Origin of the sequence: Streptomyces amritsarensis (assembly GCF_001953875.1) — a bacterium.
Lineage (GTDB): Bacteria > Actinomycetota > Actinomycetes > Streptomycetales > Streptomycetaceae > Streptomyces > Streptomyces amritsarensis.
Genome location: NZ_MQUR01000033.1, coordinates 1 through 56,786, shown reverse-complemented (window position 1 = coordinate 56,786; position 56,786 = coordinate 1). Strand labels below are relative to the sequence as shown.

The window sequence follows — 56,786 nt, the reverse complement described above, 5'->3', positions numbered from 1 at the left end:
CGCGAGGTGCGGCGAGGACCGCAGCAGCGGGTACAGCACCCGACGGCCGACGTGCGTCCAGCGGGCGGCCGCGGACGCCAGGAACGTCACGGCCCGCGGGGCCACCGCCGGCCCCAGGTCCCCGCCCATCAGGGCCGCCGGGACATCGCCCGCCCAGGGGTCCGGGTCGTACGCGGTGATGTCGTGTCCCGGGGTGAACAGCCCGAGGAAGTCCTCGGTGAGCCGGTCGGGGTACAGGGGCTCCAGGAACAGGTCGCGGTCGACGGGCGGATAGCAGAACCGGTGGTCGAGGAGGAGGTCCTGCGGATGGCCCGGCAGGTCGAGGGCGCGCAGCGCCCGGGCGCCGGTGCCGTGGCTGACCGCCCCGGTCAAGGCGGCGGTGAACACCGTCCTGGCCATGACGGCGGGCCGGGTCTTGTAGTCCAGTCCGGACCCGCCGGCCTCGAACAGCCGCTGCCACGCCCGGTATTCACGGTCCAGAAGGTACGCCGACAGCTCGTGCGGTTCGGTCAGGGACGGCCGGCGCCCGCGCGCGTGGGCATCGACGGCGACCAGCGCCGCCATCTGCAGGGTCAGCGTCAGTCCGAAGTCGGGCCGGTCCAGAAGGGCGGGCGGTGCGACCGCGGAGGTGTCCGGCAGGTCGTAGAGGTCGCTCGCACCGTAGCGGTCGCGGGCGGCGGTGAACATCCGCAGCCGGTCCGCGTCCAAGGACGGCAGCAGCATGTCGGCGATCTCGGCGCGCCGGTCGTGGAGTTCACCGCGCAGGGCCGCGAACCAGCGGACCGTACGGCCGATCAGGAGGACCCGGGTGGGCCGCTGCCGGTGCAGGACAGGCTCGGACAGCAGCCGCTCCAGCTGGCTGTACGCCCAGCGGTCCGCGTAGTCCACGACGAGCAGGACGCCGGCGCCGTCCTCGGCCGGTTGGGTACCGGGGTCCTGGGCGGGGCCGCCGTCGCGGACCACGGCGTGCAGCACCTGCCAGCGTTCCGCGGCCGGTCGGCCGGGGTCTCGGGACCGCTCGGCGAACTCCATGGCGAGGCGGGTCTTGCCCTCCCCGCCGGGAGCGTGGAGCAGCAGCACCGACAGGCGGGCATTGCGGGTGTCACGCCAGCGCCGCAGCCGCTCCAGTTCGGCTTCCCGGCCGATGAAGGGCACCACACGGCTGCGCGCGTCGAGAAGCCGGCTGGGTTGCGCCATCAGCCAGTCGGTGGCCGGGGCCGGCGGCGCCGGCAGCGCCTCGATGCCGGGCCCGGGAGACCCGTGGTAGTGGTTGACGGTGGCCCTTGCGCCCGGGCCCTGCGCGGCGGCCGAACCGGGGGTGAGGTACTGCTCGTAGCGTGGCTCGGTCAAGACTCTCCGCGGGGAATCCCGGCCTGGGCCGCGCCGGGCCCGTGGTGGTGGTTGGTTACGGTCACGCTGGCCCCCGGGCCCTGAGCGCCCGCGCCGCCGCTCTGGATCACCTGGCTGTAGACCCCGTGGGTCTGCGACCCGCGCAGGGCCGCCCCGAGGGCGCGGATCTCGCCGTCGGCGCCGGGCTGCCCGGCGATCAGTTCGCGCAGCAGCCGCTCGCACTCGGCCGAGCGGTGGGCATTCGCCTCCAGCGCCGCCCCGAGCCGCGCCGCCCAGTTCTCGTGGGCCTCGCCCAGGGCCGCCGCGTCGCCCCGCTCGTACGCGGTGAGCACGGTCTCGCGCGCGTGCTCCAGCTCCGCCTCGGCCTCCACCTCGACGCCGCCGCTCTCCCCGGCCCGCCCGCCGAGCCCGAGCAGTCGGCCGAAGCCGCGCCGGGTGTGGTCCCACGCGTCTGTCGTCATCGCGGTGACGAGCGTGGTCGCGGCGGTGGCCGCGACAGCTGCGACAGCAGGGTCCACGACGCTGTCCCCCTCCAAAGGCCGTCGAAACACTTCTCCATCCTCAGTGGCAAGTCTGCACCGCGGCCGCCCGGTTGAACTGGATCACTTCAAGCCGTTCTTGTCGCAGGGCGGAGCGCAGAGCCCCCGTGTCCCGGAGGCACGGCCACGGCGTCCGACGGCTCGGTGGTAGACGTCTTCGCGGTGTGCGCGGTGCCGGCACGCCGGGACCGTACGACCGACGCCGGCAGCCATGGCGCGCTGCTCTTTCGACCGGTTCTGGCGCAGGCCGACGGCGTCCACCCCGGCCGCGGGCCTGTGGCTGGTGCCGTTCTCGGCCGCCGACCCCGTGCGTACGCCGCGTACCCTCGACCGGGCGGCGCCCGCGGCCTCTCCCCGGCCCCGGACCGCCCCCCCTCATGGGCTGACGGCCAGGAAGAGGTACGCGGCCAGCACCACGATGTGCACCCCGCCCTGGAGCAGGGTGGCGCGGCCCGGGGCGAGGGTGAGCGTGCTGACCACCACGGTCAGGGCGAGCAGGACCATGTGGACGGGGCCGAGGCCGAGCAGGAGCGGCCCGGAGAGCCAGACGGAGGCCAGGGCGATCGCCGGGATGGTGAGCCCGATGCTGGCGATGGCGGATCCGTAGGCGAGGTTGAGGCTGGTCTGCACGCGGTCGCGGCGGGCGGCGCGGACGGCGGCGAGGGTCTCGGGCAGCAGCACCAGCAGCGCGATGATCACGCCGACGACCGCCTGGGGCAGGCCGGCCTTGGCCACCGCCGTCTCGATGGTCGGTGAAACGGCCTTGGCGTCGCCGACCACCGCGACGAGCGCGACCAGCAGCAGGCCGAGGCTGAGCAGGGCGGCGCGGGCGGTGGGCGGCGTCGCGTGGTCGGCCTGCGGGTCCGCGTCCCGGCCGGTGTCCACGGGCAGGAAGTAGTCGCGGTGGCGGACCGTCTGGACGGCGATGAACAGCCCGTACAGGGCGAGTGAGGCGACGGCGGCGAAGGTCAGCTGCCCGGTGGAGAACTCCGGGCCGGGCTTGCTCGTGGTGAAGGTCGGCAGGACCAGGCTGAGGGTGGCGAGCGTGGCGACGGTGGCGAGGGCGGCGCCGGACCCCTCGGGGTTGAAGACGGCGGTGCGGTTGCGCAGGGCTCCGACGAGCAGGGAGACGCCGACGATGCCGTTGCAGGTGATCATGACGGCGGCGAAGACGGTGTCCCGGGCGAGGGAGGCGGACTTGTCCCCGCCGTCGGCCATCAGGGTGACGATGAGGGCCACTTCGATGACGGTGACCGCAACGGCCAGGATGAGGGAGCCGAAGGGTTCGCCCACCCGGTGGGCCACGACCTCCGCGTGGTGGACGGCCGCCAGGACGGCGCCGGCCAGGCAGAGCGCGACGAGCACCACGGCGAAGCCGGGTAGCTCCCTCCCCCAGCTGAACACGAGCGCGACGAGCGCCAGCACGGGGACCAGGACGGTCCAGTCGGTCAGGGGGGATCTGCGCTTCGTCGTACCCATATCCGCCAACTTGCCAGAAGTGTCCCTCCGGTGCGTCGCACGGCGCGCTCGCAGGGCCTTGACGTGGCGTTTCTCACGGATCCTCCCGGCGTGGCAGGTCCGGCGTGCCCGGTCCCGCCCGGCGCGGCGGGCCGGGCGCGCGGGGACGTGGTCCGGCGGGCCGGCCGGCGCCCGGCGTGCTGCGGCCGCCCGGCCGGCCGGAGCTCGTCGCCTCGGGCCCGACCCGCCGCCGGTCGACGGGTACGACACCGCCGTCCCGTGGCCGGCCGCCGCGGGGACACCGCGGCGCCTCGCCGGGGGCGGGGTTCGGGGAGCCCTGCCGGGCTCACATGGCGCGGTCGCGGCCCTCCCAGTACGGGTCGCGCAGCCGCCGCTTGTAGAGCTTGCCGTTCGGGTCGCGCGGCATCGCCTCGATGAAGTCGACGGTCCTGGGCCGTTTGTACCCGGCGAGCTGCCGCTCGCAGTGGTGCAGGATCTCCGCGGCCAGGGCGTCGCCGGCCGCGAAGCCCTCCGCCGGTTCGACGACCGCCTTGACCTCCTCGCCCCAGTCGGCGTGCGGGATGCCGAAGGCGGCGGCGTCCGCGACGGCCGGGTGGGTGAGCAGGGCCGACTCGATCTCGGCCGGGTAGATGTTGACCCCGCCGGAGATGATCATGTCGATCTTGCGGTCGCGGAGGAAGAGGTAGCCCTCCTCGTCCATCAGGCCGAGGTCCCCGACGGTGAAGAAGTCGCCGATGCGGTTCTTCCTCGTCTTGTCCTCGTCCTTGTGGTAGCTGAAGCCGCCGGTGTTCATCTTCATGTAGACGGTGCCCAGTTCGCCCGGGGGAAGGCGGTTGCCGTCGTCGTCGAAGACGGCCAGTTCGCTGATCGGCCAGGCCTTGCCGACCGTTCCCGGCTTCTTCAGCCAGTCCTCGGCGGTCGCGAAGGCGCCGCCGCCCTCGCTCGCCGCGTAGTACTCCTCCACGCAGCCGCCCCACCAGTCGATCATCGCCCGTTTGACGTGGTCGGGGCAGGGCGCTGCGCCGTGGATGGCGTGCCGCATCGAGGAGACGTCGTAGGCGTCCTTCGTCTCCTGCGGGAGGGCGAGGAGCCGGTGGAACTGCGTGGGCACCATGTGGGTGTGGGTGCAGGCGTGGGCGTCGATGAGGCGCAGCATCTCCTGCGGGGTCCACCTGTCCATGAGGACGAGCGGGTGGCCTATGTGCAGGGCGGCGCCCGCGAACTGCAGGACGGCCGTGTGGTAGAGCGGCGAGCAGACCAGGTGGACGTTGCCGTCGAAGGGGCGGATGCCGAAGATGCCGAGGAAGCCGCCGAGGTACGTCTCCTCCGGGAGCTTGCCGGGCAGGGGGCGGCGGATGCCGCGGGGGCGGCCGGTGGTTCCGGAGGTGTAATTCATGACCCAGCCGAGGGTGCGGTCCGCCGGGGGTGTTGCGGGCTGCCCGTCGAGGAGTTCGCCGTACGGGCGGAAGCCCGGGACCGTGCCGACGGCGTAGCGGCGGCTCGCGGGCAGGGCGGCTTCGTCGGCCGCGGCGGTGGCGGCCTCGGCGAAGCGCTCGTGGGCGATGAGGACCTTGGCACCGGAGTCGGAGACGATCCAGGCGATCTCCGGGCCCACCAGGTGGTGGTTGACGGGGACGAGGTAGAAGCCGGCCTGGGAGGCGGCGAGGTAGGCGGTGAGGAACTCGGCGCCGTTGGGCAGGACGACGGCGAAGACGTCGCCCCGCTCCAACCCGGCGGCGCGCAGGCCGTGGACGAGGCGGTTGACGTCGGCGTGCAGCCGGCCGGCGCTCCACTCCTCGCCGCCGGGGGCGGTCAGGACGGTGCGTGCGGGGTCGGCGGCGGCCTGCGCCCAGAAGCCGTTGGGCGGCTGCCGGTCGGCGGCGGGGGCTGTGGACGTCGTGGCGGTCATGGCGCTCACGCCTCTCGGATGCGGCCGGCGATGCGGTTGATGCGGTCGATCGCCTTCTCGAAGCCGCCGGTGAGCTCGTCGAAGACGGCCTGGACGCTGCGTTCGCTGTTCATCCGGCCGACGATCTGGCCGACGGGTGTGCCGAGGAGCGGCAGGACCTCGTACTTCTGGATGCGGGAGACGGCCTCGGCGACGAGGAGGCCCTGGAGCGGCATGGGGAGGGCGCCGGGGCCCTCCGGGTCGTCCCAGGCGTCGGTCCACTCGGTGCGCAGCTGGCGGGCGGGCTTGCCGGTGAGGGCGCGGGAGCGGACGGTGTCGCCGGAGCCGGCCGCGAGCAGCTTGTCGGTGAGGGCGCGGGAGTGGAGGTCGGCCTCGGTGGTGGTGAGCCAGAGGGAGCCGAGCCAGGCGCCCTGGGCGCCGAGGGCGAGGCCGGCGGCGATCTGCTCACCGCTGCCGATGCCGCCGGCGGCGAGGACCGGGAGCGGTGCGACGGCCTCGACGATCTCCGGTACGAGGACCATGGTGGCGATGTCGCCGGTGTGGCCGCCGGCCTCGTAGCCCTGCGCGACGACGACGTCGATGCCGGCTTCGGCGTGGCGGCGGGCGTGTTTGGCGCTGCCGGCGAGGGCGGCCACGAGGACGTCGTGGTCGTGGGCGCGGGCGATGACGTCGGCGGGCGGGGAACCGAGGGCGTTCGCCAGGAGTTTGATCGGGTAGTCGAAGGCGACGTCGAGCTGGTTGCGGGCGACCTGCTCCATCCAGCCGGTGATGCGCCAGCCGGAAGCCTCGCCCTCGGCGAGCTCGGGCACGTGGTGTTTGGCGAGGGTGTCGCGGACGAAGGCGCGGTGCGCGGCCGGGATCATCGCCTCGATGTCGGCTTCGCCGATGCCGTCGACGGCCTTTTTGGCGGGCATGACGACGTCGAGGCCGTAGGGCTTGCCGTCGGTGTGCGCCTGCATCCAGTCGAGGTCGCGCGCCAGGTCGTCGGGCGCGGTGTAGCGGACCGCGCCGAGCACGCCGAACCCGCCCGCCCGGGTGATCGCGGCGGCGACCGCGGGGAAGGGCGTGAAGCCGAAGATGGCGTGCTCGACTCCCAGTTTCCTGCTCAGCTCCGTCTCCATGGGCGGCAGGATGCCGCAGCCCGGCGGCCGAGGGAAGAGATTTTCTGATGCAGTGTCAGATTCTTTACGGCCCGGTCGGTGGGGAGGGTGACCGAGGTGCGGGCAGATACCCAATAGCCTGCGGCACGCCCGGCGGATTCAGGAGGCCCGGGGCCCGCTCACCCGCGGCGCGCCCGGCGGGTGCCGGGGCCCGGCCGCACCGGCGCGGGGCCGGGCGGCTCCCCTGCGGAAGGGACTTCGGGCGCGGGCTGCGGGTTTCCGGTGGCGGACGAGGAGGGCTGGACATGGCAGCGGACACGGGGGCCGAAGCGGTGGCGGAGGCCGGTACGGGGCGCAGGGAGCGCACGGGCGGCACCGGCAGCGGGCGACCGCGCGGCGGCGGGTCCGGCGCGGAGCCCGCACACCGCGACGGCCGCGTGCGGCAGCCGGAGCACGGGCGGGAGCGGGAGCGGGAGCGGGAGCCGCGACAGGAGCAGGAGCAGGAGCGTGACGGTGTGCGCGAGCTGCCCGGGCGGGCACTGAGCCGGCGGCGGCTCGGGGCGCGGCTGCTCGCGCTCGGCGGGGTGCTCGTCCTGCACGCCGCACTCCCCGGAGCGGCGGGCGCTTCGGGCGGCCCGGCCGAACGGCGCGCCCTGCAGGGGCTGCGCCTGCGGTACGGGTCCGCGCGCCAGGCCGGGCTGCTGGAGAAGCACCTGGAGGCGGTGGCGGACGAGGCCCGCCGGTTCCTGGGCCCCTCCCCCGAGCACCCGTACTACGCGGGGGCGGTGGTCCTCGCCGGGCGCGGCCGCACCGTCGCCCTGCACCGGGCCATGGGGCACGCCGTCCGGTACGCGGAGTACGACGGACGGACCGACCGGGTCCGGGAGTTCCCCGCGGCCGAGCGGATCGCCATGGCCGAGGACACCGTCTTCGACCTGGCCTCCCTGACCAAGCTGTTCACCTCCATCCTGGCCGTGCAGCAGATGGAGCGGGGACGCCTGGAGCTGGAGGCGCCGGTGCGCCGCCACCTCCCGGAGTTCACCGGCGGCGGCAAGGAGGCCATCACGGTCCGCCAACTGCTCACGCACACCTCGGGGCTGCGCTCGTGGGCGCCCTTCTACCAGGAGTCCACGCGCGAGGGCCGGCTGCGGCTGCTGTGGTCGGTCCGGCCGCAGGAGACCCCGGGGACCGTCTACCGCTACTCCGACCTCAACCTGATCGCGCTGCAACTGCTCCTGGAACGGATCACCGGCCGCACTCTGGACGTCCTGCTCCACGACGAGATCACCGCTCCGCTCGGCATGCACCGCACGCGGTACAACCCACCGCTCTCCTGGCGCCGGGTCACCGCGGCCACGGAGGTGCAGCGCCCGCCGTGGTCCGGCCTGGACCGCGGCCTGGTGTGGGGCGAGGTCCACGACGAGAACGCCTACGCCCTGGGCGGGGTGGCGGGCCACGCCGGTGTCTTCGGCACCGCCTGGGACCTGGCCGTCCTGGCCCGGACCCTCCTCGACGGCGGCGCCTACGCGGGCCGGCGCATCCTGCGCCCCGCCTCCGTCGAACTGCTCTTCACCGACTACAACACGGCCTTCCCCGGCGACGACCACGGCCTCGGCTTCGAGCTCTACCAGCACTGGTACATGGGAGCCATGGCCACCCCGCACTCGGCCGGCCACACCGGCTTCACCGGTACCTCCCTCGTCCTCGACCCCTCCACCGACTCCTTCCTGATCCTGCTGGGCAACTCCGTCCACCCCGTGCGGACCTGGCGGGCCGGCAGTGCCCCGCGGGTGGCCGTCGGCAACCGCTTCGCGCGCGCCGTCCCCGTCCGCACCCGGCACGGCGGCGCGGCCTGGTTCTCGGGGACCGCTCCCGGCGGCTCGGGCACCCTCACCCTGCCCCCGCTCACCCCGGCCACGGCCGCCGCCCGGCTGCGCTGCGCCGTGTGGTGGGACACCGTGCCCGGCGAGGGCGCCCTGCACCTGGAGGCCTCGCCGGACGGGGTGGACTGGGCACCGCTGCCGTTCACCACGGTGCGCTCCACCGGCGGCGCCGCGGAGGACTGGCCGCGGGGTTCGGTCGGCGGCTGGTCCGGACGCATCTGGCACCGCCTGGAGGCCCCCCTCACCGCCGCATGGGCCGGCCGCGAGGTACGGCTGCGGTTCCGCCACACCGCCACGGGCCGCTATGTCGGCCGGGGGGTGTACGTGGACGTCGTGCGCGTGGCGGAACCGGCCCGGCTGCTGTTCGCGGAGGACCGGCCCGACGACGCGGCCCGCGTCGAGGCCGTCGGCTGGACCAGGTCCGCGGACTGAGCGGACCGGCGGATCAGTGCCGTACGAGGCAGAAGGGGTGCCCCGCCGGATCCGCGTACACCCGCCAGCCGCGTCCGTCCGATCCGTCGAGCAGGGTCCCGCCGGCCGCGAACACCTCCTCCTGCGCCCGGTCCAGGTCCGCAACGCCCAGATCGAGGTGGAACTGCTGCGGCCGGACGGGGTCCGGCCAGCTCGGGGGCACGTGGTCCGCCGCACGCTGGAAGGCGAGCACCGCACCGGACGGCGTGTGGAGCGTCGCCCAGTCCTCGTCGAGGGACCAACGCCGGTCCGGCTGGTCGACGTTGCCGCCGAGCAGCGACCGGTAGAAGGCGGCGAGCACCCGCGGCTCGGGACAGTCCAGGACCACGCACTGCAGTTCAGCGATCATGACGGGATCCTAGAACCGGCGCCGCGTTCGGCGGCGGCACGCCTCCCGCGCCGCCCTGTCGGTGGCGCGTGCGACGATCCAGGACATGATCGCCTCGCTCGACGCCCTGTTGCCCACCGCCGGCACGCACCGCTCGACCACCTACGCCGACTGGGTCGCGGCGCACGATCCGGGCGCCGCCCAGGCGGCACGCGACCTGATCGAGGCCATGGACGCCGAACTCAACCGGTCCTATGCCAAGCCGGGCCGGTTCCTCGACACGATGACGGCGCGGGCGCGCCGGCTGCCGCCCGCCCACCTGCCGTGGTTCTTCGACACCGTGGGCCACCGGCTGATCGGCCGCGGGAGCCGCCCGGGCGGCCGGGCCTACGCGGCGGCCCGGGCGGCGGAGGACCGCCACGGACTGCCGGTGGACGCCGCCTACCGCCGGGCCAACGCCCTGCTGTTCGCCAAGGGCGGTGCCATGCCGGCGAAGGAGTTCGGGGCGCATCAGCGGTTCCTCGCCGAGACGCTGGATCCGGCCGCGGCGCACACGGCCTTGGAGGTGTTCCTGACCGCGTGGGCCGGCTCGGCGGCGGACCTCCCGGCGGACCTGGTGCGGCGGGTACGGGCCTCCGCGAAGACCGCCGGGCTCGGGACCGAGGAGGTCGCCCGGCTGGTGGGCGCGATCTTGTCGGTCACCCGGAAGAAGTCGGTGCCGGACGCGCTGCTGACGGCCGCCGCCCCGATCCTGGCGGCGCATCCGCCGGCGGACACCGTGGCCGCGGGGCTGGTGGAGGTCTTCCCCGACGGCGCCACCGACGGCGGGGCGTGGCTGCGGCTGCTCGTCGCGTGCGGTGCGACGGAGTCGATGGAGGCCGGGCGGGTGGTCCCGGAGGGCGGCCTGCACCGGTGGGTCGGCGACTTCGTCCGCATGTACCAGTACGCGGCGCAGTCGGGCGGCGGCGTGGCCCGCCAGCCGCTCCCGCCGGAATTCCTCGACCTGGTGGGCCGGTTGGGGCCGCGGCTGCGGGCGGCGGGCGCCCCGGTCACGGTGCACACCACCCGGCACCACTACCAGGGCTTCGACGCGGACGTGCTGGACGCGTGCCTCGCAGCCGGAGTCCCGGTCGTCGATCCGGGGCCGGAGGTCCGGATGCGCTTCTGGGGAACGGACTCCCGCCGGGACCTCGCCGCGCTCGCCGCGGACCCGGTGTTCGGCCCCCGGCTGGAGGGGACCGTCCACGCGGGGCTGAGGCCCCGGTGGCCGGCGGGAACCGTGCGCCGGGCCGGGTCGGCGGTGACGCTGCTGCCGGGCAACGAGGGCATCGCCCAGGGGGTGGCCGTACGCGTCGGCAAGCTCGTCGACACGGTCGCGGGCGGCGGCATGGCGGGGGCCGAGGAGGCCGTGGCCGAGCTGGAGGTCCTGCTGGACCGGCCGACGGTGTCGGCGCTCGGCGGGATCGGCGACGCCCTGGCCGGGGCGGGCGCTGCGGGAGCGCTGCGGCGCTCGCTGGCGGCCGGTCTGCCGGAGGAACTGGCCTGGCCGGCCCTGGAGTCCGTGTACGCGCAGTTCGCGGCGGAGCCCGGTGCCGAGGAGGTGGACGCGGTGCTGCCCGGGGTGGCCGGGATGACCTCGACCTGGCCGGTGCTCACGGTGTTCGGGCGGGACCGGGCGGTCGCCGTCGACCCCGACGGGGTGCGCGGCTCCTGCCGGTTCACGGTGCCCGAGGAGGCGACGATGCACGCGGTGCACTACGTGGGAGGCTCCTTCCTGGTGAGCTGGACAGCCGGGAACCGCTACCACTGCGACGTCGCCTTCTGGGCCGACCGCCCCGACGAGCCGTTCACGCCGGACGAGACGGGCGGGCTGGTGGCGTGCGGCGGCAGCCTGGACGGCGCGTACGGCTTCCAGTTCGAGACGGCCGACGGCGGCGGGCGGCACGGCGGCCACCGGGTGCTGCGCCCGGGCGGCCGTGAGGGCATCGACCGGGACGAGCTGCAGCTCGGCGACGGCTCACGGATCTGGACCAACGCCGTCTTCGGGCGGCGCCCCTGGGAGCTCGTCGACCCGGTCACCGGGGAAGTACGGGGCGCTGCCGCGCTGCCCGACTTCCCCGGACGGGCCGCGAACCCCGACCCGGCCGCGGAGCCGTCCGAGGCCGGCATGGCCCTCGACGTGGAGGCCCTCCAGCTGGCGCCGCTGCCCGCGGGGCTGCCCGGCTCCCCGCTGGGCAGCCGCGACGGCCTGGTCGGGACCCGCGTCCTCTTCCGTACGGGGCACCGCGATCCGGCGCCCGACCACTATGCGGTGGAGAGCGTGGACGGGCGCAGCGCCCGCTTCGACATCGACCGGCCCGGCCAGCAGCCGTGGGGGCTGTGGGCCCCGCCGGAGGGCGCGGCGCAGGACGTGGTCCTCGCCGAGGCGCAGACCTTCACGGGCGTGCGCGCCTACGCGGCCGACGGGGTGCTGCTGTGGGAGCTGGACGGGCACCCCAAGCCCGGGCAGTCGCGGGGCACCGCGACCCGCCGGGTCACGGTGTCGGGGGGCGCGGCGCTGCCGCCGGCCTTCTGGTACCTGCTGCGCACCCGGGACGCCGCGAGCTCCCGGGCGCTGCGGACGGTGGGGGCCGCGGCGGCGCAGGCGCTGCTGGAGGCGGCCCTCGACGGTCCGGGCGCGCTGCGGGCGGCCGTGGCCCGGGAGTTGCCGGACGTCACCGACCCGGTGCTGGTCGAGGCCGTGGCGGCGGTGGCCGCGCGGGCCGCCCGGGTGGAGGAGCGGCGGCGCGCCCTGCACCGGCGCGTGGGCCTGCTGCTGGCGGGGCCCGCGGCCCTGCCGCGCCGCACGGCACCGGACACCGAGCTGATGCCGGCGCTGTTCGGGCTGGTCGCGAACGGCGGGGGCGGCGCGTGGCGGCGTACCGCGGACGTGGCCCTGCCGGCGACGCTGGGCGCGCTCGCCGCCGACGGCGCCTGCCTGGCGGGGACGATCGTGGAGGAGGTGCGGCGGCTCTCGCCGCCGACGCCGCCGCACGACTGGTCACAGCTGCTGGGCTCGATCGACGCCGCCGCGTGGCGGGCGGCGGTGGCGCCGACGCCGGACGGGGAGCGGGCCGCCCTGCTGGCGCTCCTGGACACCTGGGCGGACCAGCCCGTCGCACGTGCGGGCGGCAGGTGGTGGGTGGGCCGGGCACCGGCCGAGGTGCTGGACCGACTGCGGGACACCGGGACCGCGGTCGCGTCCGCGCCCGTTCGGGCGGGCGGGTCGCAGTGCTGGTTCGTGGCGCCCGCCGCCGACGGCCCGCAGGGCCTGGATCCGGTGCCGGCCGCGGGCGCGCAGGCGCGGCTCGTCACCGTGGACCGGGACGACGCCGCCCGGCTGCGCGCCCTGGTGGCCGCGGTCGACGCGCACGGTCCGGTGCCGCTCCCGGAGTCGGCGGCGGCACGCTTCGCCGAACTGACCGGCGTGCGCGCGGCCGTGGCCCGGCTGGTGGTGGCCGGTCTCGTCGGCCGCCCGGACCGGGACGAGCAGCGCGCCCTGGCCCGCAGGGCCCCGTACCGGGCGACGCCGATGACGGCCGAGTCGTACGAGGTGCTGCGCGAGCGGTTGGGGGCCGCGGGCCGGCGTGCCGTGCTGGCGGCGGCCCTGCCCGCGGATCCGGAGCAGCTGTGGCGGCCGGGCGGGGTCGAGGCGGCCGTGGAGCGGATGGCCGGGGTGTGGCGGGAGTTGCTCGGGACCGGGTCGGCGGTGCACGACGAGGCGGCGGACGCCCTGGAGGCGGACCTCGGACTGTCGGAGGTGTGGGCCCGGCGGCTGGCCGGCGGCTACGGGGCCGCCGCGGACGCGACCGTGGAGGCGGCCGGCTGGGAACTGGCGGCCTCCCGGTACGGCAGGGTGGAGGTCCGGGCGGTCCCCCCGGCCGGGACGGAACTGCCGCGCGGCACGCAGGTGGGTCTGCCGGTCGAAACGGTCGCGAGCGCGCTGGTGTGGGCGTGGACGGACCGGCCCGTCGGGGATCCCGCGGTGGCGGGTGCGGTGGATGTGTACGAGCGGCTGCGGGCCGAACTGGACCGGCCGGAACTGCTGCTGGCGCTGCGCGGCGGGATCGTCGCGGACAGCACGGTGCCGATCGCGGAGCGGTTCGGGCCCGAGCGGCTGCCGGTGGTGGAGGACCAGCGCGAGGAGAACGGGAAGCCGCCGGTGACGGCGTACGACTGCGGTCCGCTGGTGGTGTGCGCGCCCGGCGGTGCCGCCTTCCTGCGTCCGGCCCGGGCCCACGACCCCGGGGTGCGGGACCGGATCCGCGCGATCACCGGGCTCGCCGACGCGGTGGACCGGGCGGCGCTGCTGCTGGCCGGCGGCGGGCTGGAGCGCATGATGCGCCGCGCGGGCTCGGGGGCGGTGGCGGTCGGCGCGTACGAGGCGGACCCGCGTCAGTCCTGTCCGGAGCTGGTGGCGCGGGTGGCCGGGGAGCTCGGGACCGGCGCCGACGCGGCGGCGCTGTACCTCCAGTTGGCGACGCTGGCCGCGCCCACCGACCGCAACGTGCGGCGGTGGAACGGCTGGTCGGCCAAGCAGCACACGACGGCGCGGGCGGAACTCCTCGCCACGGGCGCGGTGGTGGAGGCGAAGCGGGCGCGGGCAGGGCGGACGGTTTTCCTGCCCGGGGAGTGGACCGAGCTGAAGACCCCTCACCTGCCGCTGGAGACCGTGAAGCTGGCGAGCCACCTGGCGTCGCCGCTGTGGCGCGGAGACGTCCTCGCGCCGTTCACCCGGCTGCTGCCGACGGCGCCGCTGCACGAGATGTTCGAGCAGGCGTGGGCGCGGACTCCGGGCGGTGCCTGAACAGAAAATCCTGACCCCAACGAGCCTCCGATTCAAGCCATACGAAGGGGTGTATTTTCAGCCACCGCGGGCGTAGCGTGTGCACACTCCACCAGGAGGAACGCACCGGCCCTCCCGCCTTGATCCCGCCGGTGCGTACCGATGGAAGAGCCCCGCCGCCACATCCCCCGGTGCGGCGGGGCTCTTCCGCGTCAGGCCGGTGCATCAGGCCGGGTCCGCCAGGACCGCGGCGAGCATCCTGCGGGCGACGCCGGTCAGTTCGGCCAGGTCGGGGGCGGGGCGGGAGCGGGCGAGGGCGCCTGCCAGCCGGTCGTAGAGAAGTCCTTCGGTCCAGGCGACGAGCAGTTCGGCGGCCTCGTCGGGCCGGTCGGAGCCGAGCGCGGCGGCGACGCCCGCGGCCCGGGCACGGGCCCCCCGCCCCGCCCGGTGCAGGTCGTCCTGCAGTTCCGGGTTGCGGGCCGCCTCCAGGCTGAGTTCGAAGCGGGCCAGCTGGCGCTCGCGCCCCGCGGTCAGCCAGCGGTACAGCAGCGCGGCCAGCGCGGCCGCGGCCGCGTCCCGGTCCGGCGCCACCGCGGTGGCGGGCGGGGCGGCGGACCCGGGGGCGGCGCCGTCGTCCACGTCCGCGAGGTCCAGCTCGGCCAGCCGCTGGTAGCAGGCCGCGATCAGGGCCGTCCTCGTACGGAAGTAGTACGAGGTACTGCCCGCGGGCAGCCCCGCGGCCGCGTCGACCGCGCGGTGGGTCAGACCCCGGAGGCCGGCGGCGGCGACGAGGCCGATCGCGGTGTCGGCGATCAGCGTTCTGCGATCAGCAGGGGGAGGGGTGGACATCCGGCAACTCTACAGCTGTAGAGTAAAACCGTTCACCCTCTACAGATGTAGAGGCCTGGAGGAGGGCAGGGATCCGTCATGTCGGCAGTTCAGCGTCACGCCGTCGTCGCGGGGGCGGGGATCGGCGGGCTCACCGCGGCCCTGGCCCTGCACCGCAAGGGCTGGCGGGTGACCGTGTGCGAGCGGGCCCCCGGCCCGGCGTCCGCCGGCGCCGGGATCGTCCTCGCCCCCAACGCCCTGCGCGCCTTCGACGCCATCGGCTTCGACATCGGCGGGGCGGCGGGCCGCGCCCTGCCGGCCGCCATGGGACTGCGCCGCCCCGACGGCCGCTGGCTGAGCCGCGCCGACACCGCGGCCCTGGCCGCACGCTACGGCGGCCCGCCGCTCGCCCTGCACCGCTCGGCCCTCGCCGACGCCCTGACCGCGGCCCTCCCCGCCGGAACGGTCCGCCACGGCGTCGAGGTCACCACCGTGGACGGCGCCGACGGCTTCCCGGTGGTGCGGACCTCGGCCGGCGACCTCGACGGCTCTGCCGACCTCGTGGTCGCCGCGGACGGCATCCACAGCCCGCTGCGCCGCCGCTACTTCCCGGACCACCCGGGGCTGCGCCACAGCGGGGAGACCGCCTGGCGCACCGTCCTGCCGGCCGCCGCGAGCCCGGCCGGGGCGGCGACCGCGGAGACCTGGGGCCGCGGCGAGCGCTTCGGCACCGTCCCGCTCGCCGACGGGAGGACCTACCTCTACGCCACCGCCGTCGCCCCCGAGGGATACCGGCCCGCAGACGTCCGCGCCGAACTCCTGCACCGCTACGGCACCTGGCACGACCCGATCCCGGCCCTGCTCCAGCGGATCGACCCGGCGGCCGTGCTCCAGCACGACCTCTACGACCTCGCGGCCCCGCTCCCCCGCTTCCACCACGGGCGCCTGGCCTGGCTCGGCGACGCCGCCCACGCCATGACGCCGAACCTGGGGCAGGGCGGGTGCCAGGCCGTCGAGGACGCCGTGGTCCTCGCCCACCTGCTGGACGGCGCCGGGCCCGGAGGCGTACCGCAGGCCCTCGCCGCCTACAGCGCGGCCCGCTGCGCCCGCACCGACGCCATCCGCGTCCGGGCCCGCCGCGCGGGCCGCGTCGCCGCCGCCGCCCACCCCCTCGCCGCGGCCCTGCGCGACCTCGCCGTCCGCGCCACACCGACCGGGTTGGCGCACCGGGCGATGGACGGCCTCTTCGACGGGTTCACCCTTCCGGCGGGAATCGACGGCGCGTCCGCGGGCGTTGGCACTCGTTGGTGAGGTTCGTTGACCGTTCGACACGAAGGCAGGCGACACCGTATGACGACCGGAATCGACTGGGACCACCCGACCGACCCCCGGGCCGGGAGCTGGCAGTTGGAGCACGTCAAGCAGTACGTGGCCTCCGGCGGTACCGAGGGCCACCACTGGAACGGCACCCAGACCCTTCTGCTCACCACCGTCGGCCGCATCTCCGGCAACCCCGTGCGCACGCCCCTCATCTACGGCGAGGCCGACGGCCGCTACCTGCTCGTCGCCTCCAAGGGCGGCTCCGACGAGCACCCCCTGTGGTTCCGCAACCTGAGCGCGAACCCGCAGGTCCGCATCCAGGTCGGGCCGCGAATCCTCCAGGGCACGGCGCGCACCGCGGACGCCGAGGAGCGCGCCGCGTACTGGCCGGTGATGGTGGGGCACTGGCCCGCCTACGACGAGTACCAGGCCAAGACCGACCGGGAGATCCCGATCGTGGTGATCGAGCCCGCCGCGTAGGCACGCCGACGGGCCCGCCGCCTCGGCCGGTTCGGGACGGCCTCTAGCGGCCGAGCACCGCCATCGCCGCGTTGTGGCCGGGGACCCCGCTGACGCCGCCGCCGCGGATCGCGCCCGCGCCGCACAGCAGGACGTTGCGGTGGGCCGTCTCCACGCCCCACCGGCCGCCGCCCCCGTCCGCGTGGGGCCAGGACAGGTCGCGGTGGAAGATGTGGCCGCCGGGCAGGCGCAGTTCGCGCTCAAGGTCCAGCGGGGTCTTCGCCTCGATGCAGGGCCGGCCGTCCGCGTCGAAGGCCAGGCAGTCGGTGAGCGGCTCGGCCAGGTGTGCGTCGAGTTGGGCGAGGGTGGCGGTCAGCAGCACCTCGCGGGCCTGCTGGTTGTCGTGCCCGAAGAGGCGGGCCGGGGTGTGCAGGCCGAAGAGGGTGAGCGTCTGGTAGCCCTGCTCGACCAGTTCCGGCCCGAGGATCGTCGGGTCGGCCAGCGAATGGCAGTAGATCTCCGAGGGCGGTACGGACGGCAGTTCCCCCGCGGCGGCTTCCGCGTAGGCCCGGGCGAGCTGCTCGTACCCCTCGGCGATGTGGAAGGTCCCGCCGAACGCCTCGCGCGGGTCGACGGCGGTGTCCCGCAGCCGGGGCAGCCGGCGCAGCAGCATGTTGACCTTCAGCTGGGCGCCCTCGGGTGCCGTCGCCGGGTCCTCGGCCGGGGGCTCGCCGAGGAGTTCGGCCAGCGCCTTCGGCGAGGCGTTCACCAGCACCGTGCGGCCGACGACCCGGCCTTCGCCGGTCGCCGTACGGAACACCACCTCGGCCGGATTGACCCCGTCGGTGTCGATCCGCAGCACTTCGTGGCCGGTGGCGATCTCCGCCCCCGCCTTGGTCGCGGCCGCCGCCAGGGCGTCCGTCAGGGCGCCCATGCCGCCGACCGGCACGTCCCAGTCACCCGTCCCGCCGCCGATGACGTGGTAGAGGAAGCACCGGTTCTGCGCCAGCGAGGGGTCGTGGGCGTCCGCGAAGGTGCCGATGAGGCCGTCCGTCAGGACCACCCCGCGGACCAGGTCGTCGTCGAAGTGCCGTTCCACCGCCTGCCCCAGCGGCTCCTCGAACAGCATCCGCCACGCGGCCTCGTCGTCGATCCGGGTCCGCAGCTCCGCCCGCGTGGGCAGCGGCTCGGTCAGGGTCGGGAACACCTTGCGGGCCACCCGCCCGGTGGTTTCGTAGAAGGCGCGCCAGCTGTCGTACTCCCGGTCCGAGCCCGTCAGTCGGGCGAAGGACGCCCGGGTGCGCTCCTCGCCGCCGCCGACGAGCAGCCCGCCGGGCCGCCCGTCGCGCTCGGTCGGCGTGTACGAGGACACCGTGCGCCGGCGTACGGCGAAGCTCAGCTCCAGGTCGCGCACGATCTTGTCGGGCAGCAGGGAGACCAGGTACGAGTAGCGCGAGAGGCGGGCGTCGACGCCCACGAAGGGTCTGCTGGAGATCGCCGCGCCGCCGGTGTTCCCGAGCCGCTCCAGTACCAGCACCGAGCGGCCCGCCCGGGCCAGGTAGGCGGCCGCCACCAGACCGTTGTGCCCGCCGCCCACGATCACATCGTCGTACACGTCCCGCCCGAAGGTCGTCATGGCTCTTGGTAGCACACCTGGCCGAGCCGCTCCAGACAGTGGGCCTCGTCGGCGTGGGCCAGCACCGTCTCGGGGTGCTCGTCGCCCAGCGACCGTTCGCGGATGCCGGACAGGTCCCGGTAGATCGGGAGGGCCTCGTCCCAGCGGCCCAGCCGGCCCAGGCCGACGGCCAGTTCCCGCCGGCTGACCAGGGTGTCCGCGTGTTCGGTGCCGAGCACCTCGGCCCGTACGGCGGCCACCTGGCGGGCCTCGGCCACCGCCTCCTCCCAGCGGTCCAGGCGGCCCAGGTTGACGCCGAGGACGTGCCGGGCGCGCAGCGTCTCCGGGTCGGTCGCCCCGTAGGCGCGGGTGCGGTCGCGGACCAGGGCCCGGAACAGGTCGAGGGCCTGGGTGCTGCCTCCGGTGCGGCCCAGGGCGATGCCGACCTCGTAGCGGGCGGCCAGGGTGTCGGGGTGGTCGCGGCCGAGGACCCGTTCCCGTGCCGCGGCGACGTCGCGGAAGCCGGCCAGTGCCTCCTGCCAGCGGTCGAGGCGGCCGAGCAGGTACGCCGCCTCGTAGCGGGTCAGCAGGGTGTCGACGTGCTCGGCTCCCAGGACGGCCGCGCGGTCCGCGGCGACCGCGACGGCCGTGGTGTGGGCCTCCGCGTACCGGCCCAGCGCCCGCAGGGCGCAGGCCAGGTTGTGGCGGCAGCGCAGGGTGTCGGGGTGGAGCTGCCCCACGGTCCGCTCGCGGGCGGCGAGCACCGCGCGATACACGTCGTGGGCCTCCTCGTGGCGGCCGAGGCGGCCCAGCTCGTACGCCGCCTCCTGGCGGGAGGCGAGGGTGTCGGCGTGGTCCGGGCCGAGGACCCGGGCGCGCCCGTCGGCCACGGACGTGTACACCGAGAGGGCCTCCTCGGGGCGGCCCGCGCGGCTGAGGGCGTGGGCGCGGGCGTGGCCGGCCGCGAGTGCGTCGGGGCCGTTCTCGCGCGGGCCGGCCGGGCGCGGGAACCCGTACGCGGCGGTCAGCCGCGGGTCCTCGGCGGGCGCGGGGCGCACGATGGTGCCGTGCCGCCGGTCGCCGGCGCGCGGGAAGGGCTGTTCGCCGCCGGCGCGCACGGCCGTCCAGGAGCCGGTGAGCACGGCCCACTCGCCGCTCGCCGGGCGCGCTTCGATGCCGGCCTTGCGGCCGGCGGTCATGCCGCGGGCCCAGGCCGGGAGGGGGGCGAGGGCGCCGGGCAGCCCGCCGGGGCCGAGCCGGGACTCGACGAGCCTGCGGTGCACGTGCCGGGCGTCCTGCGGGCGCTCGTCGGGGCACTTGGCGAGCAGGTCCAGGACCACCTGTTCGAAGTACGGGGGCAGCTCGGGACGGTGCTCACGCAGGGGCACGGGCGCGGTGTCGCGGTGGCCGATGAGCACCGACCAGGAGTCGCCGAGGTCGAAGGGCGGGGCGCCGGTGGCGATCTCGTACAGGACGCAGCCGAGGGAGTAGAGGTCGCTGCGGTGGTCGACCTCGCCGCCCGCGATCTGCTCGGGCGACATGTAGTGCGGGGTGCCCATGGCCATGCCGCCGCCGGTCAGCTTGGCGGTGAAGCCGATGTCGTGCGCGAGCCGGGCGATGCCGAAGTCGCAGATCTTCACGGTGCCGTCGACGAGCCGCATGATGTTGGCCGGCTTCAGGTCCCGGTGGACGACGCCCTGGTCGTGGGTGTAGCCGAGGGCCGCGGCCATCTGCTCGGCGATGTCGACGACCACGTCCACGGGGAGGGGGCGGGTCTCGTTGTCCTCCATGAGCTGGCTCAGGTTGCGGCCTTCGAGCAGCTCCATGACGAGGTAGAGGGGGCCGCCGGCGGCGCTGTCGTCGCCGAAGTCGTGCACGACGGTGACGCCCCGGTGCTGGAGGGAGGCGGCCACGCGCGCCTCACGCCGGAAGCGCTCGCGCAGCACCTGCGTGAAGTGGGCGTCCTGATCGGCACCGATCGGCTTGAGGCACTTCACGGCGACCTGCCGGCCCAGCGATTCGTCCCGGGCGCGCCATACCTCGCCCATGCCGCCGCGCCCGATCAGATCGAGCGACCGGTACCGGCCCTGGATCAGTCTGGACTCCGCCATGTCTTAAAGTCGCCCCCGTTGTCGCGCTACGCCCTCCCCGGCCGGTCCAGTATGGCCGCTGATGTACGCAGTGTGTACGGAGAGGGGCGGCTCCCGGGGCCCATGCGGCGCATCGCTTTCAAGATGTGACCTGGCGGCAGCTTCCAGCGCAGACCTGCGGGAATGCTGCGCAGCACGCGTCCGGTGAGGCGCAGGCGCCGGGTGACGCTGCGCGGGGCGGGAGCGGGCCGCCCGTACAGCTGGTGCGCCCAGCCCGGGAGGGAACCGTACGCAAGGCCGGCGAGCGGGCGCCACAGCAGGTTTCGGCCAGGCACCAGGAGGGGAGGGACGGGCGGGCCGCGCAGGAAGTCGTCCACGGCGAGGGCGTCGGGCCCGGCGGCGAGCTCGGGGCGGACCTTGTCGAAGTAGGCGGCGAGCTGGGCGGTGTCGGCGGGGACGCCGGCCGGGTCGAGGCCGACGAGGCGTGCGTTGACGCGGTTCTCGTCGACGTAGCGGTCGGCCTGGGCGGCCGTGAGGGCGATCCCCGATCGGCGCAGGACGTGCAGGAAGCTGTCGATCTGGGCGCAGTGGATCCACAGCAGCAGCTCGGGGTCGTCCACGGGGAAGGTGCGGCCGGTGGCCGGATCGGTGGCGGACAGCCGGCGGTGGATGGCGCGGACCCGGCCGCCTGCGCGCTCGGCGGCCTCGGTGGTGCCGTAGGTGAGGGTGCCGACGAAGTCGGCGGTACGCAGCAGCCGGCCCCAGGCGTCCCGCCGGAAGTCGGAGTTCTCCATGACGCCCCGGACGGCGCGCGGGTGGAGGGCCTGGAGGTAGAGGGCGCGGACCCCGGCGATCCACATCATCGGGTCGCCGTGGCAGTGCCAGGTGACGGACGCGGGGCCGTACAGCCCCGGGTCGGCGCCGGATCCCGTCCGGGGCCCGGCTCCGGGCCCGGGCCCGGTGGCGGCGTTGCCCATCCCCATCCCGTACCTCCCCGTCGCAGGCCCCGGCCGATCCAGCCTACCGAGGCGGACCCCCGCGGGGCAGCCGTCGGGCCGCGGGCCCCGCAGAAGCTGGTTGGTCGGGGCCGGCCCGGCCGGGCGGCGGCATAGAGTTGCCGGGTGCAGCTCTACACCATCGGCGAGGCCGCCCGGCTCCTCCGCGTCAGCACCGACACCGCCCGTCGCTGGGCCGACGCCGGCCGCTTCCCGACCCGGCGGGACGGCACCCGGCGGATGGTGGAGGGCGCGCACCTGGCCGCGTTCTGCGTGGAGCTCGCCCGGGAGTCCGCCGAGGACGACGGCGAGGTCGCGACGTCCGCCCGCAACGCACTGCCCGGCATCGTGACCGCGGTGACGCTCGGCGAGGTCGCCGCCCAGGTCGAGATCCAGGCGGGTCCGCACCGGGTCGTCTCCTTGCTCACGCGCGAGGCGGTCGAGGAGCTCGGACTCGCCGTCGGCGTCCGGGCCGTCGCCCGCGTGAAGTCCACCAGCGTCCACATCGACGTGGACTGAGAACGGTCAGGGCCGGGTCACCCGGGTCACCGCCCGGTCGGTGTTGTTGTTCCGCTTCGGGTCCGGCGTACGGGAGCCGACCTCGGCGGTCGCGATGACGACGGGCCGCTGGGCGGCCCGGACCGTGACGTGGAAGACCCTCAGCTGTCGGGCGCCCAGGGCGTCGATCCGGCGGCTCACCCGGTTGGTGCCGTTGCGGTCGGCTGCCGGAGCGGTGCCGGTGACCTGCGCCCCGCGCGGCAGGTTCAACGTGACCACCGCGTCCGCCGCGGCGAAGGGCCCGTGGTTGGTCACCGTGACGGTGTAGGCGTACTGCTCGCCTTCCCGTACGGTGGCCGGCGCGTCCAGCCGGACCGCGAGGTCGGCCCTGGGCCGGCCGGCGTCGGCCTCGACACGTCCGACGCGGTCGCCGACGATCTCGGTGAACCACATGCCTCCGTCGGGACCGGCGGTGATACGGGTCGGGAAGCTCGCGGGGGCGGGCAGCGGGTAGTGCGCGAACCGGCCGGAAGGCGTGATCCGGCCGATGCCGTTCCCGAGCTGCTCGGTGAACCACAGATTGCCGTCGGGGCCGGCGGCGATCCCGTCCGGGCCGCTGTCGGCGGTGGGCAGGTCGTACTCGGTGAGCGTCCCGGTCGTGGTGATCCTCCCGATCCGGTTGCCGAAGAGCTCCGTGAACCACAACGCTCCGTCGGGACCCGCGGTGATGACGTCCGGTCCGCTGTCGGGATGCGGCAGGTCGTACGCGGTCACGGCTCCACCGGTGGTGATCCTCCCGATCCGGTTGCCGAGGATCTCGGTGAACCAGAGGTTGCCGTCGGGCCCGGTGACGATGCTCTCCGGACCGCCGCCCGCGTGGGGCAGGGCGTACCGGGTGATGGCACCCGCCGTCGTGATCTTCCCGATCCGGTCGCCGGGGTCCTCGGTGAACCACAGGTTGCCGTCGGGACCGGCGGTGATGGCGAAGGGCCGGCCGCTGCCCGGGGGCAGGTCGTACTCGGTGATGGCGCCGGCTGTGGTGATCTTCCCGATCCGGCCGCTGATGTCGGTGAACCACAGGTTTCCGTCGGGGCCCGCGGTGATTCCGAGCGCGTCGTTGGCGGTGCCGGGCAGCTGGAACTCGGTCAGCTGGCCGGACGGAGTGAGGCGGCCGATCTTCCTGGTGCCGGTCTGGCTGAACCAGAGGTTGCCGTCGGAGCCCGTGGCGATGCCGCTCGGCGCGCTGCCGGCGGCCAGCGGGTGTTCGGCGATGTCCCCGACCTCCCCGCGGACGGGGGCGGGGACGGGGGCGGCGGCCGAGGTGGCGGGCGGACCGGCCAGACCGAGGAGGAGGGCGGCGGCCAGCGGGAGGGCCCAGCGCGCACGGCGGCGTCGGGCGGGGGTGGGCGGGGGCCCGCCCAGGGTGCGGGGGGTCATCGGCGGCAGACCTTTCGGCCGGGGTTCGGGGGCGGGCCCGTCGTCGGGCGCGACCTCGCCGACGGGTCCGGGCGCTGTCCGGGCGGCACGTGAGGTCGCGACAGCGGCGCGCTCCGGCCTGCCGGAGCATGCGCGCACTGCAGCGTAGGGGGCGGTGTGACGGCATGTCAGGCCGCAGTGGGCCAACAGGCTGACCCCCATGGGAGTGCTCCCGTCCCGTCGCGGATCTGCCGCGGCCCTGCCGCCGAGGCAGCCCCGCCGAACGCAGGCCCGGCAGAAGCGGTCCCGGCACAGGAGGCCACTCCGGAGGCAGGGCCCGGCGGGGGCGGTGGACGAACACCCGTGGTTCTCGGGCCTCGTGATGGGCAGTCCGACCGGCCTGCCCCGTCCGGGACGCCCGCCCGCACCGGTTGCCCGACGGCCCCGTCGGCCCGGCCGTCTCCTTCCCGATCACGGCGGCCGAGCCCGCGCTGTCCGGTGCCATGGCGCTCCCCACAGCCCACAAGGCCGCAAGGCCGAGGGCCGCAGGCCCACAAGGCCGCAAGGCCGAGGGCCGCAGGGCCGGGACCCGGGCCGCAGGGCCGGGACCCGGGCCGCAGGGCCGGGGGGGAGCTCCTCGCGGACCGGACGTACCCGGCAGCCCCGAGCACCACGGGGTCTCCCGGACGCAATCAGGAGGATCAGGCGGGGTGCCCGGCGGCGCGGGCCCCGCGCGATCCGGAGGAGACCTCCTCGCCGCGGTCCGGGCGGAGCTCGATGTGGTCCGTTGCCAGGTCGACCGCCACCCGGTGCTCCATGCCCAGGGCCTCCAGGAACTTCGGGGGGAGCTGGACGCGCCCCGAGCGGTCCAGGACGACGTACTCGCGTTCGCTGATGGATTCCTCGCCGTGCTCGTCGGTGACCAGCCGGCGCAGGACCTCGCTGCTGGTGCGGCCGTCGCGGATCGCGACCGTGCGGCGGACCTCGCCCGCCACCATGGGGTCGTGCGTCACGATGACCACGGTGACGCCGAGTTCCTTGTTGACGGTGCGGAAGGTCTCGAAGACGGCCGCGGCCGTCTCCGAGTCGAGTTCGCCGGTGGGTTCGTCGGCCAGGAGCACCTTGGGGTCGTTGGCCATCGCCACGGCGATCGCGACGCGCTGCTGCTGGCCGCCGGACAGTTCCGCCGGACGCCGGTGCGCCAGGTCGCCGATCCCGAGGGCGTCCAGGATCTCCGCCACCCGGGCGGTGCGGCGGGCGCCCGCGCCGCGCCGGGGACCGCCCCCGCCCTTCAACTGCATCGGAAGGGCCACGTTCTGGGCGGCCGTCAGGAACGGCAGCAGGTTGCGGGCCGTCTGCTGGAAGACGAACCCGACCGCTTCGCGCCGGTAGCGCAGCCGGTCCCGGGCCGTCAGTTCCAGCAGGTCGTAGCCGGCGACCGCCGCGCTGCCCGCCGTCGGGACGTCGAGTCCCGCCAGGATGTTCAGGAGGGTGGACTTGCCGCTGCCCGAGGCGCCCACGAGGGCCACCAGGTCGCCCTGCGCGACCGTCAGCTCCAGCCCCTGGAGTGCCTGTACCTCGATGCCGTCCGTGCTGAAGATCCGGACCAGGCGGTCGCAGGCGATCGCGGCGTCCGTCGCCGGGGTGCGGGGCTCCGCAGCGGCCGTCGCCCGGCGGCGCAGCTCCTCGTACGTCGGCTGGTCGCTGTTCAACGCTGGTCTCCCGCTCTCAACTCGGTGGTGATCTGCCGTCGCCCGGATGTCGCCGCCTCGACGAGCACGGCCGCGGCGACCAGGGCGGCCAGGCCCAGGGCCTGGGTCAGTACGGGCCCGGCGGTGAGCCGTATGCCGGTCGGCACGCTCGCGCCGACCAGGGTGGACAGGTCCATCGCCGGACCCAGCAGCGCCACCGCGGCGGCGGCCGCCAGGGCCCCGCCGAGCGTCGCGGCCAGGGTCTGCGGCAGGGTCTCGGCGAGGATCAGCGCGACGCCCTGCCGACGGCGCAGGCCCATCGTGCGCAGCCGGGCCAGCAGCGCCGCGCGTTCGGGGACGGTCCGCATCAGCGTCAGCAGTACGGCCAGCAGGGCGAAGCCGGCCGCTCCGGCCACGGAGGCCCAGAAGAGGCGCTCCGCCGACCGCTGGAGCGGATCGGCGCCCAGCTCGGCGACGGCGTCGGCGCTGGTGCGCACGGGATACACCTCGTCGTCCGGTTGCGTCTCGGGAGCCTGGCCTCGGCCTTCGGCGGGGACCCGGGCGGTCGGCGACGGCGAGGGCGCCGGCGACGGCGACGGCGACGGCGCGGCGGACTCCGGCGGGAGCGCGGAGCGGACCAGCGCGCGCAGCCGGTCCCCGGAGACGGGGCCGAGGCCGAACCACCGGTTCGGGCGGTCGGAGCCGCCGATCAGGGCGGTCGCGCGGCCGGCGGGCAGGACGACGGTCGCGGCGTCCGCGGCCGGGACCGCCGGGGTGCAGTCGATCACGGCGGCGCCCCGGACCCGCACCTCGCCGCCGTTGCCGGGCTGGATCGTGAAGGTCCCGGAGCCGCCCAGGCGCGCCACGCCGGAGCTGAACAGGGCGGGCACCGGCGCGTCCGCGGACTCCCCGCCGCCCGTGGCCAGCAGGGCGGGGTCGAAGGCGCCGCAGCCGAGGACGCGGGAGAGTTCCGCGTAGGCGGCCGGCTCGACGACGATCAGGTTGACCTGGCTGGAGCGCTGGACGGTGCCGACGAGGGCCGAGTCGTGGTCGATCCACAGCGGCACGGAGGTCCGTACGCCGGGCAGTTCGCCGGCGGCCTTCGCGAGGCCGTCCGGGAGGTCCGCCTTGCCGAAGGCCGTGATCGAGGCGTCGCCGCCGACCGTCAGCCGGGCGACGCCGAGCCGGCCCGAGTCCACGGACTGCAGGACGGCGGCACCGAACCCGCCGGTGGTGATGGCGAGCAGCAGGGCGACCATCGGCAGGACCGACGGGCCGGAGCGGCCCGCGCCGCGGGCACCGGAGCCGCGGGCGGCCCGGGCGAGTCCGAGGAAGCCGACCAGTCCGGGGCGGCGGCCGGCCACCCGGGCGAACCACCCGGTCACCACCGGCTGGACCCGGGCCAGCAGCAGCGCCCCGCACAGGGCGAGCAGCAGCGGGGACACGACGAGCAGCGGGTCCGGGTCGCTGCCGGCCGGGGCGACCCCGCGGCGGCGGACCTCCAGGACGGCGGCGGCCGTGGCGGCGAGGACGAGCAGTTCGGCGACGGGCCGGCGCCAGCGCCCGTGCGGACGCGGCGGGGTCAGCAGCACGGCCGCCCGTACGGGGAGGGCCAGCAGCGCGAGCAGCGCGACGGTCGCGGCCGAGAGCAGCGCGGGGGCGAGCCGTGGGGTGGGCAGCAGGAGCACGGCGAGCGCGGTGGCGGCGGCCGCGGCCGGCAGGACGGTGACGGCGCCCTCCCCGAGGAGCCGGCCGGCGATGGCGGAGCGGGAACCGCCGCGCGCCAGCAGCAGCCGCAGTTCGGCGTCGCGCCGGTCCGCGGCGAGCGCGCCGGCGAGGCACAGGACGACGAAGGCGACCCCGCCGACCCCGGCGGGTCCGATGAGCGCGAGCGGAGCCGCAGCCTGCCTGCGTTGGTGGGCCTGCTCGAACAGCTCGGGCAGCCATGAGGTGGTCCGCAGCCGCTCGCGGCGGGTTTCGAACGAGAGGGCGGCGGCGGTGGGACCGGCCACGTGGGAGGCGATCTCCTCCTTCGTGGCGTCGAGGCGGTCGGCCCGCAGGCGGTCGACGTCGACGGGGAGGCGCCAGAAGTCCTGGGCGTCGTGGCCCCAGAGGTCCATCCGGTCGAGGTCGCCGGCCCCGATGAAGGCGTCGGCCTCCCACAGGTAGCTGTCGCCGGCGAACTTCTTGCAGGCGCGCGGGAGGCAGTCCATGCCCACCCAGAAGGCGTCGGTCTCGTCCGGGACCGAGAAGAGGCCCACGACCTCCACGGACGGCGTGCCGTCGACCAGGGGGGCGCTCGCCAGGACGGACCCGACGCGGGCGCCGATGGTGTCGGCGGCCTGCCGTGACAGGGCGACCTGGAGCGGCGGATCGTACGCGGCGCCTCCGGCGGGCCGCGGGGTGCCGCTCGGCCAGCGCCCCTCCACCAGCTTGACGTGTTCCTGGGCCTGTTGGACGTACAGCAGGGACATCACGGGCGGGAGGCGGTGCGGGCGGGACAGTTCCGGATTCATCAGCGGCTGCCGCTTGTTGGTCCGCGTGCCGTGGACGACCTGCTCGGCGTCGACGTGGAAGGTGTTCCCGGTGCGGGCGAGCAGGCTCTTCAGCGTCTGGTCGAGGGCTTGGGCGCTCTGCCCGGACGCGGGAGCCGGCGCGGTCGCCTGGAGGCTGGTGCGGGTCGGCCCGGTGTCGTTCAGGAAGGACCTGAGGGCCTGGTCGGCGCCGCGGTCCTGGGCCCTCGGCAGCGCGGCGGCGAGCAGCACGGCGACGAACGCCAGCGCGGCGGCGAGCAGGGTGCCGAGCGGAGCCGCGCGCAGCCGGGTCCGCACCCACGGCGCGGGCCGCGGCGCGGCGGACGGCGCGGGCCGCGGCGCGGCGGACGGCGCGGGCTGCGGGGTCGCGGACGGCGCGGGTGTGGCCGACGGCCGGGGGTCGGACGGCGGCGGGGTCGCGGACGGCGGGGTGGTCACATCTCCTCCACGGGGCGCAGCCGGGCGGCGATGTCGCGGCCCCGGGGGCCGCTGAAGGCGGCCGACAGCAGGGGTACGGCGGCGATGGCGGCGGCCGTCAGCAGGATCTGCCAGAACGGCATGTCCACCTGCACGGGCGGGAACGGCCGCCCGGCCGACGGGGTCAGCACGATCAGGGGCGCCATCAGATGGACGAGGGCCACGCCCAGCCCGGTCCCGACGGCGGTCCCGACGAGGATCAGCACGCCGCCCTCGGCGGCGGCCGCCACGGCCAAGGACCGGCGCGGTGTGCCGAGCGCGAGCAGGACGGAGAACTCCCGGCCGCGCACCCTTCGTTCGGCGGCCGTGGCGGTCGCGAAGCCGATGGCCGCCAGGACCGCGCAGGCGACGGCGAGGGCGGCCAGGGCGCTCTGCGGGCCGGCGCTCAGCGGGTCGTCCAGGAGGCGGTCGGTGATCTCCTCGCGGAGTTGGACGCGCTCGGTCCTGACACCCGCGCGCAGTTCGGCGGCGGCGCGGGCGGGCGCGGGGTCCGCGGCCGAGGTGGCGGGCAGCCACCACTCGGTGGGCGGGCCCGGCTGCCGGCCGGCGGCCTCCAGCAGGAACCGGCCGAGCGTGCGCAGGTCGGCGGCGAGCGCCGTCCGTCCGGCCACGGGGAGGGAGTCCACGGCGGCGGTGATCCGCATGGGGACGGTCGCCCCGTCCATCGGGACCGGGACCGTGTCGCCGACGGCGGCGCCCACGCTGCGCAGGTAGCGGGTGGTGGCGACGGCCGGGACCGCGTCGGCGGGCGGCGCGGACGGCGTCGGGAACAGTACGACGGTGACTCCCCTGTCGGTGCCGAACCCGCCCCAGTAGCGCAGCCGCGCCAGGTCCGTGGATCCGGCCGGGACGGGGGACGGTTCGGGCGCACGCTGGATGCGCTGCCCCTGCGGGGGCAGCGCCCGCCAGCCGCCCGGGCCGGCGGTGGCGGGTGCGGGGACGGCCGCCGCGGCGCCGTCGACGGTGTCGGAGACACCGATGCGGCGCAGCGTCAGTTCGCTCCCGTCGCCGGGCGGGCCGCCGTCCCCGGCGTAGGAGAGGCGCAGGCCCGCCAGGGTCAGTGGGGCCGCGGCCGATCCGACCGGGGCGCCGGTCAGGGTGTCCAGGGGGAAGGCGAGGGTGGTGTCGCCGCCCGCCGGCAGGGTGACCGACTGCGTGCCGTGGACCGCCCCGAACCGGTCGCGCAGCAGCACGCTGACTGCGGCCCAGCCGGTACCGGAGGAGCGTACGGTCACATCGAGGTCGATCCGGCGCGGGTTGCCGGGCAGTGCCACCCCGGGGGCCTGGGCGGCGGTGTCGGTGAGCGGCGCGAAGAGTTCGCGCATGTCTCGGCCGCCCCGCAGGTCGGCGCGGAGCGGTACCCGTTCGCCTGCCTTGGCGGCGTCGAGGGCGAGGACGTCGGCGACGATCCCGCCGGGCAGTTGCTGCTCGCGGCGGACCACCGGGACCAGGCGGTCGCCGCCCGGGAGGGCCCCGTAGCGTCCGGCCTGTCCCATCGCGGGCATGCTGCTCGCGGAGATCCGCAGGCCGCCGGCGGTCGCGAAGTCGGCCTGGTCGCGCTGGGACGCGGACCAGGCGGAGTCCTGGCCGAGGGCCAGGATGCCGCTGGAGACGGCGAGTACGAGGAGCAGTACGGGGCCGGTGGCTCGGCCGGGGCGGCGGGCGAGCTGCCAGCCGAACAGGGCCGGGGCCAGGCTCCGGCCGCGCGCGGCCAGGCGTCCTGCGGCGCGCGCGGCGAACGGCAGCAGCCGCAGGACGAGCAGGGTGCCTCCGCACAGGGCGAGGGCCGGGGCGGCGACCAGGACGGGGTCCACGCCGAGCCCGCCGCCGAAGCCGGTGGCGGGCGGCGGTCCGTCCGTCCCGCCGTACTGCGACAGCTGCCGGTAGCCGAGGACGGCGAGGGCCACCACGGCCAGGTCCAGGCCGGAGCGGGCGGCCCCGGTCACCACCGCCTGGCGGCTGCCGGCGCGGCGCAGTACGGCGGCCGAGGCGCCGCGCAGGACGGACGGCAGGGTCGTGAGCAGGACGCAGGCCAGGGCGCAGCCGGCCGCGACGGGCCACACCAGCCAGGTGTCCGGGATCTCCAGGTGGACCCGCCCGAGTGGCCCGAACCGGTTGAACAGGCGCAGCAGGGGCGGGGTCAGCAGCGGCGCCAGGACGGCGGCGGGCAGGGCGAGCAGCAGGGACTCGGCCGCGCTCAGGGCGCCGAGCCGGCGGCGGGAGGCGCCGCGGGCGGTGAGCAGGACGCGCTCCGGCTCCTGGCGGACCGTGACGATGTGGGAGACGAGGAGCAGTGCGGCGGTGGCCAGGACGGCGAGCTGGAGGGCGCCCATCATCACGGTCGAGCGGGCGACGCGCAGGCCGGAGTCCAGTTCGGCGAGGACCTTCGGCAGTTCGGTGGCGGTCCGGAGGGAGGTGGCGGCCTCCAGGGCGGCGGCGGCCGGTTCCGCGGCGTCGCGGATCGCCTCGGCCTCGGTGGTGCGCAGGGTGCCCAGATCGGGCGTGAGCAGCGTGAGGCGGTAGTTCTGCAGGAGCGCGCCCGTGGTGAAGGCGCTGTCGTCCACCATCAGCGGGCCGTAGGTGGCAAGGGTGCTGGACTGGACCTCGCGGCCGCCGAGCGGGTCGAGCCGCCAGTATCCGGCGTCCGGGTCGGCGGCCCGGTACACGCCGGTGACCAGCACGGTGAGCGGGGGGCCGCCGAACCGGTCGTCGAGGCGGACCGGTGCGGGCAGGGCGGACTCGGCGAGGCCGAGGCGGGCGAGGGCGGCGCGCGGCACGGCGACCTGCAGCGGTGCCGCAGCATCGGCAGAAGCAGGGGCGGCGGCGGTCCCGGCCGGTGCGGTGACCGGGCCGGGCCAGTGGCCGGCGAGCAGCTGTACGTGGTCCCGGCCGAAGGCGGCGAGGAGGGTCAGGTCGGCGTCCTGGCCGGAGGCGGCGGCGCCGGGAAGCCCGTACGAGCGGCTGCGGGCCACGCTCTCCGCGGCGACGGGGAGCCGCCCGAACACCTCGTCCGCGTAGGCGCGGACGGAGTCGTCGTCCTTGGCGCGGGACTCGGCGGGATGGCCGCTGGTGATCACGACGGCGGTCCGGGGCTGTTCCGGACCGGTCAGGGCCCGTCGCAGGCCCTCCTCCCCCACCCCGCGGGTGAAAGCCGTCAGCGCGGTCAGAGCGGTCGCGGTGATCAGTACGGTGAGCAGCACGGCGACGGCGAGCGGCCATCGCCCGCGCAGCCGGCGCACGACGAAGCCGAGCACGTGTTGAGTTCCTCCCCCGTCCGGACCCCAGGTACCGGATAGCGGACGATGTTGTCAGATTCGGGCCATGGACGGAAGGGGCTTGCGTGATTGGTGCGACAGATGCGCAAATGCGATCAGAATGTTGCAGCGGCATGTGAGCGGGGCGCGCGACCCGGAGCCGGACGCTCCGCCCGGACGCCCGCTCGGACGACCCAACGGGGGGTACAGGCGATGACGGACCACCAGGAAACGGCCACGGTCCCGGCGGCACGGGAGGCCGACGGCCCGCCGATCGTGGTCGTGGACGACGTGCACCACAGCTTCGGCAGCGGGGCGCAGGCCGTCCACGCCCTGCGCGGCGTGTCCTTCGAGGTCCGCCGGGGCGAACTCACCGCCCTCAAGGGCCGGTCGGGCTCCGGCAAGACGACCCTGCTGAACCTCGTCGGCGGCCTCGACACCCCGACGTCCGGCCGGATCAGCGTCGACGGCACCGACCTCGCGGCCCTGGGCGAACCGGACCTGCTCGCCCTGCGCCGCGACCGCATCGGCTTCGTCTTCCAGTCCTTCGGCCTGATACCCGTCCTGACCGCCGCGGAGAACGTCGGCGTACCCATGCGGCTGCGCCGCATGCCGGCCCGGGAACGCGAGGAGCGCGCCCGCACCCTGCTCGCCCTGGTCGGCCTCGCGGACCACGCCGAGCAGCGCCCGGGCGAACTCTCCGGCGGCCAGCAGCAGCGCGTGGCGGTGGCCCGCGCCCTCGCCAACGACCCCGACCTCATCATCGCGGACGAGCCCACGGGCCAACTCGACTCCGAAACAGGCCGGTCGATCATGGAACTGCTGCGCGCGGTGGTGCGCAGCGAGTCGGTCACCGTCCTCGTCGCCACGCACGACCCCAACCTGATCGAACTCGCCGACCGCGTGGTGGAACTGCGCGACGGCCGCCTCGTCGAACAGTCCCCGGCCCCCGCGGCCCCCTAGCCGCCGGCGGGCCGTGCCCCGTCGCGCGCCCGTCGGCCCGCGACGGGGGCACGGCACCCGAGGCCCACGGCGGCGTGCGCACGGCGTGCCCTCAGCGGCGGACGCGGGGCATGCCCAGGCCGATCCAGGAGATGATCTCGCGCTGGATCTCGTTGTTGCCGCCGCCGAAGGTGAAGATGACCGCGCTGCGGTAGCCGCGTTCGAGTTCGCCGTGGAGGACCGCGCCGGCCGAGCCGTCCTTGAGGGGGCCGGCCGCGCCGACGACCTCCATCAGCCAGGCGTACGCGTCGCGGCGCGCCTCGGAGCCGTAGACCTTGACCGCGGAGGCGTCCTGCGGGGTGAGGGTGCCGGACTCGACGGCGTTCACCATCTGCCAGTTGAGCAGCTTCATCGCGTCGAGGCGGGCGTGGGTGCGGGCGAGCCGGCCGCGGACCCAGGACAGGTCGATGACGCGGCGGCCGTCGGCCAGCTTCGTCGACGCGGCCCAGCGCTGGACGTCGTGGAGGGCCCGGATGGCCATCGTGCCGTGGGCGGCCAGGGTGACGCGCTCGTGGTTGAGCTGGTTGGTGATCAGGCGCCAGCCCTGGTTCTCCCGGCCGACCCGGCGGGCGGCGGGGACGCGGATGTCCTCGTAGTAGGTGGCCGTGGTGTCGTGGGAGGCCAGGGTGTTGATGAGGGTGCAGGAATAGCCGGGGTCCGAGGTCGGGACGAGGAGCATGCTGATGCCCTTGTGCGCGGGAGCGTCCGGGTCGGTGCGCACGGCGAGCCAGACCCAGTCGGCGGTGTCGCCGTTGGTCGTCCAGATCTTCTGCCCGTTGACGACGTAGGTGCCGGTCTCCTCGTCGCCCTCGCGGACGGCCTTGCACCTGAGCGCGGCGAGATCGGTGCCGGCGTCGGGCTCGCTGTAGCCGATGGCGAAGTCGATCTCCCCGGCCAGGATCCTGGGCAGGAAGTAGGCCTTCTGCTCGTCGGTGCCGAACTGCATGATGGTCGGCCCGACGGTGTTGAGCGCCATCAGGGGAAGAGGGACGACGGCCTGCGCGGCCTCGTCGAAGAAGATGAACTGGTCCATCGGGGTCATCCCGCGGCCGCCGTACTCCTTCGGCCAGCCGACGCCGAGCCAGCCGTCGGCGCCGAGCCTGCGGATGGTCTCCCGGTAGAACCGCTTCTGGGCGGCCGGGTCCTCGTAGCGCGCGGAGACGTCCTCGGGGACCAGCTCGGCGAAGTACGCGCGCAGCTCGGCGCGCAACTGCTGCTGCTCAGGCGTGTATTCGAGGTGCACGGCCCCTCCGGGAGTCTCGCGGTCCAGCCGGTTCGCCGTAATGGCGTGATGGCGTGATGGCGTGATGGCGGCGGCCAGATTAGAACCTGTTGCAAGAATTCGGAAGGACCCGCGTACCGGGCGTCCGCCACCGGCGTCCGCACGTGCAGGCACCCGTGAGGTGCACCCGTCAGGTGTAGAGGTACAGGAGGTCGAAGCGGACGAGGTCCCGGTCGGCGTCGAAGAGGTACTCCCCCGACGGACGCCCCTGCGCCCCCTCGTGGTTGGCGTACGCGTCGAACTTCCGGCTGTGCTGCCAGGCGGCACCGGCCGGCGCGTACGGGGCCAGTGCGGCGGGCAGCGGGGACGGCGCGGCCGCGGGCGTGAAGGCGTACTCCGCCTTGCCCGTGACCGCCGCCGCTCCGCCGGCCGCCAGGCGGGCGACACCGACCAGGCGGATCCGCGAGTCAGGGCCCGGGATGGTCCGGCTCTCGGCGGAACCGGGCTCCTCATCGAGGTCGTAGCCGAGCCAGTGCGCCTCGCCCAGACTCCCCACGTACGGGCCGAAGCGCGCGTTCAGGGGTTCCAGGTCGGTGCGCACCCGCGGCCCTGGCCGGCCCGAGCCGGGCCACGCGGCGCAGGCCGTCCCCGCGCCCGCGGTCAACAGCGGGAGCCCGGCGATCAGCAGGAAGCGCCGGCGGTCGAGGCGCCCGCGCTGTCCTTCCGGCCCCAGCGGTCCCAGCGGCCCTCGCGGCCCTCGCTGCTCCCGCTGTGCGTCCACGGCCTACCCCCGGTGCCCTTCAGTTCAGGGCGCCGATCATAGCCGTGGCCGTGGCCGTCATCGCCGCACGGGCCGCCGTCAGATACGGCCGGGGGTCCGCCGGGGTCAGGTGGGTGCGGATGGCCTCCGTCATGGCCAGGTTGAGCGCGGTGCCGATGTTGACCTTGCGGATCCCTCCGGCGACGGCCGCCGCGAGCTCGGAGTCCGGCAGCCCAGACGAGCCGTGCAGGACGAGCGGGACCTCCACCGTCTTGGCCAGCCTGGCCAGCAGGGCGTGGTCGAGGGCGGCGGTCCGGCTGGTCATCGCGTGGCTGCTGCCGATGGCGACGGCCAGTGCGTCGACCCCGGAGTCGGCGACGAAGCGCCGCGCCTCGTCGGGGTCGGTGCGGGCGCCGGGGGCGTGCGGGTCCAGCGGTGCGGCGCCGTTCTTGCCGCCGACCTCGCCGAGTTCGGCCTCGATCCACAGCCCGTTGGCGTGCGCCCAGTCGGCGGCCGAGCGGGTGGCCTCCAGGTTCTCGGCGTAGGGGAGCTGCGCCGCGTCGTACATCACCGAGCTGTATCCCGCGTCGCACGCCTGCCGCAGCAGCTCGGGGCTCTTGACGTGGTCGAGGTGCAGGCCGACCGGGACCTCGGCGGCCTCCGCGCAGGCGGCGGCGGCCCGGGAGATCGGCAGCAGCCGCCCGTCGCGGAACTTCACCGCGTTCTCGCTCAGTTGCAGGATGACCGGCAGCCCGGCCGCCTCGGCGCCGGCGACGACGGCTTCGGCGTGCTCCAGTGTGATGATGTTGAAGGCGGCGACGGCGCGGCCCGCGCCGGCCGCCTCCCTGACGAGCGCGCCCGCGCAGACGAGGGTCATCGGACCGCCTCCTCGCCGGTGGTGAGGATCACCGAGCGGGTCAGGTTGCGCGGAGCGTCGGGGTCCAGCCCGCGCCGGGCGGCGACGGCGAGGGCGAGACGGTGCACGCGGACGAGTTCGGCGAGCGGGTCGAGCCGTCCGGCCACCCATTGACCGCCGGCCCGGCGGACCTGCGCGGCGAGCCCGTCGGGAGCCTCGTCGAGCGACCAGGTGACGGTGCCGGGCGCGCAGATGCTGACCGGCCCGTGCCGGTACTCCATCGCCGGGTAGGACTCGGCCCAGGCCAGTGAGGCCTCGCGCATCTTCAGGGCCGCCTCGTGGGCGAGTCCGACGCTCCAGCCGCGGCCGAGGAAGGTGAACTGGCCGCGGTCCGCGAGTTCCCCGGGGAGCGGCTCGTCGAGGGCAGTACGGGCGTCGGCGACGGCCGCGGGGCCGTGCCGGCCGACGTGGGCGCGCAGCAGGGTCAGGGCCGTGGTCGCGAAGCGGGTCTGCACGACGGACTGTTCGTCGGCGAAGTCGAGCACGACGAGCTCGTCCGCCACCGTCATCACGGGGGTCGCCGGGTCGCCGACGACGGCCGTCGTGGGCACGCCCGCGTCGCGCAGTGCGGCGAGCAGGTCCAGCACCTCGGTGGTGGTGCCGGAGCGGGTGAGCGCGACGACCCGGTCGTAGCGGCGGTGGCGCGGGAACTCCGAGGCGGGGAAGGCATCGGTCTCGCCCTGCCCCGCCTCCTCGCGCAGTACGGCGGCCGCCTGGGCCATGTAGTAAGAGGTGCCGCACCCGACGATCGCGGTACGCTCCCCCGGCTGCGGCAGCACCGCCCGCCGGGCCGGGGCCAGTTCGGCGGCCCGCTCCCAGCATGCGGGCTGCGTGCCCAACTCGTACGCGACGTGACTCATACAGGCTCCCTCGTGCGACAGACGGGTCTGAATGCGTTTTCCTGCAAGGTAGCTGGCAGTTTCGCGCAACTTCAAGCAACCACGGGGTGTTCTGCTGGGTTAGTGTCGCCGGGTAGCCCGACGGAGGCCACGGGACGAGCACGGGAGGGGGCGGCCGATGACCCGCAAGGAGCGCTGGCAGAGACTGCTGGACCTGCTGGTGGAACGCGGTGAGCTGGAGGTGGAGCCGGCGGCCGAGGCCCTCGGGGTGTCGGCCGCGACCATCCGCCGCGACCTCGACCAGCTCGCCGAACAGCAGCTGCTGGTCCGCACGCGCGGCGGGGCGGTGCTGCACGGGGTCAGCTACGAACTCCCGCTGCGCTACCGGACATCGCGGCGCGCCGCCGAGAAGAGCCGCATCAGCGAGGCGGTCGCCGCGCTGGTCTCGCCGGGCGAGGTGATCGGCCTGACGGGCGGCACCACGACCACGGAGGTGGCCCGGGCCCTGGCCGGGCGGCCGGACCTGGCCCAGGGCTCGCCCGCGCTCACCGTGGTCACCAACGCCCTCAACATCGCGGGTGAACTGGTGATCCGTCCGCAGTTCAAGATCGTGCTGACGGGTGGTGTGGCGCGCCCCCAGTCGTACGAACTGACGGGCCCGCTCGCCGAGCAGGTCCTCGCACAGCTCGCGGTGGACACGGCGGTCCTCGGCGTGGACGGCTTCGACCCCCAGGACGGTGCCGCGACCCGGCACGAGGACGAGGCCGCCGTCAACCGCCTCCTGTGCGAACGCGCCCGCCGGGTGGTGGTCGCGGCGGACTCCAGCAAACTGGGCGTCCGCGCCTTCGCCCGCATCTGCGCGACCTCGGCCGTGGACGTCCTGGTGACGGACACGGGCTTGGCCCCGGCGGTGGCCGGGGCCTTCACCGCGGCGGGGGTCGAGGTCGTCACGGTGTGAGGGGGGTGTGACGGGCGTGAGGGGTGTGAGGGGTGTGGCGGTCGTGACGGGCGGACGGCGGGCGCCGGACGGCGGACGGCGGGCGGCGGGCGGCGGACGGCGGGCGGCGGGCGGCGGGCGGCGGACGTGCAAAGGCAGCCCGCCGCCGGCCACCCCCGCGCCTACAGCGGCATCGTGCGGCTGGCGACGAGCTCGCCCACGGCGTACCCCTCGACCCGCACCGCGCGGGCGGCCGTGGCGCCCGTCACGGTGACCTCGGCCTGACCGTCGGGGACGTCCACGGAGGCGCCGGGACGCCGGTCGAGGTAGACGTCGACGCGGTCGATGTTGGAGGTCCTCACCTTGAGGCGGAGCGACCCGTTGGCGCGGGCGACGTCGGCGATGTTCAGCTCCCGTACGGGCTGGGCCGCGAGCAGCTCCCCGGCTCGCGCCAGGAGGTCGACGTTGCCTTCGAGCAGGTCCCGGCGGGTCATCCGGTGGCGCTCGTCCGGTACGACGCCCAGGTCCTCCAGCGGCGTGCCGGACCGGTCGCCGACCCGCAGGGACCGGCGGATCGACACGCGCATGCCGGCTCCGTTCGGAAGCGGCCGGTAGGGCGAGGCGGTGAGCGGGAAGTCCGAGAGGAAGTCGCCCTGTTGCCAGACGTTGGCGCCCCCGGCCCCGGTGTTGTCGTCGGTGCCGAGCACGATCCCGATCCGGTGGTCCTGGAAGCCGGCGGCGAACATGTCGGTGGCGGAGTAGCAGCGGGCGTTGGTGATGAGGACGACCGGGCCGAAGTACTGCTGGCCGATCTGGTTGGCCCGGTCCTCCGGGGTGAGGGGCAGGGCGGCGGAGAAGGCGGCCCCGGTCTCCACCGCCTGCTCCATCGAGGGCACCCACGGTTCCAGGTCGCCGCTGCTGCGGCAGATCCGCAGGTTGAGCGGCGTGTTGATGAACTGGAAGGGCTCCGGCGTGATGTGGCGGGCCGTCAGTGTCTGCAGGGTGAGTTCCGACGCCCAGACCGAGCCGCCGCCGTTGTCCCGGACGTCGACGATCAGGCCGTTCTGCGGAAGGATGCCGATGAGCCGGACGAACTCCGCCACGAATGCACTGGAGTTGCGGACCCAGAAGGTGTGGATGCGGATGTGGCCGAAGGTGCCCGAGGGGGTCTCGACGGAACGCGCCGTGAACACCTCCGGCATCGTGCTCGCGACCTCGCCCGCGGCGGACCGTGGCGCCTGCCCCGCGGCCAGCGCCTGCTGCTGCTCGATGACGTGGGGGACGAAGAGCATGACCTTGGCACGGCCGATCTCCTCGGCCTCGTAGTCCACTCCCAGGACCCGCGCTTCCTCACCCTCGGGGCCCTCCCGCCCCTCGAAGCTGTCCACGATCTGCCAGAAGAAGCGGAGTTCGTGTTCCTCGCCGTCGGTGCCGACGTAGCTGACGGTCACCCATTCCTCGAACGGGGGCAGATGGGCGGAGAGCGAACGCAGCGTCAGCGACTCGATGCCCCGGCTGCGGCGCGCCGCCGCGTTGCCGCCTGCGAACCGGCCGGCGTTGAGCTCGACGGCCTGCTCGATGGGGACGCCGCTCCAGTGGGTGATCTCCGCTCCCGGCTCGAAGCCGGGCGCGGACACACCCGGCATGACGAGCGTGACCAGGAAGCGCGGATCCGGTCCGTCGCCTGTCTCCTCGACCAGGAACGGCAGGAAGGCGATCTTGTTCGCGAACGGCGCCGGCAGCTGGTAGTTGGTGTGCAGGTCCCGCACCGAGTGGAACACCTTCGACATCTCCGCGTGGAAGATCCACTCGGGCGGCATGGTGGCCGGTGTCTGCTGCTCCAGTTGCCGGCGGATCAGGCGCAGCCGCTGGACGGGATTGACCGCGTGCATCGCGATCTTCAGGGGCAGGTGTACGTAGTTCTGCTCCAGGAGAACCAGCGCCTGGTCGACGAGGAGCATCCGCTGATCCAGGGTGAGGGTGCCCGCACCCTCCAGGAAGGCTTCGAGCGGGGTGGCGGCTGCCAGGTGGTCGCGGACCACTTCGGCCGTCAGCTCGAGGTAGTCGGAAGGTGCGGCGGAAGTGTCGGAATCGGCTCGGCCCATGATGCCTCCGTGATCGGGATGGGCTCCTACGGCTCGGGCCACAGTCTTCGACCGCGGGGGCCGCCCTTCCCGGAGCGCGCGCCGGAGTTCACCCGGAAAGGCGCGTGACGAAACCATTCACCCTGCCACAAACCCTCAGTGGGCCGGCAGGCGCTCCGATGCGCGGACGAGGGCTGCCAGGACGGGGGCGATCAGCGGGTGGGTCTCGGCCCCGCGGCGGGTGGCGGCGAAGACCCGGCGGGTGGCGGCCGGCCCGGCGACCGGGCGGACCTGGACCTCCTTGAGGTCCATGCCCCGCAGCGCCGAGCGCGGTACGAGAGCCACCCCGGCCCCGGCCCCGACCAGCGCCGTCACGGCGCGGAAGTCGTCGGAGGAGTGCGCGAACCGCGGCTGGAAGCCGGCCAGTTCGCAGGCGAGGAGGGTCACGTCGTGGCACGGGTTGCCGGGGTACTGGCCCACCCAGTCCGAGTCGGACAGGTCCGCGAGCGACACCGACGGCAGGTCGGCCAGCGGGTGCCCCGAGGGCAGCACCGCGTCGAAGGGTTCCGCGTACAGCGGGAGGACGGAGAGCCGGCCGTCGTCGGCGCCCGGCGCGCCCCGGTACTCCACGGCGAGCGCGAGGTCCGCCTCGCCGTCCAGCAGCAGCGGCAGGCTCTGGTCGCCCTCCGCGTCGCGCACCCGCAGCCTGATGCCCGGCCGCTCCAGCGCGAGCCGGGCGATCGCCGGGGCGAGCACCTCCGCGATGCCCGTGGCGAAGGCGGCCACGGTGACCTCACCGGCCGCGCCGCCCGCGTACGCCGCGAGTTCGGCCTCCGCCCGCTCCAGTTGCGCCAGCACCTCGTGGGCGTGGCCGAGCAGGATCTCCCCCGCCGCGGTCAGCCGTACCCCTCGGCCGCTGCGCGTGAGCAGCGCGTGGCCCGTCTCCTGTTCCAGCGCGGCGAGCTGCTGGGAGACGGCGGAAGGGGTGAGGTACAGGGCTGCGGCCGCGGCGGTCACCGTACGGTGGTCCGCCACGGCCCGCAGGATGCGCAGCCGGCGGGGGTCGATCACCCCACCATTGTCTCAGGATGCGGAGGTCACTCGGGCCCCGGTGGTCCCCAGCGCCGCACGGGCGTCGACGAAGGCGGCCACGGCGCGCTCCACGTCGGCCGTGGAGTGGGCCGCCGAGAGCTGCACGCGGATGCGGGCGGCGCCCATCGGCACCACCGGGTAGGAGAAGCCGATCACGTAGACCCCGCGCTCCAGGAGCAGCTCGGCCATCCGGCCGGCCTCCGCCGCGTCGCCGATCATGACGGGGGCGATGGCGTGGTCGCCGGGCAGGATCTCGAATCCGGCCTCGGTCATCTTCGTGCGGAAGAGCGCGGTGTTCGCGGCGAGGCGCTCGCGCAGGTCGCCGGCCGACTCCAGCAGGTCGAGGACCTTGAGGGAGGCCGCCGCGATGACCGGGGCGAGGGAGTTGGAGAAGAGGTACGGGCGCGAGCGCTGGCGCAGCAGCTCGACGATCTCGGCGCGCGCGGCGACGTAGCCGCCGGATGCGCCGCCGAGGGCCTTGCCGAGGGTGCCGGTGATGATGTCGACGCGGTCCATGACGCCGTGCAGCTCGGGGGTGCCGCGGCCGCCGGGGCCGACGAAGCCGACCGCGTGGGAGTCGTCGACCATGACCATGGCGTCGTAGCGCTCGGCCAGGTCGCAGATCTCCTGGAGCGGGGCGACGTAGCCGTCCATGGAGAAGACGCCGTCGGTGACGATCAGCTTGCGGCGGGCGCCGCCCTCGGCGGCCTCCTTCAGCCGGGCCTCCAGCTCGGCCATGTCGCGGTTGGCGTAGCGGAAGCGGCGGGCCTTCGACAGGCGGATGCCGTCGATGATGGAGGCGTGGTTGAGGGCGTCGGAGATGACCGCGTCCTCGGCGCCGAGGAGGGTCTCGAAGACGCCGCCGTTGGCGTCGAAGCAGGAGGAGTACAGGATGGTGTCCTCCTGGCCGAGGAAGGCCGAGAGGCGCGCCTCGAGCTCCTTGTGGACCTCCTGGGTGCCGCAGATGAAGCGGACGGACGCCATGCCGTAGCCCCAGCGGTCCAGCGCGTCCTTCGCGGCGGCGACGACCTCGGGGTGGTCGGCCAGCCCCAGGTAGTTGTTGGCGCAGAAGTTGAGCACCTCGCCGGCGGCGCCGCCCGAGGTGACGGCGACGGCCGCGCTCTGCGGGGTGCCGATGACGCGCTCGGGCTTGTGCAGGCCGGCGGCGCGGATCTCGTCGAGGGTGGTGCGGAGGTCGTCGCGGACGGTCTCGAACATGCTGCGTTTCTCCTTGTGCGGCGGAGGGGCCGGGCCCCGCGGAGGGGGAGGGTGTGCGGGGCCCGGCCGGAGGGAGATGGTTCGGTGGGGCGGGGGCGTTCGGCGGTCGGGCCGCTCCTACGCCGTCCAGTCCAGGATGATCTTGCCGCTGCGGGCGGTCGACGCCTCGTCGAAGGCGGCCTCGAAGTCGCGGTGCGAGTAGCGGCCGGTGATGACGGGGCTGAGGTCGAGCCCGCCCTCCAGGAGCACCGTCATCGCGTACCAGGTCTCGAACATCTCACGGCCGTAGATGCCCTTGATCGTGATCATGGAGGTGACCACCTTCGCCCAGTCGACGGGGAACTCCGACGCGGGCAGGCCCAGCATGGCGATCCGGCCGCCGTGCGTCATGTTGTCGATCATGTCGCGCATGGCCTCGGCGCGCCCGGACATCTCCAGGCCGATGTCGAAGCCCTCGCGCAGGCCGAGCCGGGTCTGGGCCTCGGCGATCGAGGACTCGGCCACGTTCACGGCGAGCGTGGCGCCCGCCTTGCGGGCGATCTCCAGCCGCTCGGGGCTGACGTCGGTGATGACGACGTTGCGCGCGCCGGCGTGCTTGGCCACGGCGGCCGCCATGATGCCGATCGGGCCGGCGCCGGTGATCAGCACGTCCTCGCCGACGAGCGGGAAGGACAGCGCGGTGTGCACGGCGTTGCCGAAGGGGTCGAAGATCGCGGCGACGTCCAGGTCCACGGCCGTGCGGTGCACCCACACGTTCTGCGCGGGGAGGACCACGTACTCGGCGAAGGCGCCGTCGCGGCCCACGCCGAGGCCGATCGTGCTGCGGCACAGGTGGCGGCGGCCGGCGAGACAGTTGCGGCACTTTCCGCACACCAGGTGGCCCTCGCCGCTGACCAGCGCGCCGAGCTCGATGTCGGCCACGTCCGCGCCGACCGCCGCGACCTCGCCGACGAACTCGTGGCCGAGGACGAGCGGCGTCCTGACCGCGCCCTGCGCCCAGCCGTCCCACGAGCGGATGTGCAGGTCGGTTCCGCAGATGCCGGTGCGCAGCACCTTGATCAGCACGTCGCCGGGGCCGTACTCGGGCTCCGGGACGTCCATGAGCCACAGGCCGGGCTCGGCTTTGTGCTTGACGAGTGCCTTCATGGGTGGCTCCAGGCATGCGGAAGGGGGGCGCCGGGGGCGTGCGGGGCTCCGGCGGCGTCGGTGACGGGCACCAATCTGCCGATCTCCGTGGTGATCAGTCCATCGAGAGTTTCTTAAGCGGGCCGACAGCGCAGCTTCACGAGCGTGTCTTCACGCCTATGCTCCTCCCTTGACGGGGCAGGGAAAAGGGGAGGTGAGGGGCGTGCCGAGTCTGCGCAGCAGGGCGCTTTCGGTGGCGCTGGCCGTGGTGGGGCGGCGAAGACGGTTCGCGAGCGCCGAGGCGGTGCGCCGGCGGGTGGCGTCGGCCGCCCGCAGGCCCGCGTCGCACCTGCCGCCGCGGCGGCTGGGCCGGGTCGCGGACATCTCCCGGACGTTCGTCGGCGCCTGGCCGGTGTACGACGTGTCCCCGCTGGGGGCCGAGCCGTCGGTGCAGGTGCTGTACGTGCACGGCGGCGGCTACGTGGGCGAGCTGGAGCGCCCGCACTGGGAGCTGGTGCGGACCCTGGTGACACAGGCCCGGGCGCGCGTCGTCGTCCCCGCGTACATCCTGGCCCCGCGCGGTACCGCGGACCGGACCGTCCCGGTCGCGACGGACCTGCTGAGCGGCCTGATCGCGGCCGGCGGCGACGGCGGGACGGTGCTCATCGGCGACTCGGCCGGCGCCGGGCTGGCGCTGGCCGCCGCGCAGCGCCTGCGCGACCGCGACGGCGAGCAGCCCTCGCGGATCGTGCTGGTCTCCCCCTGGCTGGACGTGACGATGAGCCATCCGGACCAGGAGGCGATCGAGGGGGCCGACCCGCTGCTGGCCCGCGCGGGGCTGCTCGAGGCGGGGCGGCTGTACGCCGGGACGCTGCCCGCCGAGGATCCCCTGGTGAGCCCGCTGCACGGGACGTTCGCGGGGCTGGCTCCGCTGACGGTGTTCAGCGGCACGCGGGACGTGCTCTCGACGGACAGCCGGGAGCTGGTGCGCCGGGCCCGCGCGGAGGGCACCGAGGTGGAGTTCCACGAGGCGCCGGGGATGCCGCACGCCTACCCGCTGCTGCCGGTGCCGGAGGGGCGGGCGGCCCGTGACCGGATCGTCGAGCTGGTCAGGTCCGCGGCGGACCTGTGACGGCCCGGGCCGGGCGGCGCGGGCCCGGCAGCCCGCCCGGCGGGTCCCCACCGCTACGCCGTGCAGGTCATCAGCGAGCTGATCGGCCAGGCGCGGTACGCCGTCCAGTACGCCTCGTCGCGCACGGAGTCGGCGGGCGGAGTCCGGTTCGGCTGCCAGCCGACGGTGGTGAAGCCCGCCTCGACGGCCGCTTCGGCGAGGTCGGAGTGGGCCCATTCGCGGAACTCGAAGGGCACGGGCGGCTCGGTCAGAAGGTGTGCCTTCAGCAGCGGCGCGTCGCCGTCCCGGACCCGGTCGAGGATGCGGACCCCGTACGGTGACCAGTCCACCCGCGGGAACGCCCCGGCGTTGGGCACGATGGCGAGCAGCCGGCCGCCGGCGCGCAGGTTGGCGCGGACCGACCGGAACATCGCGTGCAGGGTGCGCCGGTCGGGCGCGTAGCTGAAGACGTACGCGGCGGTGGCGAGGTCGAAGGGGCCCAGGTCGGGCAGGCCGGCGGCGTCGGCGACGAGGTACTCGACGTCGGGGCGGCCTTTGGTCGCCTCGTGTGCGCGGGCCAGCCGGATCATCTCCTCGCAGACGTCGACGCCGACGGTCCGCCGGGCCCCGCCGCGCGCCAGCAGCCGGGTGTTGTAGCCGTAGCCGCAGGCCAGGTCGAGGGCGTCGAGGCCGCGCAGGCCGCCGAGCGCGTCGAGGGCCCCGTGCAGGGTGTAGGTGTCGGCCGCGGAGAAGGCCGCCGTGCTCTTGGACTCCGCGTAGCGCTCGCCGATGGTGTCGTACTGGAACCGCATGCTCTGCCTTCCGGGGGCCTGCCGGGGGTGGGACGCGTGCGTATCGTGCCCCGCGGCGCGCGCGGGTGGCGGCCCGCACACCCGTGCGCCCGCGTACGTCCCCCGGACGGGGGAAGCGGTCGGCCTATCGCCGCGCGTCCGCCCGTCCCTCTCTCCCCTCGGTCATCAGCTCGCGGGCGCGGTCGCGGAGCCAGCCGTGCGCCGGGTCGGCGTCGTGGCGCGGGTGCCAGGCCATGCCGAAGGGCAGGGTGGGCAGGTCGAGGGGGATCTCGAAGGTCTCGAGTCCGAGCGTGGCGGCGAGCGGCACGGCTCGAGCGGTCAGCAGTCCCACGAGGTCGCTCTCGCGCAGGACGAACAGGGAGGTGGGGAAGCTGCCGACGCTGCCCACGACCCGTCGGGACAGCCCCTGTGCGGCGAGGGCGGTGTCCACCGGACCCTCCAGGCGGCCGCGCCGGGAGGCGATGAGGTGCTCGGCGGCGGCGAACCGGCGTGCCGTGGGGCGGCCGCGCAGCAACGGGTGGCCGGAGCGCACGACGGCCACCATCCGCTCGTCGTAGAGGTGCTCGACGTGGACCTCCGGGGAGCGGGTGTCGATGACGCCGAGCTCCAGGTCCGCGACGCCTTCGCGCAGCGCCGGCACCTCCACGTGGCTCTCGGCGAGGAACCTCAGCCGCACCCCGGGGGCCTCGCGGGCCACCCGGCCGAGGAGCGCGGCGCCGGTGACGGCGGTGAAGGCGTCGTTGGCGAGCACGGTGAAGGTGCGGGTGAGGGTAGGCAGGTCCACCTGGCCGCCGCTGAGGAAGAGGGCCCGGGCCCGTTCGACGACCGAGCGGACCTCGCCCCGCACGGCGAGCGCGTGCGGTGTGGGGACCATGACCCGGCCGGCCCGGACCAGGACCGGGTCGCCGAGTGCCTTGCGGATCCGGCCGAGGGTCCGGCTCATGGCGGGCTCGGACAGGTGCAGGCGCGCCGCCGCCCGGGACACGCTCGACTCCTCCAGGAGCACGTCGAGGGCGACGAGGAGATTCAGGTCGAGCCCGGATTGCGTCACACGCATGGATTCCTTGCAGAACTTGCACTGGAAAGCAGGTCACCCCAACTCTACGGTGATTCAGGGGGGATGAGCGCCGCACGGCCCGTCCCGTTCCGATTCCGCTGTCCTCATCCCTTCCGACTCCCAGGAGGAGCCGTGCTCCGCCATGCCGTCCCGCGGGACCCCACGGTCGCCCCGTCCGCGACCTCCCTCTCCCGGCCCGCCCTGCTGGTGCTGTGCGCCTGTGTGCTGACCGCCCAGGCCCTGGTCGCCGCCGTCAACCTGCTGATCCCCCAGCTGGCAGCTTCCGACCTGCGGCCGGACCCCGGCGAGCTGCTGTGGTCGGTGGACGCCTACGTCATCGTCTTCGCCGCCCTGCTGATCCCCGCCGGCGCGGTCGGTGACCGCCACGGCCGCAAGGGCGCCCTGCTGGCCGGGCTCGGTCTCTTCGCGGCGGGCGCGGCCGTCAGCGCGCTCGCCCCGGCCCCGGCCGTGCTGATCGCCGGGCGCGGACTGTCCGGGGCCGGCGCGGCCCTGATCATGCCCGCCACGATGTCGGTCCTGATCCACCTCGCTCCGCCGGAGGCCCGCGGCCGGGCCCTGGCCACCTGGACGCTCGCCGTGGGCCTGGGCGGGCTCGCGGGCAACGTCGGCGGCGGCCTGGCCGGCGAGTACCTGACGTGGCGGGCCCTGTTCTGGGCCGTGGTCCCGCTCGGCGTGCTGCTCGCCCTCGCGGTCGCCCGTACCGTCCCGCGCACGCCGTCGCGGCCCGACGCTGCCGTCGACCCCCTCGGCACGGTGTTGCTCACGGGGGCGCTGGTCGCGGTGGTCTACGGGATCATCGAGGGGCCCGCGTACGGCTGGGCCTCGGTGCGCGTCCTGGCGGCCTTCGCCGCCGCTGCGGTCCTCCTGGCCGCCTTCACCGGTCACGCACTGCGCGCCGACCGCCCGCTGCTGGACCTGCGGATCTTCACCTCGCGGCGGCTGCGCGCCGGGACCCTCGGCATCGGCGCCGGTTTCTTCGGGATGTTCGCCCTGTTCTTCGTCAACGCGCAGTACCTGCAGTACGCGAAGGGGTTCTCCGCGGCCCAGGCCGGTCTCGCGATCGTGCCGCTGACCATCGGGATGGCAGTGGTGCCCCGGTTCGGCGCTCGGCTGGAGGAGCGCACCGGGCCCCGGCTGCCGGTGGGCGCCGGGCTCGGCCTGATCGGGGCGGGTCTGCTGCTGGTCTCCACGGCCGACGCCGGCACCCCGTACGCCCTCTACGCGCTCTACCTGGTGGTGCTGTCGGCAGGCGCGGGTCTGTCCGCTCCGTCGCTGACCCTGACGGTGGTCGGCTCGCTGCCCGCGCACCAGGCCGGGCTGGGCTCCGGGCTGAACACGGCGGCCCGGGAGGTCGGCGCCGCCCTCGGGGTGGCCGTGGTCGGCACGGTGCTGGCCTCCCGGTTCCACGGGAACCCGCAGGATCCGGCCCAGGTCGCCGCTTTCACCGAGGCGATGGGCACCGCGCTGCGCACGGTGGCCGTGGTGCTGCTGCTCGCGTCGGCCGTGGTGGTGGCGGGGCTCCGCGGCACGGGCCGGCGTGGCCCCGGATGAGGCCGCGGTCCCGGTCCCGACGGCTGCGGACCCGGTCCGAACGGCCTCGGACCCGGTCCGCACGGCCCGGGCGCCGGGATGCCGATGCCGTCGCCGATGGCGCATGCTGACTGTGTGATGGCGAGAGCGGACAGCGTCGGCGCCGCCACCGATGCCATGGTCGCCGTGCTCGCGAGGGCCGTCGTGAGCGCCGTGGAGGCCGTGGGCGGGTACGCGGGCGGGGTCTACCTGCGCTCGCGTTCCGGCGAACTCCTGCTGCTGGCCCTGTTCACCGGGCTGCCGCTGCCGCTGTTCCGCCCGTGGTGGCGGATGCAGGTCAACCGCCCCTATCCGGTCGCCGAGGCCTACCGCTCGGGGCAGGCCGTGCTCCTGGCCGACGCCGAGTCTGCCATGAGCCGCTTCCCGCAGTTCGTCGCCGGACTGCCCTTCCCCTTCGCCTCGCTGTACGAGCCGGTGGCGTCCGGGCCGGAGCGGTACGGCGTGCTGGTGGTGCTGCGCCCGGCCACCCCCGGGGTCCCGGTCGGGGCCGGGGACCGCAAACGGCTGCGGCAGGCCGCCGAGGAGCTGGCGCGTGAGCTTTCCGCGCTGTCCGCGGCCGGGGAGCCGGTGGTCTGGGAGGGGGATCCGGTCTGCGTGCCGGGTCCGGCTCCGCAGGCGGGTGCCGCGGGTGCCCGCGGCGCCGTGGACCGGCTCGCGCTGGCGGTGCTCTCCCTGGACCGGCAGGGCCGGATCGGCTTCGTCAACTCCGCGGCGGAGCGCCTGCTCGGCGCCGGCACCGGGCACCTGTACGGGCGGCTGCTGTGGGAGGCGCTGCCGTGGCTCGGGCAACCCGCGTACGACGACCACTTCCGGGCGGTCTTCATGTCGTCGGAGCCGGTGCACTTCTCCGCCCGGCGCGTGCGGCATCCGCCGGGCGAGTGGCTGTCGGTCGGCCTCTACCCGGCGGCCGACGGCGTGACCGTGACGATCGGCACGGCCGACCCGCCCGCCTACGCGGCGGGGTCGGCCGCGGCCGACCCCGCCGCCGGCCCGGGTCCCGCCGAGCAGGCGTCCGCGCTGTACCGGCCGGTGGCCCTCGCCATCGCGCTGACCGAGGCGGTCACGGCCCGGCAGGTGTCGGCGGTGGTCACCGAGGAACTGCTGCCGGCCTTCGGCGGCCGCCAGCTCGCGATCTACCTGCTCGACCAGCGGCATCTGCACCTGGCCTGGGAGACCGGTTTCCCGCAGGGCTTCCTGAACCGGTTCGACGGGGTCGCGCTCGATGTCCGGCTGCCGGGCGTGGAGACGCTCACCACGGGCCGGCCGCTGTTCTTCGAGTCGATGCAGCGGCTCGCCGCGGCCTATCCGGGCATCCCGCTGGACGCCGACGTCGGCGCCCGGGCCTTCCTCCCGCTGATCGCGTCCGGCCGGCCGGTCGGCTCGTGCATCCTCGGCTTCGACTCGCCGCGCGGCTTCAGCCCGGAGGAGCGCACGGTCCTGACCGCGCTGGCCGGGCTGATCGCGCAGGCCCTGGCGCGGGCCCGGCGCTACGACAGCGAGGCGGCGCTCGCCCACGGGCTCCAGTCGGCGCTGCTGCCGCACCGGCTGCCGGTGCGCGAGCACGTGGAGACGGTGGGCCGCTATCTGCCCGGCTCCGCGGGCATGGACGTGGGCGGCGACTGGTACGACGTCGTCGAGGCCGGGTCGGGCCGGCTGGCCCTGGTCATCGGCGACGTCCAGGGCCACGGGGTGGCCGCCGCCGCGACCATGGGCCAGCTCCGCAGCGCCGTACGGGCCTTCGCGCTGGCCGGCAGCACGCCGGAGCAGGTGGTGCGCGGGACCAACCGGCTGCTCATCGACCTCGATCCGGGGCAGTTCGCGAGCTGCTGCTACGTGGTGCTCGACCCGGCGTCCGGCTCCGGTCTGGCCGTCCGGGCGGGGCACCCGCAGCCGCTGCTGCGCCGCCCCGACGGCCGCACGGAGGTGTTGGACCTGGCGGGCGGGGTGGTGCTGGGCGTCGACCCGGAGGCCTCGTACCCGGTGACGGAGCTGCGCCTGGTGCCGGGCGCGGTGCTCGCCCTGTACACGGACGGGCTGGTGGAGCGGCCCGGCGTCGACATCGACGAGGGGGTGGAGCGGCTGCGGCTGGCGCTGGCGTCGGCGCTGCCGGTTCCGCTGACGGAGACCGCCGACCGGCTGATCGGCAACGCCGTCGACCGGCCCGACGACATCGCCCTGCTGCTGGCGTCCCTCACGGGCGGCCCCGAGCCGCCCGCTCAGGGCCGTTCGTAGGCCTGGAGCACGCCGCCGGCGGAGAAGCACAGGGCGCCCAGCAGCGTCCCCCAGTTGGCGACGGCGGCGTCGACGAGGCTTCCGGTGGCGGGCCGGGTGAAGGCCGCCACGGCCGAGACCATGAACAGCACCGAGCCGAACTGGTTCACCGCGACGACCCACCAGCCGAGGCTGCGCGAGCGCAGGCAGGGCCAGGGACGGTGGCAGATCTCGACGAAGGCCAGGTGTCCGGAGAGCAGGAAGAGCAGGCATCCGATCACGTCGGGAGTCCAGATCAGCCGGTTGGTCTGCTGGACGGTGAGCCCCTGGAGGAAGGAGTCCAGAAGGTTGATGCCGAACACCAGCGTCCCGGTGAACAGCACGAAGGTGCTCAACCAGTCCAGGCGCATGGGCTCGTATCCCCACCACTTCCAGGCGGAGGTGACCAGCCGGCCGCCGTCCTCGGGTGTGTGGCGGGGTCCGTTGAGCACCTGGAGGAGGCAGACGTAGCCGCCGGTGTTGAAGAACAGTCCTCCCGCGAAGTAGATCGCCGCGCTCTGCGCGGTGGTGCCCCAGCCGAACTGGGACACGGCCGCGCCGAGGGCGAAGAGGGCGCCACCGACGACGAACGCGGCGGAGGCGATGCCGTTGAGGCGGCGCAGGCGCCGCAGGGCTTCGGCGTCGGCGGTGGCGGTCCTGGCGCCCGTCTCTCCGGGGCTGCGGACCGCGAGCGTTCCGCGCCTGCGCGCGGGCCGCGACTCCCACACCACCGTCTCCCCGTCGGGGCGCTGCCAGGTGACCCGGGTGGTGAAGGGGCCCGCGCCTTCGGCGTGCTGCTGGGGCAGCTGCACTGTCTCAGCCCGCCTCGGTCGTCCGCTTTTCCATGCCGGCCAGGGTGAGCGCGGTGTTGACGAGGCCGACGTGGCTGAAAGCCTGGGGGAAGTTTCCGAGTTGGCGCCCGGAGACGGGGTCGTACTCCTCTGCGAGCAGTCCCACGTCGTTGCACACCGTCAGCAGCCGTTCGAACAGGATGCGGGCCTCGTCCTCGCGTCCGGTCAGCTGCAGGGCGTCGGCGAGCCAGAACGAGCAGGCGAGGAAGGCGCCTTCGTCGCCGGGCAGTCCGTCGTCGGTGTCGGTGGTGCTGTAGCGGCGGACCAGTCCGCTGCGGCCGAGTTCGGCGCGCACCGCGTCGACCGTTCCGGTGACCCGCGGGTCGTCGGGCGGCAGGAATCCGACGCGGGGGATGAGCAGGGTCGCGGCGTCGAGTTCGCTGGAGCCGTAGTACTGGGTGAAGGTGTTGCGCTCGGGGTCGAAGCCGTTGTCGCAGACGTCGCGGTGGACCGCGTCGCGCATGGCGCGCCAGCGGTCCGGCTCGCCGGGCAGCGAGGGGTCCTCCTCCAGCGTCCGTACGGCCCGGTCCGCGGCCACCCAGGCCATCACCTTGGAGTGCACGAAGTGGCGGCGGGGTCCGCGGACCTCCCACAGGCCCTCGTCCGGCCGGTGCCAGTTCTGCTCCAGGAAGTCCAGGAGTGCGAGCTGGATGCGCCAGGAGTGGGCTTCGGCGGGCAGCCCGGCGGACCTGGCCAGGTGCAGGGAGTCGATGACCTCCCCGTACACGTCGAGTTGCAGCTGGTTGACGGCGGCGTTGCCGACACGGACCGGGGCGGAGGAGGCGTAGCCGCTCAGCCAGGGCAGTTCGCTCTCGGGGATCCTCCGCTCGCCCGCGATCCCGTACATGATCTGGAGGTCCTCGGGGGCGCCGGCGACGGCGCGCAGGAGCCACTCGCGCCAGGCGCGGGCCTCGTCGAGGAATCCGGTGGTGAGGAGGGAGCCGAGGGTGAGGGTGGAGTCGCGCAGCCAGCAGTAGCGGTAGTCCCAGTTGCGGACGCCGCCGATCTCCTCGGGCAGGGAGGTCGTGGCGGCGGCGGCGATCCCGCCGGTCGGGGCGTAGGTGAGGGCCTTGAGGGTGATCAGGGAGCGGGTGACCGCTTCCCTGTAGGGGCCGTCGTAGCGGCACTGGGAGGTCCACTCGCGCCAGTCGGCGAGGCTGGTGTCCAGGGCCTCGAAGGGATCGGTGGGTTCGGGGCGCGGTTCGTGCGAGGGGTGCCAGGTCAGGACGAAGGCGACACGGCGGCCGGCGGTGACCGGGAACTGGGAGCGGGTGCTGTTGGCCTCGCCCCAGGTGCGGACGGGGGGTTCGCTGCGGAACCAGGCGGAGTCGGGTCCGGCGACGGCGACGCGGTCGCCGTCGCTGCGGCGCACCCAGGGCACGACGTGGCCGTAGTCGAAGCGCAGGCGCAGGGTGCTGAGCATCCTGACGGTGCCGCTGATGCCTTCGACGATGCGGACGACGTCGGGGGCGACCTCGCGTTGCGGCATGAAGTCGGTGACCTTGACGGTGCCGGTCCCGGTCTCCCAGTACGACTCCAGGACCAGTGTGCCGTCGACGTAGGCGCGGCGGGTGCACCGCTCGCCGTCGGCGGCGTCGAGGGGGGCGATGCGCCAGTGGCCGTTCTCCTGGTCGCCGAGGAGCCTGGCGAAGCAGGCCGCCGAGTCGAAGCGCGGCAGGCACAGCCAGTCGATGGACCCGTCGCGGCCGACCAGTGCGCTGGTCATGAGGTCGCCGATGAGTGCGTAGTCTTCGATGGGTTGTGTCATTTGTGCGCTCTTCCCCTGAATGTCCGGGGCCAATCAGCCACCGCCCCGGACACCCCCGAGCGCGGACCCGCAGGGGCCGTCCGGCCTGATCCGCCGGACGGGTGCCCTCAAGGCTAGCTGCGCACGAGGAGCATGACGGCGGCGAGGACGGCGCCGAGGGCGAGGGCCAGGGCTCCGTGCGCCGGGCGGTGGGCGCGCAGGACGGGGAGGAGGCGGTCGACGGCGTAGCGGCCGGGGCCGGTGAGGGCGAGGGCCGCGGCGGCCGCGGTGAGCAGGAGTTCGTACTCGATGCCGGCCGGGGCGAAGAAGGAGCCGGTGCCGTGGACGGCGATGGCGTTGACGAGGGTGCCGGCGACGGCGGCTGCGGCGAGCGGGGTGAGCAGGCCGGCGGCGAGCCCGAGGCCGCCGAGGGTCTCGGTCAGGCCGGCGAGGACGGCCATCGCGTCGCCGGCGGGGTAGCCGCTGGCGGTGAAGAACTGGCCGGTGCCGCTGATGCCGCCGCCGCCGAACCAGCCGAAGAGCTTCTGCGCGCCGTGTCCGGCCATGGTCAGGCCGAGGACGAGGCGCAGGAGCAGCAGGCCGGCGTCGTGGCCGGCGGTGGAGGGGGCGGCGGGCAGGGACTGTGCGGCCGGCGCGGTGGCCTGCGGCTTCGTCGCGGCGACGGAGGGGCTGGTCATCGTGGGGTCCTTTTCGGTCGTGCGGCCCGGGGAGGCAGGTGGAAGGTTGTTCAAATTCGAACCGCTGCACACGGACCCTAACCGGTGATTCAAATTCGAACAACCCGTGTAGGGTGGGGCCATGGCTGAACCGAGATGGCTGGACGAGCGCGAGATGCGCGCCTGGAGCGGCTTCCTGGCCGCCTCGGCGCTGGTGAACCGGCGCCTCGACCAGCAGCTCAAGGACGACGCGGGGCTCTCGCACCCGCAGTACGAGATCCTGGTGCGGCTCGCCGCGGCACCCGGCCGGGAACTGCGGATGACCGAGCTCGCCAACGGCCTGATCAACTCCAAGAGCGGCCTGACCTACCAGGTCACCCAGATGGAGAAGGCCGGGCTGGTGCGCCGCCGCAGCTGCCCCTCCGACGTGCGCGGGGTCTTCGCCGTGCTCACCGACGCCGGCAGCGCGAAGCTGGAGGAGGCCGCCCCGGGGCACGTGGCCACGGTCCGCGAGGTCCTCGTCGACGTCCTGACCCCGGCCCAGCTCGACGCACTCGCCGAGGGGCTGGGCGAGGTCGGACGCCGGCTGCGCGGGCAGGGGGCCTGAGCGGCTCCGGCCGACGCGGGGGTATCACCGACCGGAATCGGGGTATATGGGCGCCATGGACGGAACGGTCTGGCTCATCGTGGGCGCGGTCGTCATGGCGGGGCTCGCCGTGGTCGCGGCCGTGATGTTCGTGCGCGTGCTCAAGGCGCGGCGGCTGCTGCTCGACGCGGGCATCCCGCTGCACGACAAGGCGCTGTTCTGGGCCGCGCTCGTCTACACCGTCTCGCCCGTGGACCTGATTCCGGACCCGGTCTATCTGGACGACATCGGGATCCTGATGCTGGCCCTGCGCTCACTGCACTCGGCGGCCTCGGCTGCGCGCCCCTCGAAGGAGCCGGGCGTCGACGTGCGGACCCGCGTCTGACCCGGCCCGCGCGGGACCGCGGTCAGCGCACGCCCCGGGTACGGAACTGGACGCTGATGCGGGGCCCGACGGCGCGCACGGACTTCGGTACGGCGTGTTCCCTCGTCCGCTGGCAGGAGCCGCCCATGACCACGAGGTCGCCGTGGCCCAGCGGCAGCCGCAGCAGGGTGGGCCCGCCGTCGCGGGGGCGGAAGGCCAGGTCGCGCGGGTCGCCGACGGAGACGATGGCGACCATGGTGTCCTCGGTCGAGGAACGGCCGGTCCGGTCGCCGTGCCAGGCGACGCTGTCCCGCCCGTCGCGGTACAGGCACAGCCCGGCGGTGGCGAACGGCTCGCCCAGCTCGGCGGCGTAGTGGCCGCTCAGCGCGTCGCGGGCCGCGACGAGTGAGGCGTGCGGCAGGGCCTCGTCCTCGCCGTAGAACGCGAGCAGCCGGGGCACCTCCACCTCCCGCTCGTACATCTGGCGCCGCTCGGCGCGCCAGGGCACGTCGGCGGCCAGCCGCTCGAAGAGCGCGTCGGCGCCGCGCAGCCAGCCGGGCAGGTGGTCGACCCAGGCGCCGGCGCCGAGATCGGTCCGGCGCAGTCCGTCGAGGGGGCCGAGGCCGATCTCGTCGCCCTGGTCGAAGAGGGAACCCTGGAGACCCTGGAGCGCGTGCATGGACCCAGCCTAAACCCATAACCGAACAGGTGCACGAATAGTCGTGCGGGCGGCGCCCGGCATCCCCTGACCGGCGGCCGTCAGATCGGCCCGGCGCCGCCCGCACGGCGGGACGGCCGGGTGAGGAGGGTGACGGCGAGCGAGGCCGCGGCGGCGAGGGCCATCGCCGTGCCGGCGCCGAGGTACTGGGCCAGGCCGCCGGCGATCGCGGCGCCCAGGCCCTGCCAGGTCATCCGTCCCGCCGACTCGACCCCTTGGGCCTGCCCGCGGATCGCCTCGGGCGTGAGTTCCAGCAGCCGTTCCTGGAGCGGCAGGGTCGCCGCGAACCCGGCGCCGGCGAGGAACACCGCGACCGCGAGGACGGGGGTGGGCGGGTGGACGGCGAAGAGCAGGAAGGGGGCGGCGAGCAGCAGCCGCAGGGCGGAGGTGAGGCGGCGGCGCCGCCCGGCGGAGAGCAGCCTGCCGACGATCAGGTCGCCGAGGAGCATGCCGGCGGACCCGGCGGCCAGGAAAATCCCGGCGTGGCCGGGGTCGTAGGAGACGAAGAGGGCCTCGCAGCCGACGATCAGGCCGTTGGGGACCCACAGGGCCAGCAGCAGGGCCCGCCGGCCGGGGTGGGAGAACAGTTCGGCGTTCGTCCGCCACGTCTGCCGCAGGCCCGGCCGGCGGGTGAGCCGCACCGAGTGCTCGCGGACGGTGGCCGCGACCGCGACCGCCCCGAGGGCGGTGAGGCAGGCGGCGACGGCGAAGACCCCTTGGGGGCCCTCGTACCGCAGCAGTACGGCGCCGCCGGCGTAGCCGAGGAGCGCCGCGGTGCCGGCGGTGACGTTCATCAGCGAACGGGCCGGCGCGTATCCGGAAGCCGGCACGACCTCGGCGAGCAGCCCGAGCCGCGCGCCCGTGCCCAGGGACTGGAAGAAGCCGAGGAGCAGCAGGAGGGCGAAACGGGCCGCGAGCGGCAGCCCGGGGGCCGCCTGGGCGCAGAGGCCCGCGAGTGAGGCGAGTTGGAGCAGGAGGAGGGTGCGGCGCGGCCGCTTCCCGTCGGCGACCGACATCAGCGTCAGCGCGCCGAGGACCGTCGCGAAGGTGGCCCCGTACATGCTGACGGCGGTGAGGAACGGCGAACCGGTCTGCCGGTCGACCAGTGTGCCGAGCGCGATGCCGGACAGGGCGCCCGCGGCGGCGGTGAGGGTGAAGCTGACGTAGAGACCGCCGAACTCCGTGCTGCGGAGCAGCTTCCGGTAGCCGAGGGAGGGGGCGGGGGCGGGATCATGGCTGGTGGTCAGGTGCGCAGGCATGAAAAAAGCCTCCGAACGCATGCACGCAGGACGCACGCCGAAGGCCAACGACGGTGATTCTAGCAGCAGTCACGGCCCGCTCGCGGGGCGTTCGGCGTTTCCCGAAGCGGTCCGCACGGCATGACCGCGGCGTAGGTGTGTGATCAGGAACTCACGGTCTTGGCCGCGGGGCCGCCGCACTGTAGCGTCAACGCGACATAAAGACATAGCGACGACGGCGAGACGGAAGCCCGGTGTGAATCCGGCATGGTCGCGCCACTGTGTGCTGCGGTGCCCTCCCGGAGGGCTTCGCGGCGAGTCAGACCCGAGGACCGTCGTCCTGCACCACCGTATGGGACGCGTTGTTCCCCAAGGAGGTTCCATCATGGCCGAGGCTGTCGCTTCCGCTGCCATATCCACCCCCGCCGTCTCGCCGTCGGCTCCGCTGCCCGTGCGCGCGGTACTGCCCTGGGCAGCCTTCGTCGGTCTCCTGATGCTCGTGGCCCTCTACTTCGTCGGCGCCGAGCAGGGCGCGACCGCCGTGTTCGCCGGCGAGGGCGTGCACGAGTGGGTGCACGACGGTCGCCACCTGCTCGGCTTCCCCTGCCACTGAGAGGCCTCGCACATGTACGCCTCCACTGTCAGAGGTCTGCTGGTCCGCGGCATGCTCGCGGGCCTGATCGCCGGCCTGTTCGCCTTCGCCGTCGCCTACGTGGTGGGTGAGCCGCCGGTACGGGGCTCCATCGCCGTGGAGGAGGCGGCCGCCGCCCAGGACGCCGCGGGCGCCCCGAGCGGCCACGCCGGGCACGGTGGTGACGCCACGTCGGGCGGGGCCGCCGAGGAGGAGGAAGAGCTCGTCAGCCGGCCGGTCCAGTCGACCGTCGGCCTGGCCACCGGCGTCCTGGTCTACGGGGTCGCGCTGGGCGGTATCGCCTCGCTCGCGTTCTCGTTCGCCCTCGGCCGCGTCGGCAGGTTCAGCCCGCGGGCCACGGCCGCGCTCACCGGGGCGGGTGCGTTCGCCCTGGTGTACCTGGTGCCGTTCCTCAAGTACCCGGCGACCCCGCCGGCGGTCGGCAACCCGGACACGATCGGGCAGCGCACCACGCTGTTCTTCCTGATGATCCTGCTGAGCGTGCTGCTCGGCGTCGGCGCGATCATCCTCGGGCGACGGTTGGCACCGCGCCTGGGCAACTGGAACGCGACGCTCGCCGCGGCGGGCGGCTTCGTCGTCGCCACCGCCCTGGCGTTCGTGTTCCTGCCGGACAACAGCGACGCGGTCCAGCCCGGTTTCCCCGCGGCCCTGCTGTGGGAGTTCCGGATGGCCTCGCTGGCCGTCCAGCTCGTCCTGTGGACGGTGTTCGCCGTCGTCTTCGGCGTCCTGGCGCACAAGCTCCTGGACACCCGCACCGACGGCACGGAAGTGACGGCTCAGCAGCAGGCGCCCGCCCTCGGCTGATCCCACCATCCCGTCCCGTGCACGGGCTCCGCGACCCCCTGGGCGCGGAGCC

Annotated in this window: 43 protein-coding genes and 1 pseudogene (1 of these 44 running past the window's edge); 15 read left to right on the top strand and 29 right to left on the bottom strand. The window is 74.9% G+C overall.

Annotation, left to right across the window (positions count from 1 at the left end):
- Positions 1 to 1,350, bottom strand: the beginning of a protein-coding gene (locus AVW11_RS16350) for a tetratricopeptide repeat protein (RefSeq protein ID WP_076044385.1). Its footprint begins 3,861 nt before the window's first position; only the first 1,350 of its 5,211 coding nucleotides appear in the window; the start codon lies at positions 1,348 to 1,350; the stop codon falls past the left edge of the window.
- The gene (locus tag AVW11_RS16345; protein WP_143568852.1) at positions 1,347 to 1,868 is read right to left on the bottom strand and encodes a hypothetical protein; all 522 of its coding nucleotides are present in this window, start codon (positions 1,866 to 1,868) and stop codon (positions 1,347 to 1,349) included. Before AVW11_RS16345 ends, AVW11_RS16350 begins: the two co-directional genes overlap by 4 nt.
- A gap of 132 nt (positions 1,869 to 2,000) precedes the next feature.
- Between AVW11_RS16345 and AVW11_RS38375 the strand changes: the two are divergent.
- Positions 2,001 to 2,235: pseudogene (locus AVW11_RS38375) on the top strand (hypothetical protein); the annotation flags it as partial.
- Positions 2,236 to 2,264: 29 nt separating this feature from the next.
- On the opposite strand, the gene AVW11_RS16335 reads toward AVW11_RS38375, so the two are convergent.
- The 3 genes from AVW11_RS16335 to AVW11_RS16325 form a co-directional block, all read right to left on the bottom strand.
- Entirely contained in the window at positions 2,265 to 3,368 is a 1,104-nt protein-coding gene (locus tag AVW11_RS16335; RefSeq protein WP_060179771.1) for a calcium:cation antiporter, read from the bottom strand.
- Positions 3,369 to 3,693: 325 nt separating this feature from the next.
- The gene (locus AVW11_RS16330) at positions 3,694 to 5,277 is read right to left on the bottom strand and encodes an acyl-CoA synthetase (RefSeq protein ID WP_060179772.1); all 1,584 of its coding nucleotides are present in this window, start codon (positions 5,275 to 5,277) and stop codon (positions 3,694 to 3,696) included.
- 5 nt (positions 5,278 to 5,282) lie between these two features.
- Positions 5,283 to 6,398, bottom strand: a complete 1,116-nt coding sequence (locus tag AVW11_RS16325; protein WP_060179773.1) for a nitronate monooxygenase — start codon at positions 6,396 to 6,398, stop codon at positions 5,283 to 5,285.
- Positions 6,399 to 6,682: 284 nt separating this feature from the next.
- Here AVW11_RS16325 and AVW11_RS16315 point away from each other — a divergent pair, with 284 nt between their 5' ends.
- Positions 6,683 to 8,692: a serine hydrolase domain-containing protein gene (locus AVW11_RS16315; protein WP_079250646.1), complete on the top strand. Its 2,010-nt coding sequence runs from the start codon at positions 6,683 to 6,685 to the stop codon at positions 8,690 to 8,692.
- 13 nt (positions 8,693 to 8,705) lie between these two features.
- On the opposite strand, the gene AVW11_RS16310 is transcribed toward AVW11_RS16315, so the two are convergent.
- Entirely contained in the window at positions 8,706 to 9,080 is a 375-nt protein-coding gene (locus tag AVW11_RS16310; RefSeq protein ID WP_076044381.1) for a VOC family protein, read from the bottom strand.
- An 85-nt stretch (positions 9,081 to 9,165) separates the two neighbouring features.
- Between AVW11_RS16310 and AVW11_RS16305 the strand changes: the two genes are divergently transcribed.
- Complete coding sequence (locus AVW11_RS16305) at positions 9,166 to 13,905, top strand: hypothetical protein (RefSeq protein WP_076044379.1); 4,740 nt, start codon at positions 9,166 to 9,168, stop codon at positions 13,903 to 13,905.
- 204 nt (positions 13,906 to 14,109) lie between these two features.
- On the opposite strand, the gene AVW11_RS16300 is transcribed toward AVW11_RS16305, so the two are convergent.
- Positions 14,110 to 14,733 (bottom strand): TetR/AcrR family transcriptional regulator, encoded by a 624-nt coding sequence (locus tag AVW11_RS16300; RefSeq protein WP_030848744.1) that lies wholly within the window; start codon positions 14,731 to 14,733, stop codon positions 14,110 to 14,112.
- A gap of 78 nt (positions 14,734 to 14,811) precedes the next feature.
- Here AVW11_RS16300 and AVW11_RS16295 point away from each other — a divergent pair, with 78 nt between their 5' ends.
- Complete coding sequence (locus tag AVW11_RS16295) at positions 14,812 to 16,023, top strand: FAD-dependent monooxygenase (protein WP_076044377.1); 1,212 nt, start codon at positions 14,812 to 14,814, stop codon at positions 16,021 to 16,023.
- A 39-nt stretch (positions 16,024 to 16,062) separates the two neighbouring features.
- The gene (locus AVW11_RS16290; RefSeq protein ID WP_030848758.1) at positions 16,063 to 16,512 is read left to right on the top strand and encodes a nitroreductase family deazaflavin-dependent oxidoreductase; all 450 of its coding nucleotides are present in this window, start codon (positions 16,063 to 16,065) and stop codon (positions 16,510 to 16,512) included.
- 43 nt (positions 16,513 to 16,555) lie between these two features.
- Here AVW11_RS16290 and AVW11_RS16285 read toward each other — a convergent pair whose 3' ends face one another.
- The 3 genes from AVW11_RS16285 to AVW11_RS16275 are packed head-to-tail and all read right to left on the bottom strand — an operon-like array spanning position 16,556 to position 21,173.
- Positions 16,556 to 18,127, bottom strand: coding sequence for a phytoene desaturase family protein (locus tag AVW11_RS16285; protein ID WP_076044375.1), 1,572 nt, complete (start codon positions 18,125 to 18,127; stop codon positions 16,556 to 16,558).
- A complete protein-coding gene (locus AVW11_RS16280) occupies positions 18,124 to 20,217 on the bottom strand; it encodes a serine/threonine-protein kinase (protein WP_076044373.1) in 2,094 nt (697 codons plus the stop codon). The genes AVW11_RS16285 and AVW11_RS16280 overlap by 4 nt, the downstream gene beginning before the upstream one ends.
- A 26-nt stretch (positions 20,218 to 20,243) precedes the next feature.
- Positions 20,244 to 21,173 carry an oxygenase MpaB family protein gene (locus tag AVW11_RS16275; RefSeq protein ID WP_060179795.1) on the bottom strand — a complete coding sequence of 310 codons (930 nt, stop codon included), beginning with the start codon at positions 21,171 to 21,173 and terminating at the stop codon, positions 20,244 to 20,246.
- Between the two features lie 144 nt (positions 21,174 to 21,317).
- On the opposite strand from AVW11_RS16275, the gene AVW11_RS16270 reads away from it, so the two are divergent.
- Positions 21,318 to 21,710, top strand: a complete 393-nt coding sequence (locus tag AVW11_RS16270; RefSeq protein WP_030848774.1) for a TOBE domain-containing protein — start codon at positions 21,318 to 21,320, stop codon at positions 21,708 to 21,710.
- Positions 21,711 to 21,716: 6 nt separating this feature from the next.
- Here AVW11_RS16270 and AVW11_RS37410 read toward each other — a convergent pair whose 3' ends face one another.
- The 4 genes from AVW11_RS37410 to AVW11_RS16250 all read right to left on the bottom strand — a co-directional run bounded on the left by AVW11_RS37410 (position 21,717) and on the right by AVW11_RS16250 (position 31,061).
- Positions 21,717 to 23,126 (bottom strand): virginiamycin B lyase family protein, encoded by a 1,410-nt coding sequence (locus AVW11_RS37410; RefSeq protein ID WP_076044371.1) that lies wholly within the window; start codon positions 23,124 to 23,126, stop codon positions 21,717 to 21,719.
- 680 nt (positions 23,127 to 23,806) lie between these two features.
- The gene (locus AVW11_RS16260; protein ID WP_060180287.1) at positions 23,807 to 24,817 is read right to left on the bottom strand and encodes an ABC transporter ATP-binding protein; all 1,011 of its coding nucleotides are present in this window, start codon (positions 24,815 to 24,817) and stop codon (positions 23,807 to 23,809) included.
- Positions 24,814 to 27,768, bottom strand: coding sequence for a hypothetical protein (locus AVW11_RS16255; protein WP_076044369.1), 2,955 nt, complete (start codon positions 27,766 to 27,768; stop codon positions 24,814 to 24,816). Before AVW11_RS16255 ends, AVW11_RS16260 begins: the two co-directional genes overlap by 4 nt.
- Positions 27,765 to 31,061 carry an ABC transporter permease gene (locus AVW11_RS16250; protein WP_076044367.1) on the bottom strand — a complete coding sequence of 1,099 codons (3,297 nt, stop codon included), beginning with the start codon at positions 31,059 to 31,061 and terminating at the stop codon, positions 27,765 to 27,767. Before AVW11_RS16250 ends, AVW11_RS16255 begins: the two co-directional genes overlap by 4 nt.
- A gap of 213 nt (positions 31,062 to 31,274) precedes the next feature.
- On the opposite strand from AVW11_RS16250, the gene AVW11_RS16245 reads away from it, so the two are divergent.
- Positions 31,275 to 32,024, top strand: a complete 750-nt coding sequence (locus tag AVW11_RS16245; protein WP_076044365.1) for an ABC transporter ATP-binding protein — start codon at positions 31,275 to 31,277, stop codon at positions 32,022 to 32,024.
- Between the two features lie 91 nt (positions 32,025 to 32,115).
- Here the strand turns inward: AVW11_RS16245 and AVW11_RS16240 are convergent, their stop codons facing one another.
- From AVW11_RS16240 to AVW11_RS16225, 4 genes are all read right to left on the bottom strand, one after another.
- Positions 32,116 to 33,306: an acyl-CoA dehydrogenase family protein gene (locus tag AVW11_RS16240; RefSeq protein WP_030848788.1), complete on the bottom strand. Its 1,191-nt coding sequence runs from the start codon at positions 33,304 to 33,306 to the stop codon at positions 32,116 to 32,118.
- 169 nt (positions 33,307 to 33,475) lie between these two features.
- Positions 33,476 to 34,066 (bottom strand): hypothetical protein, encoded by a 591-nt coding sequence (locus AVW11_RS16235; protein ID WP_143568851.1) that lies wholly within the window; start codon positions 34,064 to 34,066, stop codon positions 33,476 to 33,478.
- Between the two features lie 19 nt (positions 34,067 to 34,085).
- Entirely contained in the window at positions 34,086 to 34,922 is an 837-nt protein-coding gene (locus AVW11_RS16230; protein WP_030848792.1) for a class II fructose-bisphosphate aldolase, read from the bottom strand.
- Positions 34,919 to 35,821, bottom strand: coding sequence for an SIS domain-containing protein (locus AVW11_RS16225; protein ID WP_076044361.1), 903 nt, complete (start codon positions 35,819 to 35,821; stop codon positions 34,919 to 34,921). The genes AVW11_RS16230 and AVW11_RS16225 overlap by 4 nt, the downstream gene beginning before the upstream one ends.
- A 157-nt stretch (positions 35,822 to 35,978) precedes the next feature.
- Here AVW11_RS16225 and AVW11_RS16220 point away from each other — a divergent pair, with 157 nt between their 5' ends.
- The gene (locus AVW11_RS16220) at positions 35,979 to 36,758 is read left to right on the top strand and encodes a DeoR/GlpR family DNA-binding transcription regulator (RefSeq protein WP_076044359.1); all 780 of its coding nucleotides are present in this window, start codon (positions 35,979 to 35,981) and stop codon (positions 36,756 to 36,758) included.
- 161 nt (positions 36,759 to 36,919) lie between these two features.
- On the opposite strand, the gene AVW11_RS16215 is transcribed toward AVW11_RS16220, so the two are convergent.
- The 4 genes from AVW11_RS16215 to tdh all read right to left on the bottom strand — a co-directional run bounded on the left by AVW11_RS16215 (position 36,920) and on the right by tdh (position 42,277).
- Positions 36,920 to 38,842, bottom strand: a complete 1,923-nt coding sequence (locus tag AVW11_RS16215; RefSeq protein ID WP_076044357.1) for a S41 family peptidase — start codon at positions 38,840 to 38,842, stop codon at positions 36,920 to 36,922.
- Positions 38,843 to 38,977: 135 nt separating this feature from the next.
- A complete protein-coding gene (locus tag AVW11_RS16210) occupies positions 38,978 to 39,892 on the bottom strand; it encodes a LysR family transcriptional regulator (protein ID WP_030848804.1) in 915 nt (304 codons plus the stop codon).
- Positions 39,893 to 39,904: 12 nt separating this feature from the next.
- Positions 39,905 to 41,131 (bottom strand): glycine C-acetyltransferase, encoded by a 1,227-nt coding sequence (locus AVW11_RS16205; RefSeq protein WP_030848807.1) that lies wholly within the window; start codon positions 41,129 to 41,131, stop codon positions 39,905 to 39,907.
- Between the two features lie 117 nt (positions 41,132 to 41,248).
- Positions 41,249 to 42,277 carry an L-threonine 3-dehydrogenase gene (tdh, locus tag AVW11_RS16200; protein WP_030848810.1) on the bottom strand — a complete coding sequence of 343 codons (1,029 nt, stop codon included), beginning with the start codon at positions 42,275 to 42,277 and terminating at the stop codon, positions 41,249 to 41,251.
- A gap of 202 nt (positions 42,278 to 42,479) precedes the next feature.
- On the opposite strand from tdh, the gene AVW11_RS16195 reads away from it, so the two are divergent.
- A complete protein-coding gene (locus AVW11_RS16195; protein ID WP_037833502.1) occupies positions 42,480 to 43,388 on the top strand; it encodes an alpha/beta hydrolase fold domain-containing protein in 909 nt (302 codons plus the stop codon).
- 53 nt (positions 43,389 to 43,441) lie between these two features.
- Here the strand turns inward: AVW11_RS16195 and AVW11_RS16190 are convergent, their stop codons facing one another.
- Both AVW11_RS16190 and AVW11_RS16185 read right to left on the bottom strand, forming a co-directional pair.
- Positions 43,442 to 44,179, bottom strand: a complete 738-nt coding sequence (locus tag AVW11_RS16190) for a class I SAM-dependent methyltransferase (RefSeq protein ID WP_030848816.1) — start codon at positions 44,177 to 44,179, stop codon at positions 43,442 to 43,444.
- 124 nt (positions 44,180 to 44,303) lie between these two features.
- Positions 44,304 to 45,236, bottom strand: a complete 933-nt coding sequence (locus tag AVW11_RS16185; protein WP_060180295.1) for a LysR family transcriptional regulator — start codon at positions 45,234 to 45,236, stop codon at positions 44,304 to 44,306.
- 132 nt (positions 45,237 to 45,368) lie between these two features.
- Here AVW11_RS16185 and AVW11_RS16180 point away from each other — a divergent pair, with 132 nt between their 5' ends.
- Positions 45,369 to 46,808, top strand: a complete 1,440-nt coding sequence (locus AVW11_RS16180) for an MFS transporter (protein WP_076044355.1) — start codon at positions 45,369 to 45,371, stop codon at positions 46,806 to 46,808.
- A 156-nt stretch (positions 46,809 to 46,964) separates the two neighbouring features.
- Positions 46,965 to 49,079: a SpoIIE family protein phosphatase gene (locus AVW11_RS16175; RefSeq protein ID WP_107423285.1), complete on the top strand. Its 2,115-nt coding sequence runs from the start codon at positions 46,965 to 46,967 to the stop codon at positions 49,077 to 49,079.
- Here AVW11_RS16175 and AVW11_RS16170 read toward each other — a convergent pair.
- The 3 genes from AVW11_RS16170 to AVW11_RS16160 form a co-directional block, all read right to left on the bottom strand.
- Complete coding sequence (locus AVW11_RS16170; RefSeq protein ID WP_060180298.1) at positions 49,064 to 49,909, bottom strand: hypothetical protein; 846 nt, start codon at positions 49,907 to 49,909, stop codon at positions 49,064 to 49,066. The genes AVW11_RS16175 and AVW11_RS16170 overlap by 16 nt on opposite strands.
- Before the next feature lie 4 nt (positions 49,910 to 49,913).
- Positions 49,914 to 51,716, bottom strand: coding sequence for a glycoside hydrolase family 15 protein (locus AVW11_RS16165; RefSeq protein WP_076044351.1), 1,803 nt, complete (start codon positions 51,714 to 51,716; stop codon positions 49,914 to 49,916).
- A 113-nt stretch (positions 51,717 to 51,829) separates the two neighbouring features.
- On the bottom strand, positions 51,830 to 52,393 hold the full coding sequence (locus AVW11_RS16160) for a DoxX family protein (RefSeq protein WP_079250643.1): 564 nt from the start codon (positions 52,391 to 52,393) through the stop codon (positions 51,830 to 51,832).
- Positions 52,394 to 52,514: 121 nt separating this feature from the next.
- Here AVW11_RS16160 and AVW11_RS16155 point away from each other — a divergent pair, with 121 nt between their 5' ends.
- Positions 52,515 to 52,979 carry a MarR family winged helix-turn-helix transcriptional regulator gene (locus AVW11_RS16155; RefSeq protein WP_030653762.1) on the top strand — a complete coding sequence of 155 codons (465 nt, stop codon included), beginning with the start codon at positions 52,515 to 52,517 and terminating at the stop codon, positions 52,977 to 52,979.
- A gap of 55 nt (positions 52,980 to 53,034) precedes the next feature.
- On the top strand, positions 53,035 to 53,343 hold the full coding sequence (locus tag AVW11_RS16150; protein ID WP_060180341.1) for a YkvA family protein: 309 nt from the start codon (positions 53,035 to 53,037) through the stop codon (positions 53,341 to 53,343).
- A 22-nt stretch (positions 53,344 to 53,365) separates the two neighbouring features.
- Here AVW11_RS16150 and AVW11_RS16145 read toward each other — a convergent pair whose 3' ends face one another.
- Together AVW11_RS16145 and AVW11_RS16140 are read right to left on the bottom strand one after the other, a co-directional pair.
- Positions 53,366 to 54,001, bottom strand: a complete 636-nt coding sequence (locus AVW11_RS16145; protein ID WP_076044349.1) for an alpha-ketoglutarate-dependent dioxygenase AlkB — start codon at positions 53,999 to 54,001, stop codon at positions 53,366 to 53,368.
- 80 nt (positions 54,002 to 54,081) lie between these two features.
- A complete protein-coding gene (locus AVW11_RS16140) occupies positions 54,082 to 55,299 on the bottom strand; it encodes an MFS transporter (protein WP_076044347.1) in 1,218 nt (405 codons plus the stop codon).
- Positions 55,300 to 55,663: 364 nt separating this feature from the next.
- On the opposite strand from AVW11_RS16140, the gene AVW11_RS16135 reads away from it, so the two are divergent.
- A complete protein-coding gene (locus tag AVW11_RS16135; protein ID WP_060180303.1) occupies positions 55,664 to 55,891 on the top strand; it encodes a CbtB domain-containing protein in 228 nt (75 codons plus the stop codon).
- Between the two features lie 12 nt (positions 55,892 to 55,903).
- Entirely contained in the window at positions 55,904 to 56,734 is an 831-nt protein-coding gene (locus tag AVW11_RS16130) for a CbtA family protein (RefSeq protein ID WP_076044345.1), read from the top strand.
- Positions 56,735 to 56,786: the final 52 nt, after the last annotated feature.

What these genes read in the sequence shown, in the direction of transcription:
- AVW11_RS16130 (WP_076044345.1), top strand. Translation starts at nt 55,904, where the DNA reads ATGTACGCCTCCACTGTCAGAGGTCTGCTGGTCCGCGGCATGCTCGCG.
- AVW11_RS16185 (WP_060180295.1), bottom strand. Translation starts at nt 45,236, where the DNA reads ATGCGTGTGACGCAATCCGGGCTCGACCTGAATCTCCTCGTCGCCCTC.
- AVW11_RS16310 (WP_076044381.1), bottom strand. Translation starts at nt 9,080, where the DNA reads ATGATCGCTGAACTGCAGTGCGTGGTCCTGGACTGTCCCGAGCCGCGG.
- AVW11_RS16280 (WP_076044373.1), bottom strand. Translation starts at nt 20,217, where the DNA reads ATGGCGGAGTCCAGACTGATCCAGGGCCGGTACCGGTCGCTCGATCTG.
- AVW11_RS16330 (WP_060179772.1), bottom strand. Translation starts at nt 5,277, where the DNA reads ATGACCGCCACGACGTCCACAGCCCCCGCCGCCGACCGGCAGCCGCCC.
- AVW11_RS16230 (WP_030848792.1), bottom strand. Translation starts at nt 34,922, where the DNA reads ATGACCCTCGTCTGCGCGGGCGCGCTCGTCAGGGAGGCGGCCGGCGCG.
- AVW11_RS16300 (WP_030848744.1), bottom strand. Translation starts at nt 14,733, where the DNA reads ATGTCCACCCCTCCCCCTGCTGATCGCAGAACGCTGATCGCCGACACC.
- tdh (WP_030848810.1), bottom strand. Translation starts at nt 42,277, where the DNA reads ATGAAGGCACTCGTCAAGCACAAAGCCGAGCCCGGCCTGTGGCTCATG.
- AVW11_RS16275 (WP_060179795.1), bottom strand. Translation starts at nt 21,173, where the DNA reads ATGGGCAACGCCGCCACCGGGCCCGGGCCCGGAGCCGGGCCCCGGACG.
- AVW11_RS16285 (WP_076044375.1), bottom strand. Translation starts at nt 18,127, where the DNA reads ATGACGACCTTCGGGCGGGACGTGTACGACGATGTGATCGTGGGCGGC.
- AVW11_RS16165 (WP_076044351.1), bottom strand. Translation starts at nt 51,716, where the DNA reads ATGACACAACCCATCGAAGACTACGCACTCATCGGCGACCTCATGACC.
- AVW11_RS16335 (WP_060179771.1), bottom strand. Translation starts at nt 3,368, where the DNA reads ATGGGTACGACGAAGCGCAGATCCCCCCTGACCGACTGGACCGTCCTG.
- AVW11_RS16305 (WP_076044379.1), top strand. Translation starts at nt 9,166, where the DNA reads ATGATCGCCTCGCTCGACGCCCTGTTGCCCACCGCCGGCACGCACCGC.
- AVW11_RS37410 (WP_076044371.1), bottom strand. Translation starts at nt 23,126, where the DNA reads ATGACCCCCCGCACCCTGGGCGGGCCCCCGCCCACCCCCGCCCGACGC.
- AVW11_RS16290 (WP_030848758.1), top strand. Translation starts at nt 16,063, where the DNA reads ATGACGACCGGAATCGACTGGGACCACCCGACCGACCCCCGGGCCGGG.
- AVW11_RS16295 (WP_076044377.1), top strand. Translation starts at nt 14,812, where the DNA reads ATGTCGGCAGTTCAGCGTCACGCCGTCGTCGCGGGGGCGGGGATCGGC.
- AVW11_RS16190 (WP_030848816.1), bottom strand. Translation starts at nt 44,179, where the DNA reads ATGCGGTTCCAGTACGACACCATCGGCGAGCGCTACGCGGAGTCCAAG.
- AVW11_RS16215 (WP_076044357.1), bottom strand. Translation starts at nt 38,842, where the DNA reads ATGGGCCGAGCCGATTCCGACACTTCCGCCGCACCTTCCGACTACCTC.
- AVW11_RS16245 (WP_076044365.1), top strand. Translation starts at nt 31,275, where the DNA reads ATGACGGACCACCAGGAAACGGCCACGGTCCCGGCGGCACGGGAGGCC.
- AVW11_RS16135 (WP_060180303.1), top strand. Translation starts at nt 55,664, where the DNA reads ATGGCCGAGGCTGTCGCTTCCGCTGCCATATCCACCCCCGCCGTCTCG.
- AVW11_RS16175 (WP_107423285.1), top strand. Translation starts at nt 46,965, where the DNA reads ATGGTCGCCGTGCTCGCGAGGGCCGTCGTGAGCGCCGTGGAGGCCGTG.
- AVW11_RS16160 (WP_079250643.1), bottom strand. Translation starts at nt 52,393, where the DNA reads ATGACCAGCCCCTCCGTCGCCGCGACGAAGCCGCAGGCCACCGCGCCG.
- AVW11_RS16220 (WP_076044359.1), top strand. Translation starts at nt 35,979, where the DNA reads ATGACCCGCAAGGAGCGCTGGCAGAGACTGCTGGACCTGCTGGTGGAA.
- AVW11_RS16155 (WP_030653762.1), top strand. Translation starts at nt 52,515, where the DNA reads ATGGCTGAACCGAGATGGCTGGACGAGCGCGAGATGCGCGCCTGGAGC.
- AVW11_RS16150 (WP_060180341.1), top strand. Translation starts at nt 53,035, where the DNA reads ATGGACGGAACGGTCTGGCTCATCGTGGGCGCGGTCGTCATGGCGGGG.
- AVW11_RS16225 (WP_076044361.1), bottom strand. Translation starts at nt 35,821, where the DNA reads ATGAGTCACGTCGCGTACGAGTTGGGCACGCAGCCCGCATGCTGGGAG.
- AVW11_RS16145 (WP_076044349.1), bottom strand. Translation starts at nt 54,001, where the DNA reads ATGCACGCGCTCCAGGGTCTCCAGGGTTCCCTCTTCGACCAGGGCGAC.
- AVW11_RS16205 (WP_030848807.1), bottom strand. Translation starts at nt 41,131, where the DNA reads ATGTTCGAGACCGTCCGCGACGACCTCCGCACCACCCTCGACGAGATC.
- AVW11_RS16140 (WP_076044347.1), bottom strand. Translation starts at nt 55,299, where the DNA reads ATGCCTGCGCACCTGACCACCAGCCATGATCCCGCCCCCGCCCCCTCC.
- AVW11_RS16325 (WP_060179773.1), bottom strand. Translation starts at nt 6,398, where the DNA reads ATGGAGACGGAGCTGAGCAGGAAACTGGGAGTCGAGCACGCCATCTTC.
- AVW11_RS16315 (WP_079250646.1), top strand. Translation starts at nt 6,683, where the DNA reads ATGGCAGCGGACACGGGGGCCGAAGCGGTGGCGGAGGCCGGTACGGGG.